The 56,558-nt window shown below is 71.5% G+C and carries 50 protein-coding genes (2 of these 50 only partly in view); 25 read left to right on the forward strand and 25 right to left on the reverse strand.

Features of this window, described 5'->3' with window-relative positions; genetic code table 11:
* A protein-coding gene (locus tag NP80_RS01555; RefSeq protein ID WP_006407431.1) for a DUF892 family protein crosses the window boundary here: on the forward strand, positions 1 to 102 show its 3' portion. It extends 510 nt beyond the left edge of the window; 102 of the gene's 612 nt are visible here — the last part of the coding sequence; its start codon lies off the left edge, out of view; its stop codon occupies positions 100 to 102.
* 28 nt (positions 103 to 130) lie between these two features.
* Positions 131 to 1,306, forward strand: a complete 1,176-nt coding sequence (locus tag NP80_RS01560; RefSeq protein ID WP_006411758.1) for an alcohol dehydrogenase catalytic domain-containing protein — start codon at positions 131 to 133, stop codon at positions 1,304 to 1,306.
* 54 nt (positions 1,307 to 1,360) lie between these two features.
* Here the strand turns inward: NP80_RS01560 and NP80_RS01565 are convergent, their stop codons facing one another.
* Both NP80_RS01565 and NP80_RS01570 read right to left on the reverse strand, forming a co-directional pair.
* Complete coding sequence (locus NP80_RS01565; RefSeq protein WP_006411760.1) at positions 1,361 to 2,653, reverse strand: Nramp family divalent metal transporter; 1,293 nt, start codon at positions 2,651 to 2,653, stop codon at positions 1,361 to 1,363.
* Positions 2,650 to 3,426, reverse strand: a complete 777-nt coding sequence (locus NP80_RS01570) for a UdgX family uracil-DNA binding protein (RefSeq protein WP_006411759.1) — start codon at positions 3,424 to 3,426, stop codon at positions 2,650 to 2,652. The genes NP80_RS01565 and NP80_RS01570 overlap by 4 nt, the downstream gene beginning before the upstream one ends.
* An 88-nt stretch (positions 3,427 to 3,514) precedes the next feature.
* Between NP80_RS01570 and NP80_RS01575 the strand changes: the two genes are divergently transcribed.
* Positions 3,515 to 4,072 carry a response regulator gene (locus tag NP80_RS01575; RefSeq protein ID WP_006411763.1) on the forward strand — a complete coding sequence of 186 codons (558 nt, stop codon included), beginning with the start codon at positions 3,515 to 3,517 and terminating at the stop codon, positions 4,070 to 4,072.
* A gap of 102 nt (positions 4,073 to 4,174) precedes the next feature.
* On the opposite strand, the gene NP80_RS01580 is transcribed toward NP80_RS01575, so the two are convergent.
* The 3 genes from NP80_RS01580 to NP80_RS01590 all read right to left on the reverse strand — a co-directional run bounded on the left by NP80_RS01580 (position 4,175) and on the right by NP80_RS01590 (position 5,494).
* Entirely contained in the window at positions 4,175 to 4,660 is a 486-nt protein-coding gene (locus NP80_RS01580; protein ID WP_006398925.1) for a PRC-barrel domain-containing protein, read from the reverse strand.
* An 88-nt stretch (positions 4,661 to 4,748) separates the two neighbouring features.
* Complete coding sequence (locus tag NP80_RS01585) at positions 4,749 to 5,180, reverse strand: CBS domain-containing protein (RefSeq protein WP_006411762.1); 432 nt, start codon at positions 5,178 to 5,180, stop codon at positions 4,749 to 4,751.
* A 53-nt stretch (positions 5,181 to 5,233) separates the two neighbouring features.
* Positions 5,234 to 5,494 carry a hypothetical protein gene (locus NP80_RS01590; RefSeq protein WP_006398927.1) on the reverse strand — a complete coding sequence of 87 codons (261 nt, stop codon included), beginning with the start codon at positions 5,492 to 5,494 and terminating at the stop codon, positions 5,234 to 5,236.
* 145 nt (positions 5,495 to 5,639) lie between these two features.
* On the opposite strand from NP80_RS01590, the gene NP80_RS01595 reads away from it, so the two are divergent.
* From NP80_RS01595 to ligD, 11 genes are all read left to right on the forward strand, one after another.
* Complete coding sequence (locus tag NP80_RS01595) at positions 5,640 to 5,945, forward strand: hypothetical protein (RefSeq protein ID WP_006407436.1); 306 nt, start codon at positions 5,640 to 5,642, stop codon at positions 5,943 to 5,945.
* Between the two features lie 415 nt (positions 5,946 to 6,360).
* Positions 6,361 to 6,591: a hypothetical protein gene (locus NP80_RS01600; RefSeq protein ID WP_006407438.1), complete on the forward strand. Its 231-nt coding sequence runs from the start codon at positions 6,361 to 6,363 to the stop codon at positions 6,589 to 6,591.
* Positions 6,588 to 6,899: a hypothetical protein gene (locus tag NP80_RS01605; RefSeq protein WP_006398931.1), complete on the forward strand. Its 312-nt coding sequence runs from the start codon at positions 6,588 to 6,590 to the stop codon at positions 6,897 to 6,899. Before NP80_RS01600 ends, NP80_RS01605 begins: the two co-directional genes overlap by 4 nt.
* A 44-nt stretch (positions 6,900 to 6,943) precedes the next feature.
* The gene (locus tag NP80_RS01610; protein ID WP_006411764.1) at positions 6,944 to 7,255 is read left to right on the forward strand and encodes a hypothetical protein; all 312 of its coding nucleotides are present in this window, start codon (positions 6,944 to 6,946) and stop codon (positions 7,253 to 7,255) included.
* A gap of 20 nt (positions 7,256 to 7,275) precedes the next feature.
* The gene (locus NP80_RS01615; protein ID WP_006407440.1) at positions 7,276 to 7,785 is read left to right on the forward strand and encodes a DUF892 family protein; all 510 of its coding nucleotides are present in this window, start codon (positions 7,276 to 7,278) and stop codon (positions 7,783 to 7,785) included.
* A 188-nt stretch (positions 7,786 to 7,973) separates the two neighbouring features.
* Positions 7,974 to 9,401, forward strand: coding sequence for an RNA polymerase factor sigma-54 (locus NP80_RS01620; protein WP_006407441.1), 1,428 nt, complete (start codon positions 7,974 to 7,976; stop codon positions 9,399 to 9,401).
* 64 nt (positions 9,402 to 9,465) lie between these two features.
* Positions 9,466 to 9,654 (forward strand): DUF3008 family protein, encoded by a 189-nt coding sequence (locus NP80_RS01625; protein ID WP_012464947.1) that lies wholly within the window; start codon positions 9,466 to 9,468, stop codon positions 9,652 to 9,654.
* 46 nt (positions 9,655 to 9,700) lie between these two features.
* A complete protein-coding gene (locus tag NP80_RS28555) occupies positions 9,701 to 9,862 on the forward strand; it encodes a DUF1328 domain-containing protein (protein WP_006398937.1) in 162 nt (53 codons plus the stop codon).
* Entirely contained in the window at positions 9,859 to 10,245 is a 387-nt protein-coding gene (locus NP80_RS01635; RefSeq protein WP_006398938.1) for a DUF3022 domain-containing protein, read from the forward strand. Before NP80_RS28555 ends, NP80_RS01635 begins: the two co-directional genes overlap by 4 nt.
* 184 nt (positions 10,246 to 10,429) lie before the next feature.
* Complete coding sequence (gene ku / locus NP80_RS01640; protein ID WP_006411311.1) at positions 10,430 to 11,470, forward strand: non-homologous end joining protein Ku; 1,041 nt, start codon at positions 10,430 to 10,432, stop codon at positions 11,468 to 11,470.
* A 24-nt stretch (positions 11,471 to 11,494) separates the two neighbouring features.
* Positions 11,495 to 14,275 (forward strand): DNA ligase D, encoded by a 2,781-nt coding sequence (gene ligD / locus NP80_RS01645; protein ID WP_045592835.1) that lies wholly within the window; start codon positions 11,495 to 11,497, stop codon positions 14,273 to 14,275.
* A gap of 6 nt (positions 14,276 to 14,281) precedes the next feature.
* Here ligD and NP80_RS01650 read toward each other — a convergent pair whose 3' ends face one another.
* Entirely contained in the window at positions 14,282 to 15,601 is a 1,320-nt protein-coding gene (locus tag NP80_RS01650) for a cation:proton antiporter domain-containing protein (RefSeq protein ID WP_006410719.1), read from the reverse strand.
* Positions 15,602 to 15,640: 39 nt separating this feature from the next.
* A complete protein-coding gene (locus NP80_RS01655; protein ID WP_006410718.1) occupies positions 15,641 to 15,997 on the reverse strand; it encodes a DUF3175 domain-containing protein in 357 nt (118 codons plus the stop codon).
* Positions 15,998 to 16,094: 97 nt separating this feature from the next.
* Here NP80_RS01655 and NP80_RS01660 point away from each other — a divergent pair, with 97 nt between their 5' ends.
* The 5 genes from NP80_RS01660 to NP80_RS01680 all read left to right on the forward strand — a co-directional run bounded on the left by NP80_RS01660 (position 16,095) and on the right by NP80_RS01680 (position 18,681).
* Positions 16,095 to 16,535 carry a hypothetical protein gene (locus tag NP80_RS01660; protein WP_414629679.1) on the forward strand — a complete coding sequence of 147 codons (441 nt, stop codon included), beginning with the start codon at positions 16,095 to 16,097 and terminating at the stop codon, positions 16,533 to 16,535.
* Between the two features lie 86 nt (positions 16,536 to 16,621).
* Positions 16,622 to 16,984: a hypothetical protein gene (locus NP80_RS01665; protein ID WP_035488535.1), complete on the forward strand. Its 363-nt coding sequence runs from the start codon at positions 16,622 to 16,624 to the stop codon at positions 16,982 to 16,984.
* Between the two features lie 320 nt (positions 16,985 to 17,304).
* Positions 17,305 to 17,874: a type 1 glutamine amidotransferase domain-containing protein gene (locus NP80_RS01670; RefSeq protein WP_006410037.1), complete on the forward strand. Its 570-nt coding sequence runs from the start codon at positions 17,305 to 17,307 to the stop codon at positions 17,872 to 17,874.
* Positions 17,871 to 18,203 (forward strand): DUF1488 family protein, encoded by a 333-nt coding sequence (locus NP80_RS01675; protein WP_006405111.1) that lies wholly within the window; start codon positions 17,871 to 17,873, stop codon positions 18,201 to 18,203. Before NP80_RS01670 ends, NP80_RS01675 begins: the two co-directional genes overlap by 4 nt.
* A gap of 253 nt (positions 18,204 to 18,456) precedes the next feature.
* Positions 18,457 to 18,681, forward strand: coding sequence for a hypothetical protein (locus NP80_RS01680; protein WP_012217893.1), 225 nt, complete (start codon positions 18,457 to 18,459; stop codon positions 18,679 to 18,681).
* A 55-nt stretch (positions 18,682 to 18,736) separates the two neighbouring features.
* Here NP80_RS01680 and NP80_RS01685 read toward each other — a convergent pair whose 3' ends face one another.
* On the reverse strand, positions 18,737 to 19,978 hold the full coding sequence (locus tag NP80_RS01685; protein ID WP_006410036.1) for a phosphatidylserine decarboxylase family protein: 1,242 nt from the start codon (positions 19,976 to 19,978) through the stop codon (positions 18,737 to 18,739).
* A 121-nt stretch (positions 19,979 to 20,099) separates the two neighbouring features.
* On the opposite strand from NP80_RS01685, the gene NP80_RS01690 reads away from it, so the two are divergent.
* Positions 20,100 to 20,333, forward strand: a complete 234-nt coding sequence (locus tag NP80_RS01690; RefSeq protein ID WP_226823228.1) for a hypothetical protein — start codon at positions 20,100 to 20,102, stop codon at positions 20,331 to 20,333.
* A 98-nt stretch (positions 20,334 to 20,431) separates the two neighbouring features.
* Here NP80_RS01690 and treY read toward each other — a convergent pair whose 3' ends face one another.
* The 12 genes from treY to NP80_RS01750 all read right to left on the reverse strand — a co-directional run bounded on the left by treY (position 20,432) and on the right by NP80_RS01750 (position 43,204).
* The gene (gene treY / locus NP80_RS01695) at positions 20,432 to 23,194 is read right to left on the reverse strand and encodes a malto-oligosyltrehalose synthase (RefSeq protein ID WP_045592841.1); all 2,763 of its coding nucleotides are present in this window, start codon (positions 23,192 to 23,194) and stop codon (positions 20,432 to 20,434) included.
* Complete coding sequence (malQ, locus tag NP80_RS01700) at positions 23,191 to 25,428, reverse strand: 4-alpha-glucanotransferase (RefSeq protein WP_045592845.1); 2,238 nt, start codon at positions 25,426 to 25,428, stop codon at positions 23,191 to 23,193. The genes treY and malQ overlap by 4 nt, the downstream gene beginning before the upstream one ends.
* Complete coding sequence (gene treZ / locus NP80_RS01705) at positions 25,425 to 27,284, reverse strand: malto-oligosyltrehalose trehalohydrolase (RefSeq protein WP_006410483.1); 1,860 nt, start codon at positions 27,282 to 27,284, stop codon at positions 25,425 to 25,427. Before treZ ends, malQ begins: the two co-directional genes overlap by 4 nt.
* Entirely contained in the window at positions 27,281 to 29,407 is a 2,127-nt protein-coding gene (gene glgX / locus NP80_RS01710; protein WP_006398956.1) for a glycogen debranching protein GlgX, read from the reverse strand. The genes treZ and glgX overlap by 4 nt, the downstream gene beginning before the upstream one ends.
* Before the next feature lie 32 nt (positions 29,408 to 29,439).
* A complete protein-coding gene (gene glgB, locus NP80_RS01715; protein ID WP_045592847.1) occupies positions 29,440 to 31,638 on the reverse strand; it encodes a 1,4-alpha-glucan branching protein GlgB in 2,199 nt (732 codons plus the stop codon).
* On the reverse strand, positions 31,635 to 35,045 hold the full coding sequence (gene treS, locus NP80_RS01720; RefSeq protein WP_045592848.1) for a maltose alpha-D-glucosyltransferase: 3,411 nt from the start codon (positions 35,043 to 35,045) through the stop codon (positions 31,635 to 31,637). The genes glgB and treS overlap by 4 nt, the downstream gene beginning before the upstream one ends.
* Entirely contained in the window at positions 35,042 to 38,437 is a 3,396-nt protein-coding gene (locus tag NP80_RS01725; protein WP_045592850.1) for a maltotransferase domain-containing protein, read from the reverse strand. The genes treS and NP80_RS01725 overlap by 4 nt, the downstream gene beginning before the upstream one ends.
* Before the next feature lie 169 nt (positions 38,438 to 38,606).
* Complete coding sequence (locus NP80_RS01730) at positions 38,607 to 39,095, reverse strand: phage protein NinX family protein (RefSeq protein WP_006411228.1); 489 nt, start codon at positions 39,093 to 39,095, stop codon at positions 38,607 to 38,609.
* Between the two features lie 14 nt (positions 39,096 to 39,109).
* Positions 39,110 to 39,946 carry an endonuclease/exonuclease/phosphatase family protein gene (locus tag NP80_RS01735; RefSeq protein ID WP_006411227.1) on the reverse strand — a complete coding sequence of 279 codons (837 nt, stop codon included), beginning with the start codon at positions 39,944 to 39,946 and terminating at the stop codon, positions 39,110 to 39,112.
* Positions 39,937 to 42,177: a VTT domain-containing protein gene (locus NP80_RS01740; RefSeq protein ID WP_006411231.1), complete on the reverse strand. Its 2,241-nt coding sequence runs from the start codon at positions 42,175 to 42,177 to the stop codon at positions 39,937 to 39,939. Before NP80_RS01740 ends, NP80_RS01735 begins: the two co-directional genes overlap by 10 nt.
* Entirely contained in the window at positions 42,174 to 42,512 is a 339-nt protein-coding gene (locus NP80_RS01745) for a hypothetical protein (RefSeq protein ID WP_006405125.1), read from the reverse strand. The genes NP80_RS01740 and NP80_RS01745 overlap by 4 nt, the downstream gene beginning before the upstream one ends.
* A complete protein-coding gene (locus NP80_RS01750; protein ID WP_006405126.1) occupies positions 42,509 to 43,204 on the reverse strand; it encodes an MgtC/SapB family protein in 696 nt (231 codons plus the stop codon). The genes NP80_RS01745 and NP80_RS01750 overlap by 4 nt, the downstream gene beginning before the upstream one ends.
* A gap of 181 nt (positions 43,205 to 43,385) precedes the next feature.
* Between NP80_RS01750 and NP80_RS01755 the strand changes: the two genes are divergently transcribed.
* Together NP80_RS01755 and NP80_RS01760 are read left to right on the forward strand one after the other, a co-directional pair.
* Positions 43,386 to 43,628: a DUF6566 family protein gene (locus NP80_RS01755; RefSeq protein ID WP_006398965.1), complete on the forward strand. Its 243-nt coding sequence runs from the start codon at positions 43,386 to 43,388 to the stop codon at positions 43,626 to 43,628.
* Between the two features lie 66 nt (positions 43,629 to 43,694).
* Entirely contained in the window at positions 43,695 to 44,405 is a 711-nt protein-coding gene (locus NP80_RS01760; protein WP_006398966.1) for a succinate dehydrogenase/fumarate reductase iron-sulfur subunit, read from the forward strand.
* A 418-nt stretch (positions 44,406 to 44,823) separates the two neighbouring features.
* Here the strand turns inward: NP80_RS01760 and NP80_RS01765 are convergent, their stop codons facing one another.
* The 4 genes from NP80_RS01765 to coxB are packed head-to-tail and all read right to left on the reverse strand — an operon-like array spanning position 44,824 to position 50,504.
* Entirely contained in the window at positions 44,824 to 46,452 is a 1,629-nt protein-coding gene (locus tag NP80_RS01765) for a cytochrome c (protein ID WP_006411229.1), read from the reverse strand.
* A complete protein-coding gene (locus tag NP80_RS01770; RefSeq protein ID WP_006405131.1) occupies positions 46,443 to 46,844 on the reverse strand; it encodes a hypothetical protein in 402 nt (133 codons plus the stop codon). Before NP80_RS01770 ends, NP80_RS01765 begins: the two co-directional genes overlap by 10 nt.
* Positions 46,841 to 49,471, reverse strand: a complete 2,631-nt coding sequence (gene ctaD, locus NP80_RS01775) for a cytochrome c oxidase subunit I (RefSeq protein ID WP_006405132.1) — start codon at positions 49,469 to 49,471, stop codon at positions 46,841 to 46,843. The genes NP80_RS01770 and ctaD overlap by 4 nt, the downstream gene beginning before the upstream one ends.
* Before the next feature lie 13 nt (positions 49,472 to 49,484).
* Positions 49,485 to 50,504 carry a cytochrome c oxidase subunit II gene (gene coxB, locus NP80_RS01780; protein WP_035488539.1) on the reverse strand — a complete coding sequence of 340 codons (1,020 nt, stop codon included), beginning with the start codon at positions 50,502 to 50,504 and terminating at the stop codon, positions 49,485 to 49,487.
* Positions 50,505 to 50,783: 279 nt separating this feature from the next.
* On the opposite strand from coxB, the gene NP80_RS01785 reads away from it, so the two are divergent.
* Positions 50,784 to 51,767: an SDR family oxidoreductase gene (locus tag NP80_RS01785; RefSeq protein WP_006405135.1), complete on the forward strand. Its 984-nt coding sequence runs from the start codon at positions 50,784 to 50,786 to the stop codon at positions 51,765 to 51,767.
* Positions 51,764 to 53,554 (forward strand): glycoside hydrolase family 15 protein, encoded by a 1,791-nt coding sequence (locus NP80_RS01790; protein ID WP_006409498.1) that lies wholly within the window; start codon positions 51,764 to 51,766, stop codon positions 53,552 to 53,554. The genes NP80_RS01785 and NP80_RS01790 overlap by 4 nt, the downstream gene beginning before the upstream one ends.
* A 44-nt stretch (positions 53,555 to 53,598) precedes the next feature.
* On the opposite strand, the gene NP80_RS01795 is transcribed toward NP80_RS01790, so the two are convergent.
* Entirely contained in the window at positions 53,599 to 55,419 is a 1,821-nt protein-coding gene (locus NP80_RS01795; RefSeq protein ID WP_006409499.1) for a thiamine pyrophosphate-requiring protein, read from the reverse strand.
* 146 nt (positions 55,420 to 55,565) lie between these two features.
* Between NP80_RS01795 and NP80_RS01800 the strand changes: the two genes are divergently transcribed.
* On the forward strand, positions 55,566 to 56,558 hold the 5' portion of the coding sequence (locus tag NP80_RS01800) for an enolase C-terminal domain-like protein (protein WP_006405139.1). 108 nt of this gene lie beyond the right edge of the window; the window shows 993 of its 1,101 coding nt (coding positions 1-993); the start codon lies at positions 55,566 to 55,568; its stop codon lies beyond the right edge, outside the window.

Below are 56,558 nucleotides of genomic sequence, written 5' to 3' on the forward strand. Positions count from 1 at the left end.
ATGGGCTTCAAGGCCGTGCTGCCGCCGCCGGAAGAAGTGAAAAAGGTCGAGTCGGCCGCCGACGCGGCGCGCGCCGAGCGCTCGCGCGGCAAGATGATGTAACGCGTCGCCGGCCGCGGGGAGAACGCCGATGATGGCCTTGTGCTGGCACGGCAAGCGCACCGTGCGCTACGAGCGGGTGCCCGATCCGGCGATCGAGCACCCGCGCGACGCGATCGTCAAGGTGCGGCGCTGCGCGATCGGCGGCGCCGATCTGCATCTGTACGACGCGGCGATGCCGGGGCTGAAGGACGGCGCGATTCTCGGCCGCGAATTCGTCGGCGAAGTGGTCGAGGTCGGACGCGAGAACCGTCGTCTGCACGTCGGCGATCGCGTCGTCGTGCCGTTCGTCGTCGCCTGTGGCGAATGCGAGCAGTGCCGGCGCGGCAACTACTCGGTGTGCGAGGCGTCGAACCCGAATCGCGCGTTCGTCGAGCGCGTGTACGGGCAGGGCACCGGCGGCCTGCTGGGCGGCGGCCATCTCGCCGGCAGCTATGCGGGCGGCCACGCCGAATACGTGCGCGTGCCGTTCGCCGACGTCGCGCCGATCCGCCTGCCCGACGAGCTGGACGACGAACGCGCGCTGCCGCTCGGCGACACGCTGCCGGCCGGCTGGCAGGCGGCCGCGCAGTGCGCGATCCAGCCGAACGACGTCGTCGCGGTGTGGGGCGCGGGCGCAGTCGGCCTGTTCGCCGCACTGGCCGCGCGGCTGCTCGGCGCGCGCGAGGTGATCGCGATCGACTGCGTGCCCGCGCGGCTCGAATGCGCGCGCACGCTCGGCGCGACGCCGCTCGATTTCACGAAGCTCAGCGTCGCCGACACGCTGGCGAAACACACGCGCGGCAAAGGGCCCGACAAGTGCATCGACGCGGTCGGGCTCCACGCGCACGCGATCGACGCCGTCGATGCGCCGCTCGACCGCTTCAAGGAAACGTCGGCACCCGGCGTCGACCCGCCGCACGTGCTGCGCGAAGCGATCTATGCGTGCCGGCCCGGCGGCATCGTGTCGATCGCGGGGCTGTACGGCGGCCTCGTCGACGACGTGCCGGTCGGCGCGATCGTGAACAAGGGACTGACGCTGCGCGCGGCGCAGACGCACGTGCCGCGCTGGAGCGACGAGCTGCTCGGACGCCTCGCGGACGGTCGGATCGATCCGTCGTTCGTCGTCACGCACCGTGCGCGGCTCGAGGACGGGCCCGCGCTCTACGAACTGAGCCGCACGCGCAGCGACGGCTGCATCAAGGCGGTGATGCAGCCGGGCGGCTGACCGCATCGCGCGCGGCGGCGGTCCCGCTTATCCCGCCTTTCCCGCCGTTCGCGACTACGCCACCATGTCGACGACCATCGTGACGACCGCGACCGCCATCAGCGCGACCGCGAGCCAGCCGAAGCATTTCGACACGATGCCGGTGCCCGGCCGCCCGTCGACGCCGCGCCGCGCGGACAGCAGCATCACCATCACGAGCATCGGCACCGCGGCGACGCCGTTGAGCACCGCGCTCCAGTACAGCGCGCGGATCGGATCGATCGGGCTGAAGCAGATCGCGATGCCGACGACGACGCAGAGCGTGAGCACCGTATAGAACGCGGGCGCGCGCCGCACCGGCTCGTTCAGCCCTTCGCGGAAGCGCCAGGCTTCCGCGCAGCCGTATGCCGCGCTGCCGGCGAACGCGGGAATCGCGAGCAGGCCGCAGCCGACGATGCCGAACGCGAACACGAGAAACGCGGCTTCGCCCGCGATCGGCCGCAGCGCCTCGGCGGCCTGTGCGGTGCTCGCGATGTCGTGCTCGCCGCGCGCATAGAACACGGCCGCGCCCACGACCATGATGCAGAACGACACCGCGTTGGTCACGACCATCCCGGCCCACGTATCGACGCGGATCCGCTGCGCCTGCCGGTCGCAGAGTGCGGTGTCGCGCGCGCTCGCGCCGTTGCGCTGCGCCGCCTGCGCTTCCTCGACTTCCAGGGCGGCCTGCCAGACGAACAGATACGGGCTCAGCGTCGTGCCGAGCACCGCGACGGCGGTCGTCGCGTAGGCGTGCGAGAACGCGATCTGCGGCAGCACGAGCGCATGCAGCGCGTGCGGCCAGTCGACGTGCACGAACGCGAGCTCGACCACGTACGCGAGCAGCGCGAACGTGAGCCACTTCAGCCAGCGCGCGTAGCGCTCGTACGACATCGTCACCTGCAGCGCGAGCGAGACGATGCCGTAGACGGGCGCGAACCAGTAGCTGCGGCCGCCGACGACGAGCGCGGTCGCGTCGCCCATCGCCGCGAGGTCGGCGCCGACGTTCACGACGTTGACGATCACGACGAGCGCGATCAGCGCCTTGGCGGCGCGCGCCGAATAGTGCTGACGGATGCCGGCGATCAGCCCTTCGCGATTGCTGCGGCCGATGCACGCGGAGGCGATCTGCACGGCGACCATCATCGGCAGCGTGACGACGATCATCCACAGCATGTTGAAGCCGACCTGGCTGCCGGCCTGCGCGTAGACCGCGACGTTGCTCGGGTCGGCGTCGGACGCGCCGGCCAGCAGCCCCGGGCCGAGCCGGCGGTACCACGGCAGCGGGGCGGGCTTGGCGGTGTCGTCGGCGGGCGGCGCGTCGCTCATTCGGTGTCTCCGCGGCCCGCCTTCGGCGTGCCGTCGTCGCGCGCGAGCTTCGACGCGGTGCGCAGCGCATCGACGAGCGTCTGGTACGCGTGCTCGCGCGAATCGGCGCCGCGCGTGCGCAGCACGTACGACGGATGGTAGGTCGCGACGACGAGGTAGCCCTGCGCGGTGCGCGTGGGCGTCGGCGTGCGCTGCAGCGTCGCGTCGTTGTCCTGCAGCACGGCGCGCAGCGCGGTGCCGCCGAGCGCGACGATCACGCGCGGGTGCACGCTCTCGAGTTCGCGATCGAGCCAGTAGCGGCACGCGGTGATCTCGCGCTGCGCGGGCGTCTTGTGCAGACGCCGCTTGCCGCGCGGTTCCCATTTGAAGTGCTTGACGGCGTTGGTCAGATAGACCGAGCGGCGATCGATGCCGGCCGCGTCGAGCGCGCGGTCGAGCACGTGGCCGGCGGCGCCGACGAACGGCACGCCCGTGCGGTCCTCCTGATCGCCCGGCTGCTCGCCCACCAGCACGATCGACGCGTGCCGCGGGCCGGTGCCCGGCACCGGCTGCGTCGCGTGTTCCCACAGCCCGCAGCGCCGGCATGCGTCGAGCGTCGCGGGGCGCTGATCGTCCGGCGTGTCGTCGGCGCCGGATGCGGACGCTGCGCGCGTCATCGCGCCCGCGCTCCGCATGCCGGCGCGCGGCGCGCGTGCGCGCATCGCGTGCCGGCCGACGACAAAGACTCGATCGCTGGCATCGACGGCTCCCGTTTTCGATGAATACGACAGCACACAGCAACCCGCATGCCACCGCCGGTCAATATGGGCGCGCGCCTTGCGTGGCCGCCGGCATCCGGCATTCGATCACAGGAGAAAAGCCATGCCTATTGCCCCCGGCGACGATCCGGCCGCCGACGACGTGCTGCTGTGGCGCTCGCCCGACAGCGTGCCGCGCCGCCCGCGCCGCGTGCTGGTCGTCGACGACTATCGCGACGCGGCCGATGCGCTGCAACTGCTGCTCGACGCACGCGGCTTCGAATGCCGCGTCGTCGACGATCCGTTCGCGGTGTGCGACGTCGCGCGCGACTGGCAGCCGTTCGCGATCGTGCTCGACGTCGCGATGCCGAGGCTCGACGGGCTGCAGCTCGCGCGGCGGCTGCGCGGCGACCCGCGCACGGCCGACATGCTGCTCGTCGCGTGCAGCGCGTTCGCGTCGCCGGTCGATCGCGAGCGCGCGCGCGAAGCGGGCTTCGACGCGCATTGCGCGAAGCCGCTGACGCCGCATCCGCTGCTGCGTTACCTGGAAGCCGCATGCGGTGCGCGCGCCGCGCAACGCCTGGACGGCGCCGAACGCGTGGACGGTGCGGGGCGCCTGGACGGCGCCGAACGCGCGGACGGGCTCGACGGCGCGGACGGCGCCGTTACACGCGGGTTGTAAAAACGCGTGACGGCGCGCGGCGCATATAAAGGCCCGCGCATAAAAAAACCCCGCCGGAGGCGGGGTGCGGACCGCGTCGCCGTCGCCGGCGACACGTCGCGATTACAGGCGGCCGTCGCGCGCGCGCGGATCGTTCAGGTCTTCGGTCGGATCGGTGAGGCCGAGCTCGTCGCCCGCGCTCCAGTACGGCGTGCTGCCGTAATACTCGTGCAGCGGCCCCGCCCATTGCGGGTCGGCCATCGCCGGCCAGTGATCCTTGTCGAAGCCCGGCGCATTGCGGATCCGCTCGGACGATACCGACAACAGGAAGCACTTGCGTTCCGTGTCGAGCGTCAGCGCGCTCCACGGAATCGCGAGCAGCTTGTCGCCGATGCCGAGCAGGCCGCCGCTCGACAGCACCGCGTACGCGACGCGGCCCGAGCGCACGTCCAGCATGATGTCCTTGATCTTGCCGACATCGTCCCCGTCGGTCGTGTAGACCTTGTTGCCTTCGAGCGTATCGGCTGCCATCACGTCGGGACCGGGGCCGTCTGCCGTCGCGGCCCCCTTGCCGACGATGCGGGTCTGTCCTTGATCGGGAGTCTGCATGATTGTCCTCCTGCTGCGTGGGCGCGGCCGGCCGCATCGGGCGCGGGCCGCGCGTTCGGGGTAATGACGCGAACGGACACCGTGTCCGTCACGCCTGCTTCGGCTGCGACACGCCTTCCAGCGTGTTCGCGAGCGCGTCGCGCGACGGGCCGGCCGTGCGCGTCGCGATGTCGGCGAGCGAGAGCATCCCGACGAGCCGCTTGTCGTGATCGACGACCGGCAGACGGCGCAACTGCGCATCCGCCATGTAGTGCTGGATCTCGTCGAGCGAATCGTCGTCGAAACACCATTCGATCGGCCCGGACGCCACTTCGTGGACGCGCGTGTCGGGCGGCTTGCCGGCCGATACCGCGCGCACCGCGAGATCGCGGTCGGTGACCATCCCGACCAGCCGGTTGTTGTCGCACACGGGCAGCGCGCCGACGTCGTAGCGCGCCATCAGTTCCGCGGCGTGGCGAATCGAGTCGGTCGGCGCGATGCGCACGACGTCCTGCGACATGATTTCGTTGACGCGATGCATGTAGTCCTTCCTCCTTCGGGTTCGGCCCGTCGTTCTCGCAACGGGCGTGCCGCTCAGCGTCCGCCTTCGTCCTGCTCGCGCTTTTCCTGCCACGGCCCGTCGTCGTGCGTGCCGGGCGGCGTGTCGGGCTCGATCCGCGTGACGCCGCCCGTCGACGGCGCGTCGCTCGCGGGAAACGTGTCTTCGAGCGACTTGTCGATGTGGCGCTCCGAATGGCGCGTGCGCGCGCTGTCGCGATCCTTCAGCGGCGGCGTCGGGTCCGTCTGCTGCCCGGACGACGGCGTGCGCTCTTCGGATCGGGTCGTATCGTTCATGGCAAGTCTCCGTGTCGATGACGTACGAATTCGCGCAATGCGCGTTCCCGTAGTGGTCGCGCGGCACGCGGCTTGCCGCGCAGGACGTAACTGCGCCGGCGCCGCACGAGCGCGCCGGCGCGACAGTCGAGCGGGAGGCACGACGATGATTCCGATCAAACGACAGCCGCGCGTGCGCTACGAGGTCAACGTATGCGGCGGCGGATTCGATTCGGTGAAGCACCACTTCACCGCGTGGAAGCAGGAGCCGCTGATCTACCGGCCCGAGCGCCGCATGTTCGAAGGCAAGGCCGACGTGCGGCCGCTCGGCGACGAGACGTTCGGCGCGACCGAGCCCGCGCGCTTCGCGCTGCAGCGCGCGTGCGAGCCGGGCGATTCGTACGCGCTTGCCGCGCGCGTGGAAGACGAGGGCCGCAATCTATGGCTCGTGATGGCCGCGTACGACACGTAGCGATGGCCTTCGCTCGTCGCACGCGGTACAGATCGGCTGCACGTATCGCGCGACTCGCGTATTGCGCGTCATGCGCGTCATGCGCGTCATGCGCGTCATGCGCGTCGCGGCGCGCATGCACGGGATGCGATGTGCGGCGTGGTACGCGCATGCCGTGCGCGCTTGCCGCGCCGTCGCGTCGCGCGCGCTTGCACATGCGTCTCGTCGCGTCCGCCCGCAATCGCCGCGTGCATCGCCCGCATGAAAGATTTGCAGCGCGCGGTGTAGCGAAGTCACGGTGGCGCGCAGCGCCTCGCACGGACGCGGGCCGCTCGCGCGGCGCAGGCCGCACACCGGACGGAACGCGGCTTGCGGCCCCGCACGGCGACGCCACCGCGAGCGACATCGTTCGCGACACGACCGTCACGGAGCGCCCATGAACGAGGACCTTGCACATTCGCTGCATCGGCCCGATCCGCCGATGCCCGATACCGAGCCCGAGCCGGTGCCGCCGCCCGCGCCGGAACTGCCGCCCGACGTGCCGCAGCCGTACCACGACCCCGAAGGCGATCCCCCCGAACACCGGCCGCCGGAACGCGAGCCGCCGGCGCCCGTGCCGCCTGCGCACGCCGCCACGCCGCCCGCGCGGCAGGAGCGCACGCGATGAGCATCCTGGTGAAGCAGGGCATGTTGCGCGACATCGCCGAGACGCTCGGCCGTCATTTCGAAGCGCGCGCGATGCCGTTCCACGTCGAGGAGCAGCCGGCCGGCGCGCTCCATATCGGCTTTCGCGTCGACGGGCATCCGGCGTCGCTGACCGTCACCTTCGACGCGGACGCGTTCGCGGCGCTCGAGCAGGCCGACGTCGCGCGGCAGCGCGGCGCGCTCGCGCGGATGGCCGCCGAGTTCGACGCGATGATGGCGCGGCGCGGGCCGACCGCGTACGCGGCCGACTTTCATTTCAACCGGCTCTGAGCGTGCGCGCGACGCACGCCGGCCCCCCTTGCATGGAGGTCTCGATGAAATCGATCCATTCGCTCTCGCTCGCCGTCTGCGCGGCCGCCGCCGCATGCGCGATGAGCGCCTGCACGCAACCCGACACGGTCCGCACGACGGGCGCGCCGCCGCCGCCCCATCAGGGCGGCAACGCGTCGCCGCCGACCGAGACGATGCCGGACGCGAACACGCGCTACGACACGCGTCCGTCGCCGGGCAACACGATGCCGCAGCGCTCGACCGGCACGCCGACCGGCGTGCCCGATCCGAACGTCGGCGGCGCGCCGACCAACACGCGCCCGGCGCCCGGCACGCCGCCGCCGATGCAGTACTGATCGGCGCGACGGAGCAACGGATGGCGACGCCGCACGCCCACCTCGAGGACTGGCTGCGCGACGCGTATGCGATGGAGCATCACGCGCAAGCGTTGCTCGACGCGCAGGCGCGTCGTGTCGGCCACTACCCGCTGCTGCAGGACCGGCTGCGACGGCATCGGGACGACACGCTCGGCCAGCAGGCGCTCGTCGAAGCGTGCCTGCAGCGGCTCGGCACGACGCCGTCCGCGATCAAGGATCTCGGCGCGCGCATCGGCGCGTACGGGCAGGTGGCGACCGCGATGCTGTCGGGCGACGAAGTGGTGAAGGCGACGATGGCCGCGTACGCGTTCGCGCAGGTCGAGATCGCCGCCTATACGGCGTTGATCGCGGCCGCGCGGGCGGCCGGCGAGGCCGAGATCCACGCGTGCTGCGAGCGCCTGCTGCAGCAGGAGCGCGACATGGCCGCGTGGCTGCTGCGTGAGCTGCCCGACGTGACGACCGCGTTTCTCGACCGCTCGGCCGTCGACCGGATCGACGCGAAACGCTAGCGCGGCGGCGCGCACGCGAATTGCGCCTCCAAACTTGCCGCCCGCTTGTAAAAAAGCGGGTGCGGAAGGGGCGAAAAATAGGGCGCGTAGGCGCCAAAGTCCCGTCCGGTGGGCGTCTGCGGGACTGGCATGGAAGCTGCATAAGTCCGGCATACGAATTTTCGCGAACCCATTCAGGAGGACCGCAGATGTCCGTCACGCTTGCGCTCCAGATGCGACAGCATCTGGCACTTACGCCAAGGCTCCAGCAGTCGCTGCGCCTGCTGCAGTTGTCTTCGCTCGAATTCCAGCAGGAATTGCGGCAGGCGCTCGACACGAACCCTTTCCTCGAAGACGGCCAGGGCGACGACGAGGCCGCCGCGCCGGATCCGGCGGCCGAAGCTGCGGCACCGGAGGCCGCACCCGAGCGCGACGACGTGCGCCCGGTCGACGGCGAGCTGTCGTATACGGCCGCGCCGGCGCCGCGCGGCGGCAGCCGTCAGGGTGAAGACGGCGGCGATCTGTCGCCCGGCGAATGGATGGCCGCCGAGCCGTCGCTGCATCAGCATCTGCACGAGGCGCTGCGGCTCTATCCGCTGAACCGGCGCGATCGCGAAGCGGCGCGCCTCGTGATCGACGCGCTCGACGACGACGGCTACCTGCGTCAGGAGCTCGGCGACCTGCTCGGCGCGGCCGATCCCGCGCTCTTGCTATCGGAGCGCGATCTGTCCGTCGCGCTGCGGCTCGTGCAGATGCTCGACCGGCCCGGCATCGCCGCGCGTTCGCTGTCGGAGTGCCTGCTGCTGCAGCTCGACGCGATTCCGGCCGGCACGCCGGCGCTGCCCGAAGCGAAGGCGATCGCGCGCGAACATCTCGAACGCCTCGCCCGCCGCGAGACCGCCGAGATCCAGCGGCGCATCGGCTGCAACCAGCAGACGCTGCAGGCCGCGTGCGCGCTCGTGCGCGGGCTCGACCCGCGTCCCGGCAACCACTACGGCAGCACGCGCGGCGATTACGTGGTGCCCGACGTGATCGTGCGCCAGGTGCGCGACGAGTGGGTCGTGACGATCAATCCGGCCGTGCTGCCGCGTGCGCGGCTGCACGAGCGCTATGCGACGCTGTTCGCGCAGTCGAGCGGCGAGCGCGACTCGCCGCTCGGCCAGCAGCTGCAGGAAGCGCGCTGGCTGATCCGCAACGTGCAGAAGCGCTTCGACACGATCCAGCGCGTCGGCGAATGCATCGTCGCGCGGCAGCGCGACTTCTTCCGCTACGGCGAGATCGCGATGAAGCCGCTCGTGCTGCGCGACATCGCGGAGGAGCTCGACCTGCACGAATCGACCGTGTCGCGCGCGACCGGCAACAAGTACATGGCGACGCCGCACGGCACGTTCGAGTTCAAGCATTTCTTCCCGCGCAAGCTGGAGGCGGCGGGGCGCGGCGTCTGCTCGGCATCGGCCGCGAAGGTGCTGATCCGCGACATGATCGCCGCGGAACGGCACACCGATCCGCTGTCGGACGTCGCGCTGACGCAGAACCTCGCGGGCCGCGGCATCCTTCTTGCGCGCCGTACGGTGACCAAGTATCGGCAGGCGATGAAGATTCCGCCGGCCGAGCTGCGCCGCCGCGACGCCGCATGACGACGCGTGCGGCCGAACCGATCGCGCGCCGCAGCGCGGCGCGCGCAAACCGAGGGAGCGAACCATGCCAGCGAAATCCCAGGCCCAGCAGCGCGCGGCAGGGGCGGCCCTGTCGGCCAAGCGCGGCCGCACCAAAATGCAGGACCTGAAACCGCCGTCGAAGTCGATGGCCAAATCGATGAGCGAGAAAGAGCTCGAGAAAATGGCCTCGACGCCGACCCACGGCAAACCCAGGCACAAGCACGATTCTTGATCGACGACGATGGGCGTCGACGGTCGCTGTTCCCCAGGAGGAATCCATGCTTCGATACGCACTCATCTTCTTCGTCATCGCGATCATTGCAGCTGTCTTCGGCTTTGGCGGCATCGCTGCCGGCGCGGCCGAGATCGCGAAGATCCTGTTCTACATCTTCGTCGTGATCTTCCTGGTCACGCTGCTGCTGGGCGTCGTACGCCGATGACGGCAGCGTCGGACCGTTCGCAGCGCATCGCCGAAATCGAGCATGCGCTGGCGAACGGCTTTCCGTCGCAGTCGACCGTGGTCGTCCACGCGGACGACGCGTCGGGACGGTTGACGATCCAGGTGTCGTGGGTGCGCGCGCCGGTCGAGGCCAGCGCGCGCGAGTGGCGGTGTGCGGTCGATCTGCGGTTCGAACCCGACGTGATCGCCCGCTACGCCGCGCTCGACACCGCCGAGCGGCTGCGCGTGCGCACCTATCTGTGCGATCTCGCGCGGCGCGCGATCGACGAGAACAAGCCGCGCGTCGAAGATGCGGCGATCGAATGCAGTGCGGCGCTCGACGTGAGCGCCGCCGACATCGGCGACGCGTCGCGCGGGCCGTGACGCTCGTCACGGCCCGCGCCATGCGCGCTCGCGCGCAGTGACGCGTGTCGCGTGTGGCCGCCGCACGGCGTGCCGCATGCCCGCGCGGCGCGGTGTGCGGCCACGGCTGTACCCGCAGGCCGCGCACGCCGCGCGCGCCCCCGCACGCCGTGCGCGTGCGCGGCTGCCCGCAAGGAGGAAAGGCATGGCAGCACGGATGATCTGGAAAGGCGCGATCAGCTTCGGGCTCGTGCACGTGCCCGTGCAGCTGTTTCCGGCCACGCGCACCGTGAAACCGTCGTTCCGGCTGCTCGACAAGCGCTCGATGGACCCGGTCGGCTATCGGCAGATCAACAAGCGTACCGGCAAGGAGGTGTCGCGCGACGACATCGTGCGCGGCTACGAGTACGAGAAAGAGCGCTACGTCGTGCTGACCGACGAGGAGATCCGCGCGGCCAACCCCGAATCGACGCAGACGGTCGACATCCTGACGTTCGTCGATCAGGAGGCCGTGTCGTTCCTCTATCTCGACACGCCGTACTACCTGGTGCCCGACCGCAAGGGCGAAAAGGTCTATGCGCTGCTGCGCGACGCGCTGAAGGACAGCGGCAAGATCGGCATCGCGCTGGTCGTGATGCGCGACAAGCAGCATCTCGGCGCGCTGATTCCGGTCGGCCCGCTGCTCGCGCTCGACACGCTGCGCTGGCAGGACGAACTGCGCGGGCTCGACGAGCTGTCGACGCCGGTCGAGGACGCGAAGCGCGCGGGCGTGAGCGCGCGCGAGCTCGCGATGGCGAAGAAGCTGATCGACGACATGTCCGGCGAATGGACGCCCGAGCAGTATCACGACACGTTCCGCGACGACATTCTCGAACTCGTCGAGCGCAAGGTGCGCCAAGGGCGGATCGAGGAAATCGAGGAACGTCCGGCCGATCGCGGCCACGTGCCGTCGAACGTCGTGGATCTGACCGAGCTGCTCAAGCGCAGCCTGCGCGGCGGCGGCCGCGGTTCGGACCGCGCGGCCGCGAACGAGGACGAACACGACGAGGACGCCGACGCGCACACGCGTAGCCGTCGTCAGCCGGCCGCGAAGCGCGGCGCGAAGACCGCCGCGAAGACGAGCGCCAAGACGGCGACGAAAACGGCCGCGAAGCGCACGTCGGCGGCCAAGGCCGGCGACAAGCGCGGCGACGGCAGCGCCGCCGCGAAAAAGACCGCCGCGCGCAGCAAGAAGCGCGCGGCATGACGCCGCGACACGCAAGGTGACACGATGGCCGGCAAGCTCGATCCGTATCGCCGCAAGCGTCATTTCGACGCGACGCCCGAACCCGAAGGCACGCGCCGCCGCCGCGCGCCGGCCGACGCGCAGCCGGCCGAGCGCGGCCGGCATCCGCTGCGCTACGTGATCCAGGAGCATCACGCGCGGCGCCTGCATTACGATTTCCGGCTCGAACTCGACGGCACGCTGAAGTCGTGGGCCGTGCCGAAAGGGCCGAGTTTCGATCCGTCGGTCAAGCGGCTCGCGGTGCACGTCGAGGATCATCCGCTCGAATACGCGTCGTTCGAAGGCGAGATTCCGGCCGGCCATTACGGCGCGGGCTCGGTGATCGTCTGGGACGAGGGCACGTGGGCGCCGGAGGGCGGGCTCGCGAAGGCGCGCGAAGGCTATCGCGCAGGCAAGCTGAAATTCCGGCTCGACGGCGAGAAGCTGCACGGCGGCTGGGCGCTCGTGCGCAGCGGCCGCCAGGAAGGGCGGCAGGAGCAGTGGCTGCTGATCAAGGAGCGCGACGACGACGCGCGCAGCGCCGATGCGTACGACGTCGTCGCGCAGCAGCCCGGCAGCGTGCACGACGGCGCGGCGCGCGGGCGCGCGGCGAACGGGCGCGCGGCGAACGGGCATGCGCGGGCGCGCCGGCGCGGTGAGAAAGCGGCCGGCAAGGAGGCCGACGCCGAGGCGCACGCCGACACCGACGCGCCGCGCACCCGCGCGACGAAAGCGAAACGGCCGCCCGCGCTGTCGCGCGTCGAAGGCGCGGTGCGCGCGCCATTGCCGGAGCGCGTCGCGCCGCAGCTCGCGACGCTCGTCGATGCGCCGCCCACGCACGGCGACTGGCGCTACGAACTGAAGTTCGACGGCTACCGGATGCTCGCGCGCATCGCGGGCAAGGGCGCGCGGCGGCACGTGACGCTGATGACGCGCGAGGGCCGCGACTGGACGCCGAAGCTGCGCGCGCTGCGCGATGCGCTCGCGGCGCTCGACGTCGACGATGCATGGCTCGACGGCGAAGCGGTCGTGCTCGGCGAGAACGGGCTGCCCGATTTCCAGCGGCTGCAGAACGCGCTCGGTTCCGGGCAGTCGGATGCGGTCACGCTGTTCGTGTTCGATCTGCCCTACCTGAACGGCTATGACCTGCGCGATGCGCCGCTGACCGCACGCCGCGCGCAACTCGAACCGCTGTTCGACGACGCCGATCCGGCGCGCCTGCGGTTTTCGCCGGATCTCGGCAGCGATGCGGCCGGACTGATCGCGAACGCGTGCGACACGGGCCTCGAAGGGCTGATCGGCAAGCGCGCGGACGCACGCTACCGCGCGGGACGCTCCCCGGCCTGGATCAAGCTCAAATGCCGGCGCCGGCAGGAGTTCGTGATCGGCGGCTATACGGAGCCGACCGGCAGCCGCCACGGCTTCGGCGCGCTGCTGCTCGGCGTGCACGAACCGGCGCCGAACGGCAAGCGCACGCGCGGCGCGGCGCCGCTGCGCTACGTCGGCCGTGTCGGTACCGGCTTCGACACGCGGATGCTCGACAAGCTCGCGCCGCTGCTGCGCGAGCGCGAACGCGCGTCGCCGCCGTTCGATCCGCCGCCGCAAGGGTGGTCGCGCACGCGCGTCCACTGGGTCGAGCCGACGCTCGTCGCCGAATGCGAATTCGCGGAATGGACCGGCGACGGCATCGTGCGACAAGCCGCGTTCGTGGCGCTGCGCGAGGACAAGCCGGCGTCGCAGATCGTCAGGGAAGTCGCACGCCACCCCACCACGGAGAACACGATGGACGAGCGCACGACCTCATCCGCGCGGCGCGGCCGCGCCGCCGCCGACACGCACGATGGCGGGCAAGAACGCGCGCAGCATCGCACGCCCGCCGCACGCGGCAAGTCGGCGCCCGATCAGGTCGGCCAGGTCCGCATCACGCATCCGGAACGCGTGCTCGATCGCGAGAGCGGCACGCGCAAGATCGATCTCGCGCACTACTGGGAGCGCGTCGCGCCGTGGGCGCTGCCCGATCTCGCGGGCCGCCCGGTGTCGCTCGTGCGCGCGCCGCAGGACATCGGCGGCGAGCTGTTTTTCCAGAAGCATGCGGAGCGCCGCGAGATTCCGTTCGTCACGCAGCATCCGGGACTCGATCCCGGACACGGTCCGCTGCTGTCGATCGACAGCGTCGATGCGCTGATCGGCGCCGCGCAGATGGGGACGATCGAACTGCATACGTGGAACGCGCACGCGTCGAACATCGAGCGGCCGGACCGGATCGTGTTCGACCTCGATCCCGATCCCGCGCTGCCGTGGCGCACGATGATCGAGGCCGCGCAGCTCGTGCGCGGGCTGCTCGACGAGCTGGGCCTCGTGTCGTTCTGCAAGACGAGCGGCGGCAAGGGGCTGCACGTCGTCGTGCCGATCACGCGGCATTCGGGCTGGGACGAGATGAAGGACTTCTCGCGCGCGGTCGCGCAGCACATCGCGGGCGCGCTGCCCGACCGCTTCACGGCGACGATGGGGCCGCGTCACCGGCGCGGCAAGATCTTCATCGACTATCTGCGCAACGGGCGTGGCGCGAGCACGATCGCGGCCTACTCGGTGCGTGCGCGGCCGGGCATGGGCGTGTCGGTGCCGATCGGTTGGGACGAAGTGCCGGCCACGACGGGCGGCGCGCAGTGGACGATCGACACCGTGCACGAACGGCTCGACGCGCTCGAGCACGATCCGTGGGAAGCGTACGCAGGCACGCGCCAGCGGATCACGGCCGCGATGCGCACGCGCCTCGCCGCGCGCTGAGCGCCGTCAATGCCGGCGCTGCCGGCGGTGATACCAGTTCATCAACGGCGTCGCCGAGATGCCGTGCGCGACCACCGATGCAGAGACGACCGCGAGCACCGGCGCCGAAAGCGGGCGCACGGTATCGGTCGGCCCGTGCTCGAGCGCGAACAGCAGGTAGTAGAACGAGCCGATGCCGCGGATGCCGAACCAGGCCATCAGCCGCCGCTGCGCGATCGTCGCGCGCGAGCCGGCCAGCGTGAGCCGCACCGCGAGCGGCCGCACGACGACGAACAGCAGCGCGGCCAGCGCGAGCGCGCGCCACGTGATCAGCGGACCCGGCAGCGTCGCGAGCACGCTGCCGACCATCGTCATCACGACCGCTTCGGCGATGCGTTCGAGTTCGATCGTGAAGCCGAGCACCGATTCGGCCATGAACGCATGGGCCTTGTCCGGATCCTTTTCGGTTGCAACGACGTCGGCCGAGTCGACCTGGCCGATCACTTCGCGCGGATCGCGGTCGCCGCTCGCGCGATGCTCGACGCGGCGCATCGCGACGCCGGCCGCGAACGTCGCGATGAAGCCGAACGCATGCGCGACTTCCGCGGCGCCGTACGACAGCACGATCAGCGCGAGCGCGAAGAAGCCTTCGAAGCCGAGCGCCTGCGCGTAGCGCATGCGCAGCCAGCCGATCGTCTTCGTCGTGATCCAGCCGAGCCCGCCGCCGATCGCCGCTGCGCCGACGATGCCCCAGGCGGTCGCGAGCGCGAACGACAGCGACAGCGGCGCCCTGCCGTGCGTCGCCTCCGGCGCACCGCAGAGCGCGAGCGCGGCGAGCGCGAACGGCAGCGCGATCCCGTCGTTCATCCCGCCTTCGCCGGAGAGCGCGAAGCGCACGAGGTCGCGATCGCCGGGGTCGTGCACCTGCACGTCGTGCGCGAGCACGGGATCGGTCGGCGCAAGAATCGCCGCAAGCAGCAGCGCGGGCGCCCAGCCGATGCCGAGCGCGAACACCGCGCAGGCGGCGAGCAGCGGCACGGTGACGATCATCGCGAGCAGCCCGAGCCGGCACGGCACGAGCCACAGCGGGTCGGACAGCGGCACGCGCAGCCGCAGCCCGATCGCGAACAGCGACACGAGCAGCCCGATCTCGACGATCATCCGCAGCAGCGGCGCGTCGCGCTCGATGTCGACGTGCAGCAGTCCGGCGCCCGCCGGGCCCAATGCGATGCCGAGCACGAGATAGATCATCGCGGTGCTGCACGGCAGATGACGCAGCGCCGACGTCGCGATGCCCATGCCCATCAGCACCGCGCCGGTGATCAGATACCACAGCGTTTCATGCATGCGTGCAGTCCGGAAACGGGAGGCAGGCGCACGCGTGCGTCACGGCTTGCGGCCGAACGCTTCGCGCAGCTTGCGCTTCGCGCGCTCGAGCGTCGTGCGGCGCGTTTTCGGCAGGTTGCGGCCCGCGCGGTTCACGTAGAAGTTCAGCATCGACATCGCCGACTGGAACGGCGTCGCCTTGCGGCGGCGGCTGCGTTCGGCCGAGCGTTTCAGCGACGCGGCGATCTCGCCCGGATCGTCGGACTTGAAGATCTCGGGTTCGAGGTCGAGCGCGTCGCTGTCGCGCGTGACGTCGGCCGACCAGCGTGTCGCGTGGCCGCGATCGGTGCTGCGCGCGCGGCCCGCGCGCCGCGTCAGGCGTTTGCCGCGCGCGTGCGGCGGGGAGGAAGAAGGCATTGCATGACGCTCCGTCGTTGGCGTATGCGACGACGGCCCGCAATTCGCGTGCCGGCCGAGGCCGGTGCACGACGCGCGCATTCGAGCCACTGACGGCATGGGCCTTGCTGAAGAAACGGGGCAGATACTTCATTTCCGTTACGGAGAATCCGTCATGACGTCAGCCTTATCCACAACGAAATCCCCGGCGCGCCGCGTGCTCGGCTGCGCCGCCGGTGCCATGCTCGCGGCCGCGGCCGCCGCGAGCCCGGCGCTGGCACAGAACTCGCAGCAGTCCGATCACGGCTCCGGCGCGCCGCTGTCGGCCGGCACCTCGAGCAGTTACACCGGCAATGGCGATACGGCCGCGCCGCCGCCGCCGAACATGCAGCAGTCGGACGGCGGACGCGGCGCGATGTCCTCGCACAGCGGCGCGAGCGGCCACGCGAAGCCCGGCGCGAAGGGCGCGGGCGCCGGCAACGGCCGCTCGCCGGGCGCGACCGGTTCGGGCGGCGGCGGTGCCGGCGGGCAGGGCAGCGCCGATTCCAGCGGCTACTGACGATGTCGCGCCGGCTCGCGGCCGGCGCGGCGCGATGGCCGACGCCCGCCGCCGCGGCGGGCGCGGCGACCACGCAGGAGGACATCATGCAATCGAACCCCCGAATCGGAATCGAGCCGTACGACATCGACGAAGACCCGGACGCGGACGACCTCAACACGACAGTGCACCTCGACGTGGCGACCGGCAGGATTACGTTTCATGCGGCTTGGGCGATCGCGCCCGATGCGCCGCCCGACGCCGTGCGCCACTCGGTCGTGCTCGCGCTCGACTGCGACACGATGGAGCGCTATGCGGACCTCGACGACGGCGCGCGCATGCGCGTGCACGCGATGCTGCACGACTCGGTGCAGGCCATGCTCGAACGGCTGCCCGACCTCGACGAGGACCAGACGCTGACGGTCGAGCTGACCGACGCGATGCTCGACGTCGCGACGCGTCTGCAGTGACCGGCAGGGTGTCCGCCGGGTGTCCGCGGCCGCGAAACTGTCTCGATGCTGCGACACATTGCGACGGCGCGTGTCGCACGCGAGAGCCCGCACACGGGCGCAACCTGCCTGTTACATGCCGTTGAAATCTTTGCAGTGAACGATGGAAGCCGCCGCGCGCGCCGCGCCGGCAGGGTCGGAGAGCGGCTTGCGCGTCGTTCGCGAAGCCCGAGCCCAGGCCGATGCGCGCGTTGTGTGGGGTAGCGCACCGGGCGTGGCACGTCGATTGCTGCTGTCGGGTGACGGCACGATCGGTGCCGCAACCAGCATGGAGGTTTTTCATGAGCGGCAAACTCGCCAATTGCAAGGTCGCGATCCTCGCCGTGGACGGCTTCGAGGAGGCCGAGCTCGTCGAACCGCAGCGTGCGCTCAGTGCCGAGGGTGCGCAGGTCGACGTGATTTCGCAGCAACCGGGCGAGATCCAGGGTTTCCGGCACGTCGACAAGGGCGCACGCGTCAAGGTGAACCATACGTTCGACGATGCGAAGCAGGGCGACTACGATGCGATCGTTCTGCCGGGCGGTGTCGTGAACGGCGACGCGATGCGGATGATTCCCGCCGCGCGCGAGTTCGTGACGGCCGCGATCGGCGCCGACAAGCCGGTCGCCGTGATCTGTCACGGCGGCTGGCTGCTCGTGTCGGCCGGGCTCGTCGACGGCCGCACGATGACCAGCTGGCCGAGCCTGCAGGACGACATCCGCAACGCCGGCGGCAAGTGGGTCGACGAGCGCGTCGTGCGCGACGGCAATCTCATCACGAGCCGCAAGCCCGACGATCTCGACGCGTTCAACGGCGCGCTGATCGAATGCCTCGCGGCCGACCGCGCGCATGCGCCGCGGGAGCGCCCATGAGCACACGCGCGACGATTGCGGGCGATCCGCCACCCGTGTTCGACGGCGCGACGCTGCAGCTGCAGTTCGTCGTCGAGATCGACGGCGTACCGGCGGAGTGCGCGATCACGGCCGAAGCGCTCGAGGATCACTTCGGTGCGCGCTCGGCGCTCGAGGCCGACTTGCGCGAGGCGTTCGAACGGGGCCGCCAGCGCATCGCCGAGGCCTGCGCGGACGTGGTCGCCGACGGCCACGGCGGCGCGGTGCTGCATAGCGGCTATTTCCGCGTGCAGCGGCGCGCGGCCGCGGCGCTCGCGCGTCAGGCGACGTCGCACGCGCCACGGTCCTGACCCCGTGCACGGCGCGCTGCTCGCGCGCCGTGTATCGGCGTTGGCCCGGCCGTTACACGACATTGAAAACTTTTCACCGGCTGCGCGCGGGACGCGGATTCGACCCCGCCCTGCGCCCGACCGGGCCGATGCAGTGTGCGCGGCTCGCATTGGCATGCTTCGTGCATGTCGTTACCGAATCCGGCAGGTGCACTGCCGGCCGCGATTGCGGCGTCGCCGCATCGGAAAATACGCCGTCATTGGGGAGACGAGCATGTTGACTGCTCACGAATTTGCCGCGCTGTTTCTGGTCCAGCGCGCACCAGAACAAATCCAGCTCGACCGCGACGACATCGTCGCGCTCGTCGAACGACAACTGGTCGTCATGCAGAGCGACGCGTCCGGCGCTCGCCGGCCCGAGCTGACGCCCGACGGACTGTCGATCCTGCGCTCCGTGCAGCGCGGCAGCGGAGGCTATACGAACGACAACAGTTTGTGACGAACGGTCCGATCGCATGCGGCGCGCTGCCCTGGGGAGCGCGCCGCATGCGCATTCAGCGCGCGAGCGCGACCGCGGCATTGACCTGCACGGGCGGCGCATCGTCGCTTGGCGCATGCAGGAAGCGGTCGATCACGCCGGGCTCGAACAGCAGGCAGTACGTCGAGCCGCCGAACTGGAAATAACCGATCTCGTCGCCTTTTTCGACGCGCTGCCCCGGCACGACCTCGATCACGCACGACGACACATCGCCCATCCCGACGAAGACCGCGGCCACCGTGCCCAGGCCCGGATCGTCGCTGGCGATCGCGACGATCGCGCGCGTGGCGACGGCCGTCATGTAGCCCTGCGAATCGTTGAGCCCGGACGGGTCTTCGCCTTCGACGTCGGCGATCGAGTAATAGGTGCCGTCGATGCGGTACGCGTGCGTGACGGTGCCGCGGATCGGCGCATGCCAGCGGTGGTAGTTGTACGCGGCCAGATAGGCCTGGTAGAGATCGCCGCCGACGAAGTGCTCGGCGAGCGGCAGCCGTGCGGGCGTGAAGATGTCGCGCAGCGAATAGGGTTGCCCCTTGATCCAGAACCGGTCGCGCAGCTGCAGGTTCGTGGCCGTGTGATAGGGCGCGGCTTCGCACGCGCTGACGATCACGTGCGAATCGTCGGGCGAGGCCACCGGCCGTGCGCCCGCGCGAAAGCGCCGCGTGAAGAAGTCGTTCCACGAGTCGAAGCCCCAGTGCGGCTGATCCTCGCGGTACTGGAACTGCGACAGGCCGATCCGTTTGCGCGCTTCTTCGCTTAGCCAGCCGTCCGGCGCCGTCGTCACGAGGTGGTCGCGCGAGTGCGGGCCGCCGAGAAAATCGCACCAGACGTTCAGCACACGCTTCAGATGCGCGTTGACGGTCGCGTCACGGAATACCGCGCGGCCCGACGGCATGCACATCGGCCAGTCGAGGAACGCGTTCAGCGGACACACGATCAGGCTCGATTCGCTGAAGGGCGGCGTGTACGTCATCAGATAGTCGATCACCGTCATCAGCTCGCCGATCGACCGGTAGCCGAGGTCGCGGCCCGTCGCGAGCGCCTCGTCGATCGCGCGCGACAGCCCCATGTGCAGCACCGCGTGATCGTCGAACAGTCGCGCGAGCTCCTGCACGGCCGGCGTGCGCAGCCGTTCGCCGGCCCGTGCGCGCGCGTCCGCGGCAATGCGCGTGCGGAACGCGGCCATGTGCTTTTCCTCGCCGGCCAACCATCCGCCGAGTCGGCGGCGGCCTGCTTGCGTGTCGTTGTCGTTCGGCATGTCACCTCCGGGAGCGAGTCTCGATCGCGCTGGTGTAGCAATCGGCCTGCCTGTGCACGGCACCGAAATTGCGGCATCGCTGCGATCGACACCCACGAACCGGGAGGCAATGATGAAGGCGATGTCGAATACGCAGCAGACGAACGAGCAGGCAGCCGGCGAGACGCGCCGCGACGGCGCGCGCACGGTCGCGCCGACGCGCCCGCGGCTGCGCGCGCATGCGTCGCGCGCCAAGCGGCGGCCGCAGGACGGCGTCGCGCACGGCACGCTGACGGCCGGCCACGACGCGCGCGGCGCCAGCGATGCGCATTGGGAGGAGGACGGCGCGCCGTTGCCGCCCGAAGAGTGGTCGTGAGCGCCGATCGTCGACACCGCGCGTGACGCAGCCGCGCGGTCGCGCTGCCGCCATCGTGCCGGCGCTTCTGTAAAAAACGACCGCTGCCGCGCGCCGCGTCATGCGCGCGGCGGCGGCCCGACCCACACCGCGACCGGCAGCGCGCGCAGGCAGTGCGCGACGCGCAGCAAGCCGTCCGGCGTGTCGCCGGCTTCGCTCGCATCGAGCCAGTCGGCCCACGGCCCCGTCGCGCCGGCCGGCAGCACGACGGCCGTGTCGTCCCACTGCGCCGGTTCGACGCGCGGCAGCGCGGGCGCGTCGCCGAGCAGCCGGCATGCGAGCCGCGTCGTCACGACGACGATCGTCGCCGCGTCGTCGCAGCGCGCGAACGCGACCACGTGACGCGCGAGCGGACCGCGCACGCGCAGCGGCACGTAGCGGCCGTTCGCGAACGTCGACGTATGCTGCGCACGCAGCGCGAGCAGCCGCTCGACGAGCGCACGCTTCACGCGTGCATCGGGCCAGGTCGGCAGATACGCGCTGACGGGGCCGTCGACGCGCTCGGCGGCGAGCGCCGCGAACGGCACGTCGCGCCGGTTGTCCGGATCGACGAGCGAATGGTCCCACCGTTCGGTGCCCTGATAAAGATCGGGCACGCCGGGCGACGTGATGCGCAGCGTCGTCTGCGTGAGGCTGTTGACGACGCCGGCCGGCGCGATGCGCATGACGAACGCATGCAGCCGATGCACGAAATCGCCGGCGCCGTGCGGCGTCAGGATCGCGCGCACGAACGCCTCGCTGTCCTGCTCGTAGTCGGGTTCGGGCGCGAGCCAGTCGGTCTGCTGCTTCGCTTCGCGCAGCGCCTTCGTCTGCCATTGCACGACGCGATCGGCGAGCGCCGCGAGGCCGGCCGCGTCGTCGGGGGCGAGTGACGGCGGCCAGCAGCCGACGAGCGTCTGATACAGCATCGCCTCGGCAGCGGGCCCCGGCGACCAGTCGAGGTCGCGATGCGCGCGGCCGCGATGCGGCTGGTTCAGCGCGGACCAGTCGAGCGAGACCGCGCGCCATGCGTCGGGGATCTCGCTCAGCACGGCGAGCCGCACGCGCGCGTCTTCGCCGCGCTTGTGGTCGTGCGTCGCGGTCGCGACGAGCGCGTGCGGCGAACGGTGCGCGCGCCGCCGGTTGCGCGCATGGAACGCGCCGCGCGACAGACTGAAATCGCCGGCATCGGCGCCGACTTCGTTGCGCGACAGCAGCCGCCCATAGCGGTAGTTCGCCGTATCCTCGACGCCCTTCGCTGCGAGCGGCGCCGTGAGCTGCGCGAACGCGACGCGCGCCGCATGCCGGCGCGCCGCATCGGCGCGCGGCGCGCGCGTGCCCGGCAGGCCGAGCCACTGCGCGACGCGTTCGAGCGCGATGCGATCGGTCGGATCGACGGCCGCGCGGGCGCACGCATACGCCTGCGCGAGCACGCGGCGATCGTCGGGCGCGAGTTCGTCGTCGGCCGGATACATGCGGTACACGCTCAGGTGCACCGCGAGTTCGCCGAGCACGCGATGGATCGCGATCCGGCTGATGTCGCGTGTCGCGGGCGACGCGCGCGCGATGTCGTGCAGCTTGCGCGCGACGCGCGCATGTTCGCCGGCGAGCTGGCGCAGCAGCACGCGGCGCTTGCCGTCGACCGCTTCCTGCGCGAACGTGCGCGGCGAGCGCGACACGGCCGCCCAGTGCGCGCCGAGCGGTTCCGCGCCGGCCGGATCGTGCAGCAGCGCGGCGACGTCGTTCATGAAGTCGTAGCCGGTCGTGCCGTCGATCGGCCAGTCGGCGCGCAGCGTTTCGCCGGGCGCGAGGATCTTCTCGACGTAGATCGTCGGCGGCGTGTCGCGCTGCGCGGCGAGGCGCGCATGCAGCCGCCGGCAGTACGCGCGCGGATCGGCGAGCCCGTCGACGTGATCGACGCGTACGCCGTCGACGAGTCCCGCCGCATGGAGCCGCAACGGCAGCGCATGGACCGCGTCGAACACCGCGTCGTCCTCGACGCGTACGCCGGCCAGCGTCGCGATGTCGAAGAAGCGCCGCCAGTTGAGCTCGTCGGCGGCCGTGCGCCACCACGCGAGCCGGTAGTGCTGCCGTTCGAGCACATGGTGCAGGCACGCGCGCGAGCGCGCACGGCGCGGATCGGTGCCGTGCAGCACCGCGTCGAACGCATGCGGGCCGTGCGCGGCCGCGTGCGCACGCAGCGCCGCATGCGCGGCGGCGACGCGCGCACTGCCGCGCGTGGCCGCGGTATCGAAGCGTTCGGCGAGCGCGTTCAGGTCCGCGCGGTTCGCGACACGCAGGATTTCCGCATAGGTCGCGACCGCGACCGGCAGTTGCCGTCCCGCGCAGGCGATCGTGAAGCGCCCGGCCGCCGCGTCGATGCCGAGCGTGATGTCGCCGGCGGCGAGCGCGTCGCCGTACGGCGAGCCGAGGCAGGGCAGCAGCACCTTGCCGTCGAGCGTCGGGTCGGGCGGATGCCAGTCGATGTCGAAATAGCGCGCATACGGGCTCGCGGGGCCCCACTCGAGCACGTCGTTCCACCAGCCGTTCGACGAGCCGCCCACGCCCATGTGATTTGGCACGATGTCGACGATCACGCGCAGCCCGCGCGCGCTCAGCGCGTCGACGAGCCGCACGAAGCCCGCTTCGCCGCCGAGTTCCGCGCTGATCGCGCCGTAGTCGACCGTGTCGTAGCCGTGCCGCGAGCCGGGCTCCGCGGTCGTGATCGGCGACAGATACAGATGGCTGATGCCGAGCCGCGCGAAATAGTCCGCGTGCGCGGCCGCGTCGTCGAACGTGAAGCCGGCATGCAGCTGCAGCCGCAGGGTCGCGCGCGGCGTCATGCGCGTCGCTCCGGCGTGCCGCGCGCGTCGGCGAGCGCCGCGATGCGCGCGCGCGTGTCGGCGTCGAACAGCGCGTCGACGGTGCGCGGCAGGCGCCGCCGCCAGTTCGGATGGCCGCACGGCGGCCCGGGCAGGTTCGGCTGCGCGTCGAGCGCGAGCAGATCCTCGAGCGGCACGATCGCGAGCGGCGACGCACTGCGCGCGACGAACGCGAGCACGGCGCCGACGGGCGGCGCATCGGCCGGCGGCGGCGGTGCGTCGTTCGGCGCGCAGCCGGCCTGCTGCAGTGCGCGCCACAGCGCGGCGCGCGCGGCATCGCGCTCGGCGAGATCGTCCGGTGTCGCGGCGCGTGCGGCGGCCGCGTCGGGGTCGGCATACGTGCCCTCGACGGTGTCGGCGTCGTTCGCGTCGCTTGTATCGTTCACGTCGCGCGTATCGCTCGCATCGGTCGTATCGCTTGTATCGCTCACGACGTGACGATCCTCCGGCCCGGCATCGGCGGGCCGGCCTCGCGCCTGCTCGTGCTCGGCCGCGATGCGCCGCCAGCCGAGATCGATGCCGCGCCACCAGCCGGCGACGGTCGGCAGGTCGTGCGTCGAGGTCATCGCGAGTGCGTCGCGGTCCCAGCTCGACGGCGGCCGGAATGCGCCGTCCGGCTCGCGTTCGAACCACAGCACGCGCATTCCGGCGACGCCCCGCGCGCCGAGCCGGTCGCGAAACCCGTCGGGCACGGTGCCGAGATCCTCGCCGACCGCGATCGCGCGGTGCCGCGCGGCCTCCAGCGCGACGAGCCGCAGCAGGTCGTCGCACGGGTAGTGCAGATACGCGCCGTCGCGTGCGCTCGCGCCGTCCGGCACGACCCACATGCGCGCGAAACCGAGCACGTGATCGATCCGGATGCCGCCCGCGTGCGCGAACGCGGCGCGCAGCAGCTCGATGAACGGCGCGAAGCCGTTCGCGCGCAGCGCGGCCGGCGTCCAGGTCGTCACGCCCCACGCCTGGCCGGCCGCATTGAACGCGTCGGGCGGCGCGCCGAGCGACAGCCCGCGCAGCAGCGTCGTGCCGTGCGCCCACGCATCGCTGCCCGCGCGATCAGAGCCGACGGCGAGATCGGCGATCAGCCCGATCGCCATGCCCGCGCGGCGCGCGGCCTGCTGCGCGTCCGTCAGCGCGTGCGCCGCGCACCATTGCAGGAACGCATGGAACGCGACCGTATCGGCGTGCGCCTGCGCGAATGCGTCGACTTCGACCGAGGTCGGCATCCGCCACGGCGCCGGCCATTGCCGCCAGTCCGAGCCGAGCCCGCGCGCGACGCAGAACGCCTGCAGCGCGTCGAAGCGCGCATGCGCGTCGAGCGCCGCGCCGCCCGCCGCGCGGAACCGTTCGAACCCGTCGAGCGCGGTGCCGCCGCCGGCGCGCAGCGCGTCGAACCGCGCGCGCAGCCGGCGCAGCTTCCGCGGCAGCACGTGCGGCCAGTCGACGAGTCGCGCATCGGCCGCGCCGTCCGCTTCGTCGCCCGCGACGCGGCCGACGCCCGGTACTGCGCGGCAGTCCAGATACGCGACGTTGTGCCAGCGCCGCGACGACGGCGAATACGGGCTGTCGTGCGCAGGCAGCGCCGGATAGCCGGCATGCGTCGGACTGATCGCGACCGCATGCGCGCCGTGTCGCGCCGCGTGCGTCGCGAGCTGCGCGAGCGCGGTGTAGTCGCCCGCGCCGTCGTCGCCGGCGCGGCGCAGCCCGTACAGCTGCGCGGCGATGCCCCAGCGGTTGCCGGCGTCCGGCGTGCCGCGCAGGCGCTCGGCCGCGCGCACGCGGCGCGGTGCGATCGCGATGGCGATCCGCTGCTCGCCGACGTCGAGTGCGTGATAGCCGGGCCGCACGATCGGCGGCAGCAGCGGGTCGCCGCTCGTGCCGCCCACGCGGCCGTCGACGTGCCCGCCCGTCTCGAACGTCACGCGATAGCGCGCGCCCGGCCCGGCCACGGTGGCCGGCAGCGCGATCGGCATGCCGGCGTCGGCGGTGATCATGCGCGGCGGCGCCGCATCGGCATCGACGAGCGCGGCGAGGCTGTCCACGCGTTCGACCGGCGTGCCGCACGGCCAGCCGAGCGCGTCGACGAGCGCGAACAGCGCGTCGTCGTCGACGCGGCGCGGCACGCCGGCCGCGTCGGTCCAGCCGGTCTGCAGCCCCGCCGCCCGCGCGAGGGATGCGATCGGGATGTCGGTCGTCATGGCCGCGCGTGTCCGTTCGCGCGATGGTTCAGCGCATCGTGGTTGACTGCGCCGTCGCGCCACGCAATGCATGCGCGTGCAGGCAGGCGTGCGTCGACGAGCGCGTCGCGCGCACGCGGCGGCGTCTCGAACACGATCTTGCCGACCGGCAGTTCGGGCAGCGCCGTCGCGCGCGGGCCGAGGTTCAGCGCGAGCGTCAGCGTGCTGCCGTCGCCGAGCCGCCAGCGTGCAACAAGCGCGCGCGCCGTCTCGTCGTCGGCCAGCACGTCGACGCCGAGCGCGCGCGCACCCGGCAGATGCGGCGTGACGAGCGCGGCGCGCACGGTCAGCGCGCTGCGGTAGAAACGACGCCACGCATCGGCATCGGGCCAGGTGTCGGGCCGCTCGTGCAACGCCGAGCGCGCGAACGTCGCCGGGTCGTTCGGATCCGGAATCGCGTCGCGATGCGCGGGATCGGCGAACGCGGGAAACGCGGCGAATTCGCGGCGGCGGCCCTCGCGTACGGCGTCGGCGAGCGCGCCGCGATAGTCGGTGAAGAACTGGAACGGCTGCGTGCTGCCGTCTTCCTCGCCCATGAACAGCAGCGGGATCTGCGGCGAGAGCAGCAACAGCGCCGTGACCGCGCGCAGCGCGTCGTCGTTCGCGAGCGCGCGCAGCCGCTCGCCGAACGCGCGATTGCCGATCTGGTCGTGGTTCTGCAGGAACGACACGAACGCGGTCGGCGGCAGCTGCGCGCTCGGCTCGCCGCGCGGTGCGCCGTCGTGCAGCGGCGACGGTTCGCCCTGGTACGCGAATCCTTCGCCGAGCGTGCGCGCGAAATGACGCAGCGGCGCGTCCGCATACGCGCGGTAGTAGCCGTCGCGCTCGCCGGTCAACAGCACGTGCGCGCTGTTGTGGAAGTCGTCGTTCCACTGCGCGTCGAAGCGGTCGGGCCCGAGCAGGCTCGCGGTATTGCGTTCGTTCTCGAGCACCAGATGCACGTGGCGCTCGCCTGCGGCCGTGCGCACGCGCCGCGCGAGCTCGCGCAGCCACGCGTCGTCGTCGATCGCGTGCGCCGCGTCGATGCGTAGACCGTCGAACCGGTACTCGTCGATCCAGTACAGCGCGTTCTCGATGAAGAACGCGCTCGTCTGCGCGCGCGAGAAGTCGATCGCAGGCCCCCACGCGGTGTGCCGGTCGTCGCGGAAGAACGCGGGCGCATAGCGCGGCAGCAGGTTGCCGTCCGGGCCGAAGTGGTTGTACACGACGTCGAGGAACACCTGCAGCCCGAGCCCGTGCGCCGCGTCGATCAGCGATTTCAGTTCCTCGGGGCGGCCGTACGACGCATCGGGCGCGAACGGCAGCACGCCGTCGTAGCCCCAGTTGCGCGTGCCGGGAAACGCGTTGATCGGCATCAGCTCGATCGCGGTCACGCCGACCGATGCGATGTCGGGCAGGCGCCGCTCGACGTTCGCATAGCCGCCACATGCGCCGACGTGCAGCTCGTACAGCACGGTCTCGTGCCACGGCCGGCCGCGCCAGGCACCGTGCCGCCAGCGATACGCGGCGGGATCGACGACCTGGCTCGGGCCGTGCACGTCGGACGGCTGGAAGCGCGATGCGGGATCGGGGACGACGAGCTCGTCGTCGAGCCGATAGCGATAGAGCGCGCCCGCGCCGACCGGCGCGACGAGTTCGAACCAGCCGTCGCCGGCGGCCGTCATCTCGAGCGTTTGCGCGCCGTGCAGCTCGACCTGCGCGCGGCGGCTGGCAGGCGCCCACAGACGAAAGCGCGTATGGCCGGCGTCGAGGCAGGTCGCGCCGAACGACAACTCGAACGCATGCGTGGACGACGAAGCGGCGGAATGGGACGTCATGGCGTTTCCTTCGAAGACAGGTCGGTCGGCACGGGGGCGACCGCGATCACGGCCGCGTGCGCGGCGACCTCGAGGCCGTCGGCGGGCCAGTCGCGCGGGCCGCCGTCCGGCGTCGCGGTGTCGACCAGCACGCGATACGCAAGCGCGGGCGGCGGCGGCTTGAACGTGATCGTCTCGGCCGACGCGTTCAGCATCACGAGCAGCGCCTCGGTGCGGCCCGTGCGCCCGGTGCCGACGCGCCGCATCGTCAGCGCGCGGCGCTCGCGGTCCTGCCACGCGGGCACGCTGACCTCGTCGCCGTGCTCGTCGAACCACGCGATCTCGCGCATGCCGGGCGCGCCGTCGCGGTCGCCGGACGGAAAGCGCGGCGTCGACATCACCGGATACATGCGCCGCAGCGCGGCGAGCCGCGACACGAAGCGCGTCATCTGCACGGCCTCCGGCTGCTGCGCGGCTTCCCAGTCGAGCCACGACAGCTCGTTGTCCTGGCAGTACGCGTTGTTGTTGCCGTGCTGCGTGCGGCCGAATTCGTCGCCGGCCACGAGCATCGGCGTGCCGAGCGCGGTAAACAGTGTCGCGAGCATCGAGCGCGCGACGCGGCCGCGCACGTCGCGGATCGCCGGATCGTCGGTCGGCCCCTCGACGCCCCAGTTCGCGCTGCAGTTGTCGTCGCGGCCGTCGCGGTTGCCTTCGCCGTTCGCTTCGTTGTGCTTGCCCGCATACGAGACGACGTCGGCGAGCGTGAAGCCGTCGTGCGCGGTGACGAAGTTGATCGACGCCCACGTGCGGCGCCGCTGATGGTTGAACAGGTCGGCCGAGCCCGCGAGCCGCGCGGCCAGCTCGGGGCGCTGGCCCGCGTCGCCGCGCCAGTAGCGCCGCACGGTGTCGCGAAAGCGGTCGTTCCATTCGGCGAAGCCGGGCGGATGGCGGCCGAGCTGATAGCCGCCCGGGCCGACGTCCCACGGCTCGGTGATCAGCTTGCGCTGCGCGAGCACGGGGTCCTGCCGCAGCGCATCGAAGAAGCCCGCGCCGGGATCGAAGCCGTGATCCTCGCGGCCGAGCGTCACGCCGAGATCGAAGCGAAAGCCGTCGATGTTGAACGCGGTCGCCCAGTAGCGCAGCGAGTCCATCACCATCTGCAGCACGCGCGGATGCGACAGGTTCAGCGTATTGCCGCAGCCGGTCTCGTCGACGTGATAGCGCCGGTCGTCGGGCACGAGCCGGTAGTAGCTCGCGTTGTCGAGGCCGCGCCAGGATAGCGTCGGCCCGAGCTGGTTGCCTTCGCAGGTGTGGTTGTACACGACGTCGAGCACGACCTCGATGCCGGCCGCGTGCAGCTGACGGATCGCGATGCGCATCTCGTCGAGCCGCCGCGTCGACAGATACGACGGCTCGGGCGCGAAGAACGCCGCCGTGTCGTAGCCCCAGTAGTTGCGCAGTCCGCGGTTCAGCAGTTCGCGCTGCTGCAGGAACGCATGCACGGGCAGCAGCTCGACCGTCGTCACGCCGAGCGCGAGCAGGTGATCGACGAAGGCCGGATGCGCGAGCGCCGCGAACGTGCCGCGCTCCGGCGCGCGCAGCCCCGGCCGGCGCATCGACGCGCCGCGCACGTGCGTCTCGTAGATGACGGTGCTGCGCCACGGCACGCACGGGCGCCGGTCGTTGCTCCAGTCGAACGCCTCGTCGACGACGATGCACTTCGGCATCGCGGGCGCCGAGTCGCGCCGGTCCATCGACAGGTCGCCGCGATTCGAATGCACGCGATAGCCGAACAGCGCGTCGGACCAGCGGAAATGGCCGAGCAGCTTGCGCGCGTACGGATCGATCAGCAGCTTGGTCGGATTGAAGCGATGGCCGGCCTGCGGCTGATACGGACCGTCCGCGCGAAAACCGTACACGGTGCCCGGATGCGCGCCGGGCAGGTAGCCGTGCCACACCTCGTCCGTGCATTCGGGCAGGTCGAGGCGCGCGAGCTCCTTGCGGCCGGTCGAATCGAAGATGCACAGCTGGATCCGGTGTGCGTGCGCGGAAAACACCGCGAAGTTCGTCCCGAGGCCGTCCCAGGTCGCGCCGAGCGGATAGCTGCGGCCGGGTTCCAGGCGAGGGGGCAGGGCGGTCGGCATGGGGGGAGTCTCCGTGTCGAGGGCGCCGTCGGTCATGCCGGAGTGAGCCATAGCGTGGCGAGCGGCGGCAGCCGTAGCGTTGCCGACCACGCTTCGCCGTGCGCGGGCACATCCTCCGCCCACACGGCGCCGTCGTTGCCGGCGTTGGTGCCGCCGTAGACGGCGGCGTCGGTATTCATCAGTTCGCGCCACGCGCCGGGCGCGGGCAGCCCGACGCGATAGCCGGTGCGCGGCACGGGCGTGAAGTTGCAGACGGCGACGACGGTGTGCCCCGCATCGTCGCGGCGCGCGAACGCGAACACGCTGTTGTCGCGGTCGTCGCCGATCAGCCAGGCGAAGCCGGCCGCATCGCAGTCGAGCGCATGCAGCGCGGGCTGCGCCGCGTAGGTGCGGTTCAGGTCGCGCACGAGCCGCTGCACGCCGCGATGTGCGGGCGCGTCGAGCAGATCCCAGTGCGGCGTGCCGTCGTGCGCGAACTCGGCCCACTGCGCGAGTTCGCTGCCCATGAACAGCAGCTTCTTGCCCGGATGCGCCCACATGAAGCCGAAGTACGCACGCAGCGTCGCGAGCCGCTGCCAGGCGTCGCCGGGCATTTTCGACGCGAGCGAGCCTTTGCCGTGCACGACCTCGTCGTGCGAGAGTGGCAGCACGAAGCGCTCGGAGAACGCATAGACGAGCCCGAACGTCATGCGGTCGTGGTGATAGCGGCGATGCACGGGATCCTCGTGCAGATACGCGAGCGTGTCGTGCATCCAGCCCATGTTCCACTTGAAGTCGAAGCCGAGCCCGCCGTCGCGCGTCGACGCGGTGACGCCCGGCCACGCGGTCGACTCCTCGGCGACCGTGACGACGCCCGGCGGCGCATCGTCGCCGTGCAGCGTGTCGTTCAGTGCGCGCAGGAATGCGACCGATTCGAGGTTCTCGCGGCCGCCGTAGATGTTCGGCACCCACTCGCCGGCCGCGCGCGAGTAGTCGCGATACAGCATCGACGCGACGGCGTCGACGCGGATGCCGTCGACGTGATAGCGGCGCGCCCATGCGAGCGCCGACGCGATCAGGAACGCGCCGACCTCGTTGCGGCCGACGTTGAACACGCAGGTGTGCCAGTCGGGATGCATGCCTTCGCGCGGGTCGGCATGCTCGTACAGCGCGCTGCCGTCGAACTGCGCGAGCCCGTGCGGATCGTCGGGGAAGTGCGCGGGCACCCAGTCGACGAGCACGCCGATGCCGGCCGCATGCGCGCGATCGACGAAGCGCGCGAAGCCGTCGGGCGGCCCGAAGCGCGCGGACGGCGCGAACTGCGCGAGCGGCTGATAGCCCCACGAGCCGCCGAACGGATACTCGGCGATCGGCATGAATTCGACGTGCGTGAAGCCCATGCCGCGCACGTACGGAATCAGCCGCTCGGCGAGCTCGTCCCAGGTCGCGTTGCGGTCCATCTGCTCGGGATAGCGCTGCCACGATTCCGGATGCACCTCGTAGATCGACCACGGCCGCCGATAGCGGTCGCCGTGCGCGCGCGCCTGCAGCCACGCGTGGTCGTGCCAGGCGAAATCGTCGACCGCGCCGGTATCGGCGACGATCGAGGCGGTACGCGGCGGCGCCTCGGTCGCGCGGGCGCACGGGTCGGCCTTGTGCGGCAGCACGCGCCCGTCGGCCGCGCGCAGCTCGTACTTGTAGCGCTCGCCGGCGCCGATCCCCGGCACGAACAGCTCCCACACGCCCCACGGCAGGCGCAGCCGCATCGGATGACGGCGGCCGTCCCACGCATTGAAGTCGCCGACGACCGATACGCGTTGCGCGTTCGGCGCCCAGACCGCAAAGCGCACGCCGTCGACGCCGTCGATGCAGGTCGGCACCGCGCCGAGGCAGTCGAGCACCGCCGACGGGTTGCCGGCCGCGAAGCGCGCGAGCGTCGCGTCGTCGAGCAGCAGCCCGAACGCGTAAGGGTCGTCGATCACGTGCCGCGCGCCCGGCCACTCGACCGCGAGCCGGTAGCGGCCGTCGTGCGCCAGCGTGCCGGCGAAGCAGCCCGCGTCGTCGACGCGCGCGAGCGTGCCGAGCTCGGCGCCGTCCGGCGCGAGCACGCGCACGTGCTGCGCGCCGGGCAGCAGCGCGCGCACGATCGTGCCGCCGTCGTGCGCATGCGGCCCGAGGCAGGCGAACGGATCGGGATGGCGGGCGCCGAGCAGCGCGTCGATGTCGGCGCGGTCGAACAGCGCGTCGGTCATGACTCGTCTCCGTCTTCGGCGCCGCGATGTTCGAGCAGCCGCTCGACGAGGGCCGCGAGGCCGCCGACCGGCACGCAGAGCCAGTCGGGACGGTTCGCGGCCTCGTAGCAGAGCTCGTACGACGCCTTGTCGATGAGGAACAGCGCGAGCAGCCGGTCGGTGTAGCGCGGATCGACGAAGCGCACCGGCGCATGCTCGGCGGCTGCGCGATAGCAGTCGACGAACGCGTCGGCGGCCGCGCGGCCGAAGCGCTCGAACAGCGCGCGCTTGCGGTCGGCGGCCTGCGGCGGCGCTTTCTCGATCGCGAACTGTCCGGTCGCGCTCACGTACGACAGCGAGCGCAGGAAGCCGGCCACGTCGCGCAGCGGGTGCGACTTCGCACGGCGTCGCTCGAGCGCGCGCGCGGGCTCCCCTTCGAAGTCGATCAGCAGCGCGTCGCCCTGCACGTCGAGCACCTGCCCGAGATGGAAGTCGCCGTGAATGCGCGTGCAGTGCGCGTCGAGCGTGCGCGGCACGAGTTCGCCGAGCGCGCGCACGGCCGCGTCGCGCGAAGCGAGCAGCCGTTCGGCGGCCGCGCGCGTGTCGGCGTCGAGGCCGTCGAGCCGCGTGCCGAGACAGTCGAGCGCCTGCTCGAACGACGCGATCGCGTCGGCGCACCAGCCGTCGACATGCTCGGGCGTCGCGCGCTCGGGCGCGAACGCCGGATCGTCGGACGGCTGCGCGAGCGCGACGTGCAGCTCGCCGAGCCGCTTGCCGACGACACCGGCGAACGCCGCATAGCCGAGCAGCGCGTCCGTCTCGGCGTCGGGCTCGGTCGTGTCGGCGTCGTCGGCGGCCGGCAGCGCGAGCTCGTCGACCGCGCGTTTCAGGAAGTCGAACGAACGCGTCCACGCATCGCCCTGGTTGTCGACGAAGCGCTGCAGGATCGCGACCGTATGCGGGCGCCCGTCCGGATCGACGTGCACGACTTCGCCGGCGAGCGCGGCGGTGTTCTGGTAGCCGATGCGCGTCAGATGCCGGCTCATCTCCGCTTCGGGATGCACGCCGTGCGCGACCTTGCGCACGAGCTTCAGCACGATCGCCTCGCCGATCACGAGCGAGCTGTTGCTCTGCTCGGCCGCGAGCCAGCGCACTTCGGCTTCGTCGCCGGGGTCGAGCGACGCCAGCGCGGCCTCGGGCAGGAACGCGAGATGGCCGCCGTCGGACGTCGGCACCGTCGCGCCCGCGCGCAGCTTGCGCAGCATCCCGTGCGCGAACGCGGGCAGCGCGAACGCGTCGGTCAGATAGCCCACCGTATGGCCGCGCCGCACGCGCGCGAGCGCGAGCTGCGCGAACAGCGGGCCGGAGGTCTCGCCGCCCCACGCGACCGCGAGCGGCACGACGTAGCGCTCCGCGTGGCTGTCGCCGCGCACCGTCACGCAGGCTTCCGCGTACTGGAACGATTCGCCCGGAATCGGCGTGACGACGTTCAGGCGCGCGTCGGCGATCGTGCGGTCCTTCGACGCGAACCAGCGCCGCCGCGTGAGCCACGACGCGAGCGCGTCGTGCGCGAGCGTGTGCAGCTGCGCGACGTCGGGCCGTGTGTCGCCGCGCCGCATCACGAGCGTCACGTATTCGGGCAGCGGTTCCGCATGTGGCTGCCGCCACGCGGGCTCGCGGCCGTGCGCCGACAGCACGAACCAGAGGAAGCCGTACGGCGGAAAGGTGAGCAGATACGGGAGCTGGCCGACGGGCGGGAACGGCGAGTCCGAGGTCATCTCGATCGGCACGCGCCCCGCGAATTCGGACAGGTCGAGTTCGACCGCCTGCGACGCGCGCGACAGGTTCGCGACGCAGAGCACCGGGTCGTGCCCCTCGAGTTCGCGCAGATAGGCGAGCACCTTGCGGTTCTCCGGGCGCAGGAAGCGGATCGATCCACGGCCGAACACTTGCGTCGCGCGCCGTGTCGCGAGGATGCGCCGCGTCCAGTTCAGCAGCGAGTGCGGGTCGCGCGTCTGCGCTTCGACGTTGATCGCGTCGTAGCCGTACAGCGAACCCATGACGGGCGGCAGCACGAGCAGTTCCGGGTCGGCGCGCGAGAAGCCGCCGTTGCGGTCCGACGACCACTGCATCGGCGTGCGCACGCCGTCGCGGTCGCCGAGATGGATGTTGTCGCCCATGCCGATCTCGTCGCCGTAGTAGATGACGGGCGTGCCGGGCATCGACAGCAGCAGCGAATTGATCAGCTCGATGCGGCGCCGGTCGCGCTCCATCAGCGGCGCGAGCCGGCGCCGGATCCCGAGGTTCAGCCGCGCGCGGCGGTCGCTCGCGTAGGTCTGCCAGAGCAGGTCGCGCTCGGAATCGGTGACCATCTCGAGCGTGAGTTCGTCGTGATTGCGCAGGAACACCGCCCACTGGTTGCTCGGCGCGAGCGCCGGCGTCTGCCGCATGATGTCGATGATCGGAAAGCGGTCCTCGCTCGCGATCGACATGTAGATGCGCGGCATCAGCGGAAAGTGGAACGCCATGTGGCATTCGTCCTCGTTGCCGAAGTATTCCTGCACGTCCTCCGGCCACTGGTTCGCTTCGGCGAGCAGCATCCGGTTCGGATACTCGGCGTCGATCGTCGCGCGGATCCGCTTCAGGATCGCGTGCGTCTCCGGCAGGTTCTCGTTGTTCGTGCCTTCGCGCTCGACGAGATACGGCACCGCGTCGAGGCGCAGCCCGTCGATGCCGAGGTCGAGCCAGAAGCGCATGACCTGCAGCACCTCGCGCACGACGGCCGGATTGTCGAAGTTCAGGTCCGGCTGATGCGAGTAGAAGCGGTGCCAGTAGTACTGGCTCGCGACCGGATCGTGCGTCCAGTTCGACGTCTCGGTGTCGAGAAAGATGATGCGCGTGCCGGCGTATTTCGTGTCGGTGTCGGACCACACGTAGTAGTTGCGGTACATCGAGCCCGGCTTCGCGCGCCGCGCGCGCTGGAACCAGGGATGCTGGTCCGACGTATGGTTGATCACGAGCTCGGTGATGACGCGAATGCCGCGCGCATGCGCTTCGCGGATGAAGCGGCGCACGTCGGCGAGCGTGCCGTAGTCGGGATGCACGTCGCGATAGTCGGAGATGTCGTAGCCGTCGTCGCGGCGCGGCGACGGATAGAACGGCAGCAGCCAGATCGCGTCGACGCCGAGTTCCGCGATGTAGTCGAGCTTCGCGATCAGCCCCGGGAAGTCGCCGATGCCGTCGTTGTTCGAGTCGAAGAACGACTTCACGTGCACCTGGTAGATGATCGCGTCCTTGTACCACAGCGGATCGTCCGCGCAGAGCGCGGGCGCGGGCCGGCGCACGCGGCGCTGGCGCGGCGAGCCGGCGCGCGGATGCGACGCGAACTGCGCGCGCCGCACGTCGTCGAGGGAATCTTCGCGTTTCATCTTCCATGTCCTCCCGACGAGCGACGGTCGTCGTCCGTGGCGGGTCTGCTTGCCCGCGCCGCGCCGGCGGCGGGCGCCAGTCGCCAGATCGTGTAAGGCCGCACGTGCGGATCGAGCGACACGTATTGCCGATGGCCGCGCCACGTCGTCGGGTGCGCGGCGTCGTGTTCGTGCGCGTCGAGCGGTTCGCCTTCGACGAGCCCGAGGCCGCGCCACAGCGCGCCGTCGAGCGTGAAGTTCGCGGCCTGCGGGTGCCACGGATCGAGGCTGATCGCGACGACGACCACGCTGTCGAACGCGGGCGTCGCCTTCATGAACACGAGCACCGCGTCGTTGTCGGCGTCGACGAACGTGATGCCGAGATGCGTCTGCAGCGCGCGGTTGTCGCGCCGCGCGCGGTTCAGCCGCGCGATCTCGGCGCCGATGTGCGCGGCCTTGCTCCAGTCGCGCGCGCGCAGTTCGTACTTCTCCGCGTCCGCGTATTCCTCGCTGTTCGGCAGCGGCGCCGATTCGCCGAGCTCGAATCCCGAATACATGCCCCATGCGCCGGACAGCGTCGCCGCGAGCGCCGCACGGATGACGAACTGCGTACGCGGCGCGTTCTGCAGGTGGCGCGGATTGATGTCGGGCGTGTTCACGAAGAAGTTCGGCCGGAAGTACTCGCGTGCGGGGCCTTGCGTCAGTTCGGTCAGATACTCGATGAATTCGCGCTTCGATTCGCGCCAAGTGAAGTAGGTGTACGACTGCGAGAAGCCGAGCTTCGCGAGGCGGCCCATCATCCCGGGCCGCGTGAACGCCTCGGACAGGAACACGACGTCCGGATGGCGGCCGCGAATGTCGGCGATCATCCACGCCCAGAACGGCAGCGGCTTCGTATGCGGATTGTCGACGCGGAAGATCCGCACGCCCGCGTCGATCCAGAACTGCACGACGTCGCGCAGCGCGAGCCACAGGCCGGGCAGCGCATCGGGCGCATAGAAGTCGGGGTTCACGATGTCCTGATAGCGCTTCGGCGGATTCTCCGCATAGCGCAGCGAGCCGTCCGGACGCCATGCGAACCAGCCGGGGTGCGCCTTGAGCCACGGATGATCGGGCGAGCACTGGATCGCGAAGTCGAGCGCGATCTCGAGCCCGTGGTCGCGCGCCGCGTCGATCAGCCGGCGGAACGAATCGAGCGTGCCGAGCTGCGGGTGCACGGCCGTGTGGCCGCCGTCGGGCGAGCCGATCGCGTACGGGCTGCCGACGTCGTCGGGTGCGGCCTGCAGGCTGTTGTTGCGCCCCTTGCGCGCGGTTGTGCCGATCGGATGGATCGGCGGGAAATACAGCACGTCGAAGCCCATGTCGCGAATGCGCGGCAGGTGCGCGATCACGTCGTCGAAGGTGCCGTGCCGATCCGGATCGTTGCTCGCCGAACGCGGGAACATCTCGTACCAACTCGAGAAGCACGCGGCGCGGCGGTCGACGTCGACCGGATAGACGGTATCGTCGTGCGTGACGAAGGGCCGGTAGCGCAGCGCGGCGACCGCATCGGCGAGCGCGGGCGCGCCGAGCAGCGCGAGCCGGTCCTCCGGCGACGCGCGCTTGAATTCCTTCGTCAGCTGCTCGATGCGCGCGCGCGCCTGCGGATCGACCGGATCGGCGAGCTTCGCGGCGGTCGCGAGCAGCAGCTGCGCCTCGCGCAGTTCGAGCGACACGTCCTGGCCGGCCGCACGCTTTTTCGCGACGTCGTCGACGAGCGACGCCCAGTCGTCGCGCCACGCGATCACGCGGAATTCGTGACGGCCGAGCCGGTCGAGCCTCACCTGCGCGCGCCAGCGATCGTTCGGCTCGGCGACGAACGGCACCTCGCGCCAGTCGCTTTCGCCGGCCGCGCGCCACGCGAGCACGGCCGCGAGATGCGCATGGCCGTCCGAGAAGATCGACGCGCGCACGACGAGCGTCTCGCCGACCACGCGCTTGACCGCAAAGCGTCCGCCGTCGACGGCCGGCTCGACGCGCTCGATCGCGATCCGGTCGGCGCCGAGCGCGGCCGACAGCGCGTCCTGGTCGCGTTCGGGGTCCGCCGGCAGCGTCGCGGGCGGCGCGCGGCGCGCGTCGCGCAGCGCGCAGGCGCCGGGCGCGAGCGTGAACGCGTCGAGCGCGGCCGGCGTGCGCGACGGCGCGTCGTTCGGCGTCGCCACGTGCGTGAAGCCGCCCGGCACGCCGGGCAGGATCGTCGCCGGATCGACGCGCGCTTCGGCGTCGAGATCGGGGTTCAGCGCGATCAGCAGCGCGTCGTCGTCGTATTCGAGCGACGCGCTCGTGCCGCGCAGCAATACGGTCGCCGGTGCGTCGGGCGCGCTCAGCTGCAGCAGTTCGCCGCGTGCGGCCGCGACCGGCGTCGCGCGGCGCCAGGCGTTCGCGTCGGCGAGCGTACTCGACAGATCGAAGCGCGCGGCGTCGAACGCGGCGCGGTAGCGCGCGGCGCTCGCATCGCGTGCCATCAGCGGCAGTGCGACGCCGCGCTCGAAGCCCATCGGCACGAGCCAGCCCGTGCCGACCGCGGCGGCCGTCCACAACGCGCGGCGATAGGCCCGTGCGACGCGCTCGTCGGGCGCATCGCGCCAGTCGTCCGCGAGACGCGGGCCGTCGAACGCGTCGGGAAACGCGATCGGTGCGCCGATGCGGCGCAGGAAGCGGTGCTCGTCGACGAACCACGGCGCGCGCAGATCCCACCAGCGCGCGGACGAGAACACGGCGTCGAAGCCGGCCGATTCGAGCGGCGCGAGCGCGTCGCGCGCATGGCCCGGCACGCCGGCGATCAGCGCGAGCGACGGCCGCACGCGCTGCAGCGCGGCGCGCCACTGCGCCCACCATGCGGCCGGCAGGTGCTGCGGCGCGTCGACCAGAAAGCCGGCGGCGCCGGCCTGCGCATAGGCCGTCAGATGCGCGCGCCACCACGCCGACAGCGCATCGCGCGCCGCGTCGTCGGTCAGGTTTGCGTGCGCGATGTCCTGCGCGTGTGCAGCGCTGCGCGGGTCGATCAGCGCGTCGTCGTGCGCGCGCTCGACGTACCAGTGCGGATGCGCGGCCCGCAGCGGGTTGTCGCGCGCGACGCGCTCCGGCACGACTTCGAGCAGCACGCGCAGCCCGTGCCCTTGCGCGAGCTGCGCGAGCCGCGCGAAGGTGTCGAGCGCGCTGTCGCGCGTGCCGAACACGTCGGCGGGCCGGTCGAAATCCGCGACGTGGCGCGCAAAGCCGGCGGGGCTCGACGCCCAGAACGCGCCGACGAGCACATGATCGAAGCCCATCCCCGCGACATGCGCGAAGGTCGCCGACCATGCGTCGAGCGGCCCGACGAGGCGGGCGTCGCAGAAGTAGAGATGCGGAGCGAAGGTCGGCACAGGTTCCATGTGAGCGTTCGGGCAGGCAGCGAGGGCGATCAGGGCGCAAGCCGAACGCAACGCGCGTGCCCGCTCCGCGCAGCGCCGCGCGACAACGCCGGCGCGGTGCCGCGCCGATGCGGCCCTGTCGTTTTTACATGAGGTGCGTACCGGGAACGCGCGGCGGCGCGGCGCACGCTCACATGCGCGGCACCGAGCGGATGTCCGTGCTGTCGCCGAGCGCCGAGGCGTCGTCCGCTTCGGGCAGCGGCGCGCCGGGGTCGTAGCGCACGATCGCGCCGCGCTCGATGCGGTGCGGGAAATCGGGCGGCGCGTCGACCGTGTCGCCGAAACAGGCGCGCACGTACGCGCGCAGCAACGCGACGCGCGCATTCGGGCCGCGCGCGGCGCAGGTCGACGGGCCGTCGGCGAACGACGCGTCGCACTCGACCTCGCCGCCGCGCCGCACGATGCGCAGGTCCGTGACGCGATCGAGCACGGCGCCCGCGTCGGCCCACGAGCGCGACGGCGCGAAGTGCGCGTCGAGCCGGCGCAGCGCGTCGCACGCGGCCGTCACGACCACGGTCGGCGTGACGGCCGTGAAGCGCAGTGTGTCTTCGTGGTCGGCGCAGAGGCCGCGCACGCACCAGTAGTCGAGCGCGGTTCCGTCGAGTTCGTCGATCTGCATGGAGCTCTCCGTCGTCAGGGGGCGTCTTTGCGCGCAAGCGGCGTGCCCGGCCGGTCGAACGGTGCGGCGGCCGGCTCCGGCTCCGGCTGCGGCGCGCGCATCCGCGCGACGAGCGGATAGTGGTCGGACGCGTGCCGCGCGCGGGCGCTGCGATGGACCGCGACGTCGACCAGCAGCTCGCCCGGATGCACCCAGATCCGGTCGAGCGAGAACAGCGGGCAGACGGTCGGAAACGTGCGCGGCGCGGGCGCGCGCCGGAACCGCGTGACGAGCGCCTGCAGCGCGCGGCCGCGCACGAACCATTCGTTGATGTCGCCGAGCAGGATCACCGGCATCGCCCCGGTGTCGAACGCGGCGAGCAGCCGCTGCACCTGCGCGCTGCGTTCGCGCGCGGACAGCCCGAGGTGCGTCGCGACGACGCGCAGCGGGCCGGTGCGGCAGTCGATGTCCGCATCGAGCGCGCCGCGCGGCTCGCGCTGATGGAACGACAGATCGAGCGTGCGCGCCGCGCGGATCGGATAGCGCGACAGCACCGCGTTGCCGTAGCGGCGCTCGGCCGTATCGATCGTCGGGCCGGCCGCCGCGTGCATGCCGGTCGCGTCGCGCAGATGCGCGAGCACGTCGGGCCCGCGCGTGCCGCCGAGCGGCACTTCCTGCAGCGCGATCACGTCCGCGTCCAGTTCGTCGATGACCGCGGCGATCCGGTCCGCTGCGCGCGCGTGCCACGGGCCGTAGCCGCCGTGGATGTTGTACGTCGCGATGCGCAGGTCGCGGCCGCCCGGCGCGGCCGCGGGCGGCGCGGGGGCCGTGATGACTTCGGGCGGCGCTGCCGTGTGCCGGATCAGCGCCATCGCCGCAGCATCCTGACGAGCAGCGCCGACACGCCGACGAGCGCGATGCCGATCGCCGCGAGCCACGCGAACGCGGTCGGCCCCGGATGGCTGAACGCGGCGAGCAGCTGGTTCGCGAAGATCACCGTGAGCACGATGCCTGGCAGCATGCCGATCGCCGTGCCGATCACGAAGTCGCGCAGCCCGATATGCGACGCGCCCGCGACGAGGTTGACGACCGTAAACGGCGCGATCGGCAGCAGCCGCAGCACCGTCATCGCGACCACGCCGCGTTTGCCGAGATGCTCGCTGAGCCGGTTCGCGCGCGCGCCGGCGAGCCGGCGCACCGCGTCGCGGCCGAGCCAGCGGCCGAGTCCGTAGGTCGCGACCGCGGCCATCAGGGTGCCCGCGCCCGCATAGGCGAAACCGGGCCACGCGCCGAACACGAGGCCGGTCGCCGCGATCAGCAGCGTGATCGGCACCGCGAGCGTCGCCGCAATCACGTAGCCGAGCAGCAGCAGCACGGGCGCGGCCGGCAGTCGCGACATGCCGGCGGCCGCATGTGCGAGCGATGCGACGTTCAGGCGCTCGCCGAGCGGCGAGAAGCGCCACGTGAGCGCGAGCGCGGCGATCAGCAGCACGATCGCGCCGAGCACGAGGAAGCGCGCGCTGAGCGTGCGGTGCTGTTCGCGCGGCACGAACTCGCGGATCAGCCGATCGGGCTCGATCGGCTGCTCGGGATCGAGCCACGCGCTGACCGGCACGAGCGCGTCGAGCTGCGGCGCGACCGACGGATCGAGCGTGCGCAGCGAACGTCCGCGGTCCTTGCGCAGCCGGTCGAGCGCGTCGTTCGGCCGCGCGCCGCGCGCGAGCGCGTCCGCGAACGCGTCGGCGACGGTCGCGGGCGTCGTGCCGAGATGCTCGGCCAGCAGGCGGTCGCGCGTGCCGGCGATCGCGGCGCGCACGCGCGGGTCGCCGGCCGCGACCAGCGCGACGCAGCATTCGGTGTCGAGCAGCATCGAGCGGTTGTTCAGGTTCGCGCTGCCGATCATCAGGCATTCGTCGTCGACGATCGCGACTTTGCTGTGCACGTTCACGCAGCCGTCGCCGAGCCCGTCGACGTGCGGATACAGCAGCCGGTAGCGCCCGAAGCGGTCCGCCGCGACGAGCGTGGCGTGCAGCCGCGCGCGCAGCACGCCCATCGTCGCTTCCTGCAGCCAGCCGCTCTGCACGCGCGGCGCGACGACCGTCACGTCGGGCCCGTCCTCGTCGGCGAGGCGCGCGGACAGCGTCTCGCGCACGACGGCCGCGGTGAAGTACTGGTTCTCGATATACAGATGGCGGCGCGCGGTGCGGATCGTGTCGGCGACCAGTTCGCGCACCTGGCTCACCGGCGCCGAGTCGCGATGGCGCGGCGCCGTATAGGCGATGCCGAGCTGCACGTCGCGCACGTCGACCTGCGCGCCGGGCGGCCACGGGTCGGGATCGTCGTCGCGTTCGAGATGCTTGTGCGCGCGGATCGCGATCGGCCGTCCGCATGCGCGCAGCCAGCGCGCGCGTGCCTGCTCGCCGATCGCTGCGGCCGCGTCGCCGTCGAACATCGTGTGCACGTCGTGGAACGGTCCGTACGGCATGCCCTGTTCGTCGCGCCGGCGCGGGTCGTCCGCCGCATGCGCGGGCGTGTCCCAGCGCGCACGCGTCAGATCGAGGCCGCCGACGAACGCGAGCCGGTCGTCGATCACGACGAGCTTCTGATGATGCGACGCGCCGCGCGGATGCGCATCGTCGAGCCGGAACACGATCCCGCGATGCGCGCGCCAGCTCGCACGATAGACGGGCGGCCAGTCGCGCTCGAGCGCGTAGATCATCGCGAAGTCCCACGCGAGCACGTAGATCCGCAGGTTGTGCCGGCGCGACGCGAGCGCGTGCAGGAACGCCGCGAGCGTATCGGGGAAGCCGTCGTCGGCGCCGCCCGGCATGAGCCGCATCCGGCTGTCGACGTCCCAGCCGAGGATGAACACCGTATGGCGCGCACGCAGGAGCGCGGCCCGCAGTGTCGAGAAATACGCGTCGCCGTCGATCAACGTCGCGAAGCGGTCCGCATGACGAATCGTGTCGCAGTTGCGGCCGACCTCGAGCAGGCCGTGCCGGACGATCGCGTCGCCCGGTGCGGCGCCGCGCTGCGCGTCGTCGGCGCGCGCCGGGCCGGCCGTCGCGAAGCCGGTGCGCGAGCCGCGGGCCGGCACGATCATCGTGCGTCGACGTCCCGGTCGCCGTCGATGCGCTGCAGCAGCACGTCGCAGCGTGCGCGCAGCGCCTGCATTTCCGGCGAATGCGCGTCGAGGCGTACGCGCTCGCCGTCGGCCGGCTGGCCGTGCGCCGTCGCGACCTCGTAGATGCCTTCCGCGATCGCCGAGGCGGCTTCGACGATGCGGATCCGGTCGAGCCAGTCGCATTCGGCGTGGTGGTACGCGAGCCATGCGCGCAGCGCGCCGACGACCTGGCCGATCGTGAGCCACGCGCCGGAACGCATGCGCGCGGCCAGTTGGCTGGTGACGAGATACGAAAGCAGATCGGTCTGGGTCACACGAGACTCCTTGACGAAGTGTCGGGACGGCAGATCCGTACGCCGGCGAGGTTTTGCAGCGTCCGGCAGATCGCCGCGAATTCCACCGGGCTCGTTCGCGAGAACGAGACCGAGATGTCGTCGGTGTCCGGATCGTCGTCCGACTGCTGGACGATGAACCGCTTCACGCGCACGTGCCGCGTGCCGAGCGCGTCGTGCAGCGTGCGTAGCGTGAGCCCGCCGCGCTCGACGACGAGCCGCAGCGTGCGCTGTTGACGCTGCGCGATGAAGCGGCGTTCGAGCGGCTTCACGCCCGCGAGGATCACGAGCACGATGACCGTCGCGCCGACCGACGCGACGATCATGCCGCCGCCGACCGCGAGACCGACACCGGCGACGGCCCAGAGGCTCGCCGCGGTCGTCAGCCCGCGCACTACTTCGCCGCGCAGCAGAATCGAACCGGCACCGAGAAAGCCGATGCCGGACACCACCTGCGCGGCGACGCGCGACGGATCGAGTACGACGCCGTTGCGGCCGGCGACGTCTTCGAAGCCGTAGGTCGACACGAGCATCGTCAGCGCGGAGCCGACGCACACGAGCATGTGCGTGCGCAGGCCCGCGGCCCAGTTCAGCCGCTCGCGCTCGAGGCCGATCACGCTGCCGAGCAGCGCAGCGAGCAGCAGGCGTCCGAGGAGTTCGACGTGGCCGATCATCGCGTGTCTCCCGAGGTGGCGCCGACCCGGTGCCGGGACGGTTCGATGCCACGGGGATGCAAGCGGCGTGCCGGTTCGCCACGCGCGGGTACGCCGCGTGCGCGCGCAGCATCGGGCGCGCGCGGCCGTCGTGCGGCGCGCATTTTTTTCAGATGATCGCAGATAAGCACAGGAGGCCATCGTGCAGCATCAACAGGACGCACAGGTACGCGATCCGTATCGCGGCCACGAGATCCGCGTGTGGGCGCGGCGCAACGAGCGCGGCGCATGGCGCGACGAAGTGCAGCTCTACGTCGACGGCGCACGCATCGAGCTGATCGTGCCGGAGCCGGCCGGCCCCGAATGGCTGACCGAGGACGAAGCGCTGCGTGCGGGCGTCGAGCGCGGCCGCTATCTGGTCGACAAGCGCGTCGACGACGATTGACGGCACGGCGCTTGCGCCGCCTCTGCCACTGTGCGGCCGCGCGGCGGCCGCTTGCCGGGAGACACGATGGACGACGACACGCGCATCCTCCATATCTATCGCTACGACCCCGATCGGGACGCGGCGCCTTACATGCAGCGCTACGAGATCGCCGTGCAGCCCGACGACCGGATGCTGCTCGACGTGCTCGGGCGCCTCAAGCGCGAAGACGAGACGCTCTCGTATCGACGCTCGTGCCGCGAAGGGATCTGCGGCTCCGATGCGATGAACATCAACGGGTCGAACGGGCTCGCGTGCCTGACCAACATGAAGACGCTGCCGCGCGAGATCACGCTGCGCCCGCTGCCGGGCCTGCCGGTCGTGCGCGACCTGATCGTCGACATGACCGACTTTTTCAATCAATACCACTCGATCAAGCCGTATCTGATCAACGATACGCCGCCGCCCGAGCGCGAGCGCCTGCAGTCGCCGGCCGAGCGCGACCAGCTCGACGGGCTGTACGAATGCATCCTCTGCGCGTGCTGTTCGACGCAGTGTCCGACGTTCTGGTGGAATCCGGACAAGTTCGTCGGGCCGGCCGGGTTGCTCCAGGCGTACCGGTTCATCGCCGATTCGCGCGATCTCGCGACGGGCGAGCGGCTCGATAACCTCGAGGATCCGTATCGGCTGTTCCGCTGCCGGACCATCATGAACTGCACGAGCGTGTGCCCGAAGGGGTTGAATCCGGCGCGCGCGATCTCGAACATTCGGGCGATGCTGGTGCGGCGCGCGGTGTAACGGGCGAGGCGAGGGTGGCGATCGTGGAGCGCTTGCGAGCAGGTGTGTGATGCGGTGGCGGCGATGGTGCGCGCGAGGCGGTGTCTCGGTGGCGCGCGCGTCGTGATCGAATGCGTGTTTGCCGCGATTGTCGGTATGTGTCAGCCTGCCGGTGGCGCGCAGTACTGTGCCAGTGAGTGGACGAACGCGGCGGGCGGTCAGTCGTGGCCGTCCTGCCTTGCAATATTTTTCGTTAGCGGTGACAAGAAGCGTTACGGATGTCGTTGCGAAAGCAACTAGTCGAGATTGAACGCGCGGCCCGTATGCGCGTTGCTGTCGGCACACCGTGAATTTGTCGTAGTCTGCCTGCGTGCCTGCGTGCCTGCGTGCCTGCGTGCCTGCGTGCCTGCGTTCCGCGGCGCACCGCCCGTCTCCCACGTCATCGATGAATCGCCGCACGCAGTCTGCGCACATCCTGCGTCGACACCGGCGCCGCGCGATTGCCCCATGCGCCGCGCACGTAGCTGACGACCGCCGCGATTTCGCTGCTCGTCAGCGCGCCGCGCATCGCCGGCATGCGCCGCACGCCGCTACGATCGTCGCTTGGCGCCGGACGCGCACCTTCGACGACGATGCGGATCGCGCTCGTCGGATCGGCCGCGACGACGACCGGATTGCCGGCGAGCGGCGGGCCGTGATGCGGTATGCCCGTTCCGTCCACACCGTGACAGCGTGCGCAGAAGCTCGCATATACGCCCGCGCCGGGCGCCTGCTGGCCGCCTTCGGGGCGCGGGCCGGCCGCGGTCAGCCGCGGCATGCCGACGCCGAGCGGATTCGTCGCGGCAGTCGGTTGCGCGGGCAACGACTTTAGATAGACGGCGATCGCATGGCGATCGCCGTCGGTCAGCAGCGCGGTGCTTTCGCCGACGACCGGCGCCATCGCACCGAACACCGAACCGTGCCGCGTGTGGCCGTCGCGCAGGAATGCCGCGATGTCGTCGACGGACCAGCGGCCGAGTCCGTCGTTGTCCGCACCGGTCAGGTTCGGCGCGAACCAGTGATCGGTCACGCCGCCCGTCAGAAACTTCGCGCTGCGCTCGTCGTAGCCGCGCTCGTTATATGCGGGGCCGCGCGGCGTATGGCAGGCGCCGCAGTGGCCGAGCCCCTGCACCAGGTACGCGCCGCGGTTCCATGACGCGGAGTGCGACGGCGACGGCACGAAGCGTTCGTCGTTGGCGAACACCAGGCGCCACAGCCCGAGCGCCCAGCGCTGATTGAACGGAAACGGCAGCGCCGTGCGCTTGCCGGCCTGCGGCGACGGCGCGACGCCGTGCATGAAGTACGCGTAGAGCGCACGCACGTCGTCCGGATGGAGCCGCGCGAACGAGGCATACGGCATCGCCGGATAGAGGTTGCTGCCGTCCGCGCGCACGCCGCGCCGCAATGCATCGTCGAACTGCTGCAGCGTGTAGCGGCCGATCCCGTGTACGGGATCGGGCGTGATGTTGGGCGCATAGATCGGACCGAACGGCGAATTCACCGGCTGTCCGCCCGCGTAGGGCGTGTGGTCGGCCGCATCGTGACATGCGGAGCAGTCGCCGGCATGGGCGAGATAGCGGCCGCGCTCGATCAGCGCGGCATCGGCATCCGCGGCGGTCGCCGCGACGAGCGGCCGGCGCACGTCGTCGTGCGCCGACGCATCCGGCACCGCAGCGCCGGTTCCCGAGGCAGCGGATGCCGACGCTTGCGCGTCCGACGCACCGCCACCCGCCGCCGCACCGCCGTGCCGCGCGGATAGCCGCGCATCGCGCTCCGCGCGCGCGGACATCGCCGCATCGGCCGGCGCGCGAATCCGCGTGAAGCGCCATCCGGATGCCGGCTCCGGCGCGGACGCCGCCGATGCCGCATCGGCCGCATCGGCCGTATCGCGTTGCGCGCTGCCGTCGTCGAGCGGATCGCAGCCGCCGAGCACGGCGGAGAGCGCGAGCGCCACGATCACCGGCCGACGCGCGCAGCGCAAGCCAAACCGGAAGCGAAACCGAAAGCGAGCGGGCGAGATCAGCGCCATGGACTGCACGGCCCCACGAAACCTGTGACGATCCCGGTAAACACGAGACCGACGACGAACCCGAGCGCGGCGAGCACCGCGCAGCGGACCAGAAACCGCGTGCTGTCGTCGCGCGTCGCCGCGCGGATGTCGGGCTCGTCGGGCCGGCGCCAGACACGGGCGATCCACGCCGCACACGCGGCCGCGAGCGCGAACGCGCCGCCCGCGATGAGCGCGAGCCAGACGCCGACATGCGCCCAGCGCGGCGCGAGCTGCGCGACGCCGAGCGGATAGCACGCGGTCGACGCGAGCGTCTCGGACGCAGCCATCTGCGCGAACCACAGCGCGGGCGCGCCGACGAGCCCGGCCGCGATCGCGAGCAGCGGCGTCAACGAACGGCGGGCGTGTGTCATCCGGGCCTCCTGAGCCAGTACGGCGTCACGTACAGCGCGGTGAAGATGAACAGCCAGACGAAATCGACGAAGTGCCAGTACAGCGCGCCGACGGTCAGCGCGACGCGCCGCTCGCGGTCGAAGAAGCCGGCCGCGGTCCAGCCGGCGAGCAGCGCGAGAATCGCGAGCCCCGCGACGACGTGCGCAAGGTGAAAGCCCGTGATCGTGAAATACAGGCTGCCGTACAGATGGGCGGTCGGCCCGTACGGATGCTCGCGCCATTCGTGCAGCTGGACGAGCGCGAACGCGACGCCGAGCACGAGCGCGACGGCGAGCGCGGCGACGGCACGCGGCCGACGGCCGGCGCGCACCGCCCGTTCGGCGAGCCAGACGAACACGCTGCTCGACAGCAGCACGGCCGTGTCGACGCCGGCGAGCCCGAGCTTCGGCATCCCTTCGGGCGGCCACGGCGCGGCCGACTGCGACTGGAGGTAGAAATAGCTGAACAGCAGATAGCCGAACAGGCCGGCCTCGGTCACGACGAGCGTCAGCACACCCCACCAGCCGCCCGCGCGTTTGCCGCAGCTGCCGACCGGCAGCGGCGCGCCATACGGCGCGGGCGCGGCCGGCGGTGCAGCGGCAGCGGCCGGCTCGTGCATCGTGAACGGCGCGGGCGGCGGCACGCCGTCGCGCTCGGGGGCGGGGGCGCGCTGGCCGAGCGAGCGGCGCGGCCACAGCCACGCGCCGAGCGCGATCGCGCAGCCGAGCGCGGCAACGCCGACGAGCGTCGGCGAGCGCACCAGCATCGCGGCGAACACGGCCGTCGCGAGCAGCGACAGCACGAACGGCACGCAGGTGTCCTCCGGCATCTTGAGGATCGCGCTCGGCGTCGCGGCGAGCGGCGACACCGCGAGCGCCTCGCGCCCGTCGGCGAGCCGGTAGCCGACGCGCAGGCTCGAACGGCGCGGCTCGCCGCGCGTTTCCCACAGTGGATGGCGCGACGCGATCAGCGGCAGCACCGCGAAGTTGTAGGCGGGTGTCGGCGACGCGACCGACCATTCGAGGCCCGGCGCGCCCCACGGATTGTCGCCGGCGCGCGCGCCGCGCCGCGCGCTGACGAGCGCGTTGATCACGAACATCACGATGCCGATGCCGAACACGAACGAGCCGATCGTCGTCAGCAGGTTCGACGTATCCCAGCCCATGCCGGACGGGTAGGTGTAGATGCGGCGCGGCATCCCTAGCAGCCCCGACACGTGCATCGGAAAAAAGCCGACGTTGAAACCGATCAGCACGACCCAGAACGTCCAGCGGCCGACGCGCTCGTTCATCATCCGGCCCGTGAACTTCGGAAACCAGTAGGTGATGCCGCCGAGCACCGGAAACACGTTGATCCCGAGCAGCACGTAGTGCAGATGCGCGACGACGAAGTACGTGTCGGTCAGCTGCCAGTCGAGCGGCACGGCCGCCGTCATCACGCCCGATACGCCGCCGATCACGAACATCAGCACGAAGCCCGCGAAGTACAGGAACGGCGTGCGGAACACGGGCCGCCCGGTCCAGATCGTCGCGATCCACGCGAACACGGCGACCGCGCTCGGAATCGAGATCAGCATGCTGGCCGCGCCGAAGAACGCGAGCGCGAGCGGCGCGATGCCGGTCGCGAACATGTGATGCACCCAGACCTCGAAGCCGATCAGCATCGTCGCGACGGTCGACACCGCAACGGCTTCGTACGCGACGAGCGGCCGCCGGCAGAACGTCGGCAGTGCATCGGACACGATCCCCATCGCGGGCAGCACGACGACGTACACCCACGGGTGCGCGAACATCCAGAACAGGTGCTGCCAGAGCAGCGGGCGGCCGTCGTGCGCGACGTCGAAGAAGTGCGTGCCCGCATTGCGGTCGAGCCACAGCAGGAAGAACGCCAGGCTCACCGACGGCACCGCGACCAGATTCGCGACGGATGCGGTCAGCGTGCCCCACACGATGATCGGCAGCCGGTCGATCGACATGCCGTGCGCGCGCATGCGCAGCAGCGTGACGACGAAGTTCGCGGCGCCGCCCGTCGTCGAGATGCCGAGCAGGATCATCCCGAGCGCATAGATGTCGATGTTCGCGCCCGCGCTGTAGTCGAGCGACGTGAGCGGCACGTAATTGAACCAGCCGCCGTCGGGCACCGCGCCGAGCGGAAAGCTCGCGTAGAGGAACAGCCCCGCGAACAGGAACACCCAGTACGAGAACGCGTTCAGCCGCGGAAACGCCATGTCGCGCGAGCCGAGCATCAGCGGCCACAGATAGTTCGCGAAACCGGACAGCACGGGCAGCGCGTACAGGAAGATCATCGTCACGCCGTGCATCGTGAACAGCGCGTCGTACTGCGCGGGCGTGAGCAGCGTCGCGTTCGGCCGCGCGAGCTGGATGCGCATCACGAGCGCCTCGACGCCGCCGAGCAGCAGAAACGCGAAGGCGGTGACGATGTAGCGCAGGCCGATCCGCTTGTGGTCGACGGTGCCGAGCCAGCCGCGCCAGCCCGGCTCGGACTCCCACAGCGCGGCGAGCGCGCGCTCGTCCGGCGAGCCGGGCGGCGCGTCGCCGAGATCCGGCACGCGCTCGAGCACGGGGCGGGAGTCGTGGGTGACGGCCATCGGCATCCTCCGTTCAGTGCAGCGTCGCGAGATAGGCGGCGAGATCGTCGGCGTCGCGCGGCGCGAGCGCGAACGACGGCATCAGCGTCTGCGGCTTGATCTGCTGCGCGTGCGCGATCCAGCGGCGCAGGTTGTCCGGCGTGTTGTCGAGCGTGCCGGCCGCGAGCGACCGGCGCGACGCGAGGTGCGTGAGGTCGGGACCCGCATCGCCGGCCGCATCGGTGCCGCGCACCGCGTGGCAGCCCGCGCAGCGCGCGGCGAACACGCGCGCGCCGTGCGCGGCCGCGCCTGCGGGCGGTGCGGCGGCCGGCTGGCGCTGCGCGTCGAGCCACGCGCGAAACGCGTCGGGCGGCTGCGCGACCACGTCGAACGCCATGTGCGCGTGCTGCGCGCCGCAGTACTGCGAGCACTGGCCGCGATAGACGCCGGGCCGGTCGGCCTGCAGCCACTGCCGGTTCGTCTGGCCGGGAATCGTCTCGGTCTTGCCCGCGAGCTGCGGCACCCAGAATGCGTGGATGACGTCCGCGCTCTTCAGTTCGATCGCGATCGGCTCGCCCACCGGAATATGGATTTCGTTCGCGGTGACGAGCGCCGGTTCGCCCGGATAGCGCACGGCCCACCACCAGTCGTGCGCGATCACGGTGATCGTCAGCGCGGGCGGGCGCGGCGGATAGGCGACCGCGCCCAGCACGCGCAGCATGTAGACGAGCGCGCCGAACAGCAGCACGGCCGACACCGCGCTGCCGATCGCGACGAAGCGCACGCCGTCGCCGCCGCGGGCCTCGCGCCTGCGGCGGCGAAACAGCGCCAGCGCGAGCAGCGTCGCGATCGCGATGCAGACGAACGTGCAGAGCGCGAGCAGCGCCCACCCGAGCACGAACACCGGCCGCGCGGCGGGGCCGGCCGCGTGCGCGACATACGCGAGCGGCAGCGGTTCGGCGGCGGCCTGCGCGCATGCAATGGCTGCGGACGCAACGATACACGCGAGGGCGCACGCGACGCGGCGCACGTTCGGGGAAAGCGGGACCAGCAACGCGACTCCTTGCCGAATGCGGCGGACGACGACGGCGACAGGCGGTGCAGCAATTTCCGTGCGTGCGCGCGGCGAGTGCGGCGCGCGACGCGTGCGCGCGTGCATCGGCGGCCGCGTTACAGCGGCGTTGTAAATCGGGCGTGCGCGCGCGCCGTGCGGCCGGATCGCATGCGCCGGCCGTCGCGCGGCATGCCGGTTGCTCCGTCGCCCGCGTCCCTGGCGCGCGGCGTGTGCACGGCCGCGACGCGCGGGCCACGGAGCAGATCGGAGGAAACGAACGTGAAAACCGTCGCGATCACGGGCGCGAGTGCCGGCGTCGGCCGCGCGACCGCTCATGCCTTTGCCCGGCTCGGCGCGAACGTCGCGCTGCTGGCGCGCGATCCGCGCGCGCTCGAGGACGCCGCCGCGGAAGTGCGGGCGTACGGCGTGCAGGCGCTGCCGATCGCGGTCGACGTTAGCGACGCCGCCGCGCTCGATGCGGCCGCCGCGCGCATCGAGCGCGAGCTGGGGCCCGTCGACGTGTGGGTCAACAACGCGATGGTCACCGTGTTCGCGCCGTTCGACGCGATCGCGCCGGAGGATTTCGCGCGCGTGACCGACGTCACCTATCTCGGCTGCGTGAACGGCACGCGCGCGGCGCTGGCGCGGATGCGCACGCGCGATCGCGGCACGATCGTGCAGGTCGGCTCGGCGCTCGCGTATCGGTCGATTCCGCTGCAGGCGCCGTATTGCGGCGCGAAGCATGCGATCCGCGGCTTCACCGACGCGCTGCGCTGCGAGCTGCTGCACGACGGCAGCCGCATACGCGTGACGATGGTGCAACTGCCCGCGATCGATACGCCGCAGTTCGACTGGGCCGAATCGGAACTGCCGAACAAGCCGCGGCCCGTCGCGCCGGTATACGCGCCGGAAGTCGCGGCCGATGCGATCGTGCGCGCCGCGCGTCGGCCGTGCCGCGAACGCTGGGTCGGCTGGTCGTCGCTCGCGGCGATCCTCGCGAACGGCGTCGCGCCGGGCTGCTTCGACCGCTATCTCGCGTACACGGCCGTGCGCGCCCAGCAGCGCGCGGAGCCGGCCGGCGTGCGCGCGTCGAACCTGTGGGAGACGGTGCCGGACGGGCACGCGACGCGCGGCGCGTTCACCGACGAGGCGCACCGCACGGGCGCGGACGGCGCGCTCGGCTCCGCGCGCGCGCTCGCGTTCGGCGCGGCGTTCGTGCTGGTCGCGGCCGGTGTCGCGGCCGCGCGGAAGCTGAACCGATGAGTGCGACGCCGATCGAGGACTACGCACCGATCGGCGACGGCCGAAGCGCGGCGCTCGTCGCGCGCGACGGCAGCATCGACTGGCTCTGCTGGCCGGACTTCGATTCGCCGCCGTGCTTCGCCGCGCTGATCGGCACGCCCGAGAACGGCCGGTTCCGGCTCGCGCCGCGCGAGCCCGACGCGCGCGCCACGCGTCGCTATCTGCCCGGCACCGCGATTCTCGAAACGACGTTCGACACGTCGTCGGGCCGCATCGTCGTGATCGACTGGATGAGCTGGGCCGCGGACGATCCGTGCCTGATCCGCAGCGTGCGCGGCGAGCACGGGTGCGTCGCGCTCGACGTCGAGCTCGGCGTGCGCTTCGACTACGGCTATGCGCTGCCGTGGTGCCGGCGCTTCGGCCGCCGCTGGCGGATGATGACGGGCGGCGACGCGATGTGGGTCGACACCGATGCCCGGCTCGACGTGCAGGACGACCGGCTGGTCGGCACGCCAACGATCGCGGCCGGCGAGCGCATCGATATCTGCATCAGCTATGCGCGCTCGTACGACCGCGCGCCGGCGGTGCCCGATGCGTATGCGTCGCTGCGCGACACGCACGCGTTCTGGCGCGCGTGGTCGCGCAGCCACGCCGCGCAGGGGCCGTACGGCGACGCGATCGAACGCGCGCTGATCACGATCAAGCTGCTGACGAGCCGGCGCACCGGCGGCATCGTCGCCGCGCCGACCAGTTCGCTGCCCGAGCGCTTCGGCGGCGTGCGCAACTGGGACTACCGGTTCTGCTGGCTGCGCGACGCGAGCTTCACGCTGCGCGCGCTCGCGCGCTGCGGCTATCGCGACGAGGCGGCCGGCTGGCGCGACTGGCTCGTGCGCGCGATCGCCGATCATCCGTCGCAGCTGCAAGTGCTCTATGCGGCCGACGGCAGCCGCCGCGCGGACGAATGGCAGGCCGAGCACCTGGCCGGCTACGGCGGCGCGCGGCCGGTGCGCTTCGGCAACGCGGCCGCGCAGCAACAGCAGCTCGACGTCTACGGCGAAGTGCTCGGCGCGCTGTATCAGGCGCGCCGTCACGGGCTGCCGCCGGACGACGACGCGTGGCTGCTCGAGCGGCGGCTGATCGACCATCTCGCGACGATCTGGCGCGAGCCCGACGAAGGGATCTGGGAAGTGCGCAGCGGCCGTCATCAGTTCACGTCGTCGAAGGCGATGGTGTGGGCCGCGGTCGAAAGCGCGTACCGTTCGGCGCGCGCGTTCGGACATCACGCGCCGCTCGACGACTGGCGGCGCTGGGCCGACACCGTGCGCGACGAGGTGCTCGCGCGCGGCTATCACGCGAAGCTCGGGCGCTTCGTCGATCGCTTCGACGGCGACGGCCTCGACGTGAGCCTGCTGCTGATTCCGCTGAGCGGGATGCTCGATGCGAGCGACCCGCGCGTGGCGGCGACGGTCGCCGCGATCGAGCGCGAACTGCTCGAGGACGGGCTGCCGTTCCGCTATCGGCCCGAGCGTTTTGTCGACGGTTGCGAAGGGGACGAGGGCGCGTTCGTCGCGGCCGGCTTCTGGCTCGCGCAGGTGTACCGCCTGCAGCGCCGCGACGACGATGCGCACGCGCTGTTCGAGCGGCTGCTCGCGCTGCGCAACGACGTCGGGCTGCTGTCCGAGGAGTACGACGTGCACACGCACCGGATGTGCGGCAATTTTCCGTTTACGCTCGCCCACGTCGCGCTCGTCAACGCGGCACTCGCGCTGCAGTGCGACGCACAGCAGGACGACGTCGGCGTCGCGTAGGGCCGCCGGCGCCGCCGAACGCGGCACGCCGGCGCCACGTGCGCTTACGATTCTTTCTTGCCGCCGCCGCGCTCGCCGTTGCCCGGCAATACGGCCGACAGCACCTGCCGCGCGGTTTCGACGATCACGTTATGCTCGCGCGAGTCGCCCTTGAGCAGCGTCTCCGCGAAATGCTTCGCCTGCTGCAGCGTGACGTGCGGCGGCAGCGGCGGCACCTCGGGGTCGCTCTTGACTTCGAGCACGACCGGCCGGTCCGACGCGAGCGCTTCGTCCCAGGCGGCGCCGAGCTGCGCCGGATCGTCGACGTAGATGCCCTTCAGCCCGAGCAGCGTCGCAAAGCGCGAGTAAGGCACGTTCGGAATCTGCTGCGACGCGTCGAACTTCGGATCGCCTTCCATCACGCGCTGCTCCCACGTGACCTGATTCAGATCCTCGTTGTTGAGCACCATGCAGATCCAGCGCGGATCCGCCCATGTGCGCCAGTATTTGGACACCGTGATCAGCTCGGCCATGTTGTTCATCTGCATCGCGCCGTCGCCGACCAGCGCGATCACGGGCCGCAGCGGATACGCGAACTTCGCGGCGATCGCGTACGGGACGGCCGCGCCCATCGACGCGAGGCCGCCGGACAGCGAACCCATCATCCCGCGGCGCATCGTCAGGTCGCGCGCGTACCAGTTCGCGCACGAGCCCGAATCGCTGGTCAGGATCACGTCGTCGGGCAGCCGCGGCGACAGTTCGGTGAACGCGCGCTGCGGGTTCACGCCGCGGCCGGGGCTCGCGCTCGCGGCGGCGCGCGCGGCGAGCGTGTCGCGCCATTCGTCGTTCCACTGCGCGATGCGCTCGCGCCACGCGGTGTCGTGCCGCGCGTTCAGCAGCGGCAGCAGCGCGCGCAGCGTCTCGGCGCTGTCGCCGACCAGATTGACCTCCATCGGAAAGCGCAGGCTCAGCATGTCGGCCTTCAGATCGATCTGCACGCCGCGCGCCTGACCTTCCTTCGGCAGGAATTCCGAATAGGGGAAGCCGGAGCCGACCATCAGCAGCGTGTCGCATTCGGTCATCAGCGAATAGCTCGGCTTCGTGCCGAGCAGCCCGATCGAGCCCGTGACCCACGGCAGATCGTCGGGCAGCGCGGCCTTGCCGAGCAGCGCCTTCGCGGCGCCCGCACCGAGCCGGTCCGCGACCGCGATCACCTCGTCGGTCGCGTGCAGCGCGCCCGCGCCGACCAGCATCGCGACCTTCGAACCGGCGTTCAGCACGTCGGCCGCGCGCTGCAGATCGTCCGCATAGGGCACGACCTTCGGCCGCGTATAGCCGACGCCCGAATGCACGGTGCCGTGCGCGCGCTTCGGCGCCGCATAGTCGAGCTCCTGCAGATCGTTCGGCAGCACGAGCGCGGTGACCGCGCGCGCGCCGAGTGCGGTGCGCACCGCGCGATCGACGAGGTGGCGCACCTGGCCCGGCACCGTCGCGAGTTGCACGAACGCGCCCGCGACGTCCTTGAACAGCGCCGGGAGATCGACCTCCTGCTGATAATGGCCGCCGAGCGCCGCGCGCGCCTGCTGGCCGACGATCGCGAGCACCGGCATATGATCGAGCCGCGCGTCGTACAGGCCCGTCACGAGGTGGGCGGCGCCCGGCCCCGACGTCGCGACGCAGACGCCGAGTTCGCCTGTAAATTTTGCATGCGCGGACGCCATGAAGGCCGCCATCTCCTCGTGTCGCGCCTGCACGAATTCGATCTTGCCCTCTGCGCGGTTCAGCGCACCGAAGAACCCGTTGATGCCGTCGCCCGGGTAGCCGTACACGCGGCGCACGCCCCAGTCGTACAGCCGTTCGACGATGAAATCCGCCACTGTCGCCATGCCGTTTCTCCTTGGTTCGCGGTGACCCGCACGCAACCTGCCGGTGCGCGCGGCGATGAACGTGCCGCGGCGCAAGCGGCGTGCCGCCCGAAGCTGACAGGTATGCAGGTTGCATGCGCGACGGCACGCAGCCACGGAGCGCGACGATGAGTCTTTCCGATGCGCCGACCCTCGGCGACGTGCGGGCGCGCGCGTATCGCGTGCCGACCGACCGGCCGGAGGCCGACGGCACCTATGCGTGGACCGCCACGACGATCGTGGTCGTCGAGATCGATGCGGGGCCCGTGACGGGGCTCGGCTACACGTACACCGATGCGAGTGCCGCGTCGCTCGCGACCTCGCTGCTCGCCGACGCGCTGCGCGGCCGTCCGCTCGCCGATGTGCCGGCTGCCGTCGACGCGCTGTGGCGCGCGGTGCGCAACATCGGCCGCGCAGGCGTGGCGGCGACCGCGATCTCGGCGCTCGACGTCGCGCTGTGGGACGCAAAGGCGAAGCTCGCCGGCGTGCCGCTCGCGACGCTGCTCGGCCGGCGCCGCGAACGCGTGCCGGTCTACGGCAGCGGCGGCTTTACCACGTACGACGCGGCGACGCTCGCCGCGCAGCTCCGCGGCTGGCGCGACGAAGGCATTCGCGCGTGCAAGATCAAGATCGGCGTGCAGGACGCGTGCGACGCCGCGCGGCTGCAGACCGCACGCGACGCGCTCGGCGCGGACGTCGAGTTGTTCGTCGATGCGAACGGCGCGTACTCGGCGCGCACCGCGCTCGCGTTCGCGGAGCGCGCCGCGCGCTACGACGTCCGCTGGTTCGAGGAGCCGGTCAGCAGCGACGATATCGCGGGGCTGCGGTTCGTGCGCGAGCATGTCGGCGCGCGCGTCGACGTCGCGGCCGGCGAATACGCGTATACGCCCGACGACTTCCGGCGCCTGCTCGAAGCCGGCGCGGTCGACGTGCTGCAGGCCGACGCGACGCGCTGCGGCGGCGTCAGCGGGTTTCTCGCGGCGGGCGCGCTCGCCGACGCGTATCACGTCGACCTGTCCGCGCATTGCGCACCCGCATTGCATCGGCACGTCGGCTGCGTCGCGCCGCGCATGCGGCACGTCGAATGGTTTCACGATCACGTGCGCATCGAACGCATGCTG

This window comes from Burkholderia multivorans ATCC BAA-247, assembly GCF_000959525.1.
Lineage (GTDB): Bacteria > Pseudomonadota > Gammaproteobacteria > Burkholderiales > Burkholderiaceae > Burkholderia > Burkholderia multivorans.

Excerpts from the sequence above, each read along its gene's own strand:
- NP80_RS01560 (WP_006411758.1), top strand. The coding sequence starts at position 131 with ATGATGGCCTTGTGCTGGCACGGCAAGCGCACCGTGCGCTACGAGCGG.
- NP80_RS01565 (WP_006411760.1), bottom strand. The coding sequence starts at position 2,653 with ATGAGCGACGCGCCGCCCGCCGACGACACCGCCAAGCCCGCCCCGCTG.
- NP80_RS01575 (WP_006411763.1), top strand. The coding sequence starts at position 3,515 with ATGCCTATTGCCCCCGGCGACGATCCGGCCGCCGACGACGTGCTGCTG.
- NP80_RS01580 (WP_006398925.1), bottom strand. The coding sequence starts at position 4,660 with ATGCAGACTCCCGATCAAGGACAGACCCGCATCGTCGGCAAGGGGGCC.
- NP80_RS01585 (WP_006411762.1), bottom strand. The coding sequence starts at position 5,180 with ATGCATCGCGTCAACGAAATCATGTCGCAGGACGTCGTGCGCATCGCG.
- NP80_RS01590 (WP_006398927.1), bottom strand. The coding sequence starts at position 5,494 with ATGAACGATACGACCCGATCCGAAGAGCGCACGCCGTCGTCCGGGCAG.
- NP80_RS01595 (WP_006407436.1), top strand. The coding sequence starts at position 5,640 with ATGATTCCGATCAAACGACAGCCGCGCGTGCGCTACGAGGTCAACGTA.
- NP80_RS01600 (WP_006407438.1), top strand. The coding sequence starts at position 6,361 with ATGAACGAGGACCTTGCACATTCGCTGCATCGGCCCGATCCGCCGATG.
- NP80_RS01605 (WP_006398931.1), top strand. The coding sequence starts at position 6,588 with ATGAGCATCCTGGTGAAGCAGGGCATGTTGCGCGACATCGCCGAGACG.
- NP80_RS01610 (WP_006411764.1), top strand. The coding sequence starts at position 6,944 with ATGAAATCGATCCATTCGCTCTCGCTCGCCGTCTGCGCGGCCGCCGCC.
- NP80_RS01615 (WP_006407440.1), top strand. The coding sequence starts at position 7,276 with ATGGCGACGCCGCACGCCCACCTCGAGGACTGGCTGCGCGACGCGTAT.
- NP80_RS01620 (WP_006407441.1), top strand. The coding sequence starts at position 7,974 with ATGTCCGTCACGCTTGCGCTCCAGATGCGACAGCATCTGGCACTTACG.
- NP80_RS01625 (WP_012464947.1), top strand. The coding sequence starts at position 9,466 with ATGCCAGCGAAATCCCAGGCCCAGCAGCGCGCGGCAGGGGCGGCCCTG.
- NP80_RS28555 (WP_006398937.1), top strand. The coding sequence starts at position 9,701 with ATGCTTCGATACGCACTCATCTTCTTCGTCATCGCGATCATTGCAGCT.
- NP80_RS01635 (WP_006398938.1), top strand. The coding sequence starts at position 9,859 with ATGACGGCAGCGTCGGACCGTTCGCAGCGCATCGCCGAAATCGAGCAT.
- ku (WP_006411311.1), top strand. The coding sequence starts at position 10,430 with ATGGCAGCACGGATGATCTGGAAAGGCGCGATCAGCTTCGGGCTCGTG.
- ligD (WP_045592835.1), top strand. The coding sequence starts at position 11,495 with ATGGCCGGCAAGCTCGATCCGTATCGCCGCAAGCGTCATTTCGACGCG.
- NP80_RS01650 (WP_006410719.1), bottom strand. The coding sequence starts at position 15,601 with ATGCATGAAACGCTGTGGTATCTGATCACCGGCGCGGTGCTGATGGGC.
- NP80_RS01655 (WP_006410718.1), bottom strand. The coding sequence starts at position 15,997 with ATGCCTTCTTCCTCCCCGCCGCACGCGCGCGGCAAACGCCTGACGCGG.
- NP80_RS01660 (WP_414629679.1), top strand. The coding sequence starts at position 16,095 with ATGGGCCTTGCTGAAGAAACGGGGCAGATACTTCATTTCCGTTACGGA.
- NP80_RS01665 (WP_035488535.1), top strand. The coding sequence starts at position 16,622 with ATGCAATCGAACCCCCGAATCGGAATCGAGCCGTACGACATCGACGAA.
- NP80_RS01670 (WP_006410037.1), top strand. The coding sequence starts at position 17,305 with ATGAGCGGCAAACTCGCCAATTGCAAGGTCGCGATCCTCGCCGTGGAC.
- NP80_RS01675 (WP_006405111.1), top strand. The coding sequence starts at position 17,871 with ATGAGCACACGCGCGACGATTGCGGGCGATCCGCCACCCGTGTTCGAC.
- NP80_RS01680 (WP_012217893.1), top strand. The coding sequence starts at position 18,457 with ATGTTGACTGCTCACGAATTTGCCGCGCTGTTTCTGGTCCAGCGCGCA.
- NP80_RS01685 (WP_006410036.1), bottom strand. The coding sequence starts at position 19,978 with ATGCCGAACGACAACGACACGCAAGCAGGCCGCCGCCGACTCGGCGGA.
- NP80_RS01690 (WP_226823228.1), top strand. The coding sequence starts at position 20,100 with ATGTCGAATACGCAGCAGACGAACGAGCAGGCAGCCGGCGAGACGCGC.
- treY (WP_045592841.1), bottom strand. The coding sequence starts at position 23,194 with ATGACGCCGCGCGCGACCCTGCGGCTGCAGCTGCATGCCGGCTTCACG.
- malQ (WP_045592845.1), bottom strand. The coding sequence starts at position 25,428 with ATGACGACCGACATCCCGATCGCATCCCTCGCGCGGGCGGCGGGGCTG.
- treZ (WP_006410483.1), bottom strand. The coding sequence starts at position 27,284 with ATGACGTCCCATTCCGCCGCTTCGTCGTCCACGCATGCGTTCGAGTTG.
- glgX (WP_006398956.1), bottom strand. The coding sequence starts at position 29,407 with ATGCCGACCGCCCTGCCCCCTCGCCTGGAACCCGGCCGCAGCTATCCG.
- glgB (WP_045592847.1), bottom strand. The coding sequence starts at position 31,638 with ATGACCGACGCGCTGTTCGACCGCGCCGACATCGACGCGCTGCTCGGC.
- treS (WP_045592848.1), bottom strand. The coding sequence starts at position 35,045 with ATGAAACGCGAAGATTCCCTCGACGACGTGCGGCGCGCGCAGTTCGCG.
- NP80_RS01725 (WP_045592850.1), bottom strand. The coding sequence starts at position 38,437 with ATGGAACCTGTGCCGACCTTCGCTCCGCATCTCTACTTCTGCGACGCC.
- NP80_RS01730 (WP_006411228.1), bottom strand. The coding sequence starts at position 39,095 with ATGCAGATCGACGAACTCGACGGAACCGCGCTCGACTACTGGTGCGTG.
- NP80_RS01735 (WP_006411227.1), bottom strand. The coding sequence starts at position 39,946 with ATGGCGCTGATCCGGCACACGGCAGCGCCGCCCGAAGTCATCACGGCC.
- NP80_RS01740 (WP_006411231.1), bottom strand. The coding sequence starts at position 42,177 with ATGATCGTGCCGGCCCGCGGCTCGCGCACCGGCTTCGCGACGGCCGGC.
- NP80_RS01750 (WP_006405126.1), bottom strand. The coding sequence starts at position 43,204 with ATGATCGGCCACGTCGAACTCCTCGGACGCCTGCTGCTCGCTGCGCTG.
- NP80_RS01760 (WP_006398966.1), top strand. The coding sequence starts at position 43,695 with ATGGACGACGACACGCGCATCCTCCATATCTATCGCTACGACCCCGAT.
- NP80_RS01765 (WP_006411229.1), bottom strand. The coding sequence starts at position 46,452 with ATGGCGCTGATCTCGCCCGCTCGCTTTCGGTTTCGCTTCCGGTTTGGC.
- NP80_RS01770 (WP_006405131.1), bottom strand. The coding sequence starts at position 46,844 with ATGACACACGCCCGCCGTTCGTTGACGCCGCTGCTCGCGATCGCGGCC.
- ctaD (WP_006405132.1), bottom strand. The coding sequence starts at position 49,471 with ATGGCCGTCACCCACGACTCCCGCCCCGTGCTCGAGCGCGTGCCGGAT.
- NP80_RS01790 (WP_006409498.1), top strand. The coding sequence starts at position 51,764 with ATGAGTGCGACGCCGATCGAGGACTACGCACCGATCGGCGACGGCCGA.
- NP80_RS01795 (WP_006409499.1), bottom strand. The coding sequence starts at position 55,419 with ATGGCGACAGTGGCGGATTTCATCGTCGAACGGCTGTACGACTGGGGC.